Below are 57,671 nucleotides of genomic sequence, written 5' to 3' on the forward strand. Positions count from 1 at the left end.
TTTAGTACGTCAGGTGCCGGCAACATTAATGTTTCTCCTTCGGACCAACCAAACCGATCATGAGCCGCACAAGCACATACACCATCCATGAGAACATGCGCTTGAAAACGTGCCGGCGCGACCAGTCCTCGGGACGTACCTTGACGGACTTTTCCGCAATGGCCTTTTCCAGGTCTGCCTTGAGCTCGGCATTGAAGCCTTTATCCTGCACCATGATATTGGCCTCGCGTGCAAGCATCAGGCTGAACGGATCGAGGTTGGATGAGCCTACGGTAGCCCAGCGGCTGTCAACCACTGCCACTTTGCTATGCATGAAGCTGGCGCGGTATTCGTAGATCTCGATGCCATGGCGCAGCAGCAGGCCGTAGACCTCGTGCGTGGCGAACATCAGCCAATACTCCATGCGCCCCTGCAATAGCAGGCGCACGCGCACGCCGCGTTTGGCGGCCTCGATCAGCGCCTGGCGGAATTTCTTGCCCGGCACGAAATAGGCGCTGGCGATGATGACATCCACCCGCGCCTTGCCGATGGCCTTGAGATAGGCGCGCTCGATGTCGCGGCGGTGTAGCACGTTATCGCGCACGACGAAGGCCCCGCGCATGCCGTTGTTGATGAAGGCCGGCGCCGGCAGGCTGGGATAGGCCGCGACTTCCCGCAAGTGCATCCAGGCCAGGCGCCGCCAGAGCTTGCGCACGCTGGCATGGATGCCCAATACCAAGGGCCCGTCGACGCGAACGGCATAATCGACGCGAGGCGCGTCTAGATTGCTCGGCACGTTCATATCGTCGATGATATTGATGCCGCCGACATAGGCGTGCTGGCCGTCGAACACCGACACCTTGCGGTGCAAGCGCCGCAAGCGGCTGCGCTTGAACGACCATGCCGAAATTTTCGGCCGGTAGAACATGACCTTGACGCCGAAGGCTTCCATCTCGAGCACATATTCCGGCGGCAGCTTGCGGCTGCCGAAACCGTCCAGCAAAAGATTGACCATCACGCCCCGCGCAGCGGCGGCCTTGAGCTTTTCACCTATCATGGTGCCGGTGGCATCCAGTTCGTAGATGTAGGTCTGGATGTAGATTTCGCGCTGCGCGGCCTCGATGGAAGCCGCCAGTGCAGGGAAGAACTCTGTCCCGTTCCTGAGCAAGGTGATGCGGTTGCCGGACTCCCAGCGCATCATATCCTCGATAGCACGGCCGTCAGCGCCGCATGGTCGGACACCTTCACGAACTGCGGCCCGGCATGAACCTCGACGTGCCGCACGTGGAAGCCGCGCACATAGATGCGGTCCAGCCTGAACAGCGGCAGAAACGATGGAAAACTGCGCGCAGGCTTGCCGCCGCCGTGATGCTCGAACACTTCGTGCAGGTGCAGGCCGTGCACCAGCTCGCGCCCCGCGCTCATGCTCCAGTCGTTGAAATCGCCGGCGATCACCAGCGGCGCATCTTCCGGCACCATCTCGGCAATGCGGTCGCGCAGGATGGCAATCTGCTTGCGGCGCCATCCCGCGAACAGCCCCAGGTGCACGCAGATGCAGTGCAATGGCTGATGCCAGCCCGGCACGGCGATCTCGCAATGCAGCAGTCCGCGCTGCTCGCTGTGGTGCGCGGAGATATCGGTGTTCTCGTACTTGACGATGGGGTATTTGGACAGCAGGGCGTTGCCGTGATGCCCGGCGGGATAGACCGAGTTCTTGCCGTAGGCATAGTCGCTCCAGACCGCATCGGCGAGAAACTCCACCTGCCCGTCCAGCGGCCAGGCGCTGAAGCGGCGGCTGTGCTTGATATGCTGGTCGCGCACTTCCTGCAGGAAGACGATATCGGCCTGCAGCTTGCGGATCAGTTCGCGTTGCTCGTGCAGCGCAAAACGGGCGTTGAAACTGGTCACGCCCTTGTGGATGTTGAAGGTGGCAATCCGGATGATGCTTTGCAACCTCAACCTTTCATCAGGATGCGTCCAGCATGCGTTGCAGTGTCAGGCGGGCCAGCTCGGCTTCGTGCTCGGGCACCTTGATGCGGTTGACCACGTTGCCTTCCGCGAGGTTTTCCAGCGTCCAAGCCAGGTGCTGCGGGTCGATGCGCGCCATGGTGGAGCACTCGCAGATCACATGCGACATGAACTGCACGATCTTGCCCTGCGGCTTCATCTGCTCGGCCAAGCGGTTCACCAGGTTGAGCTCGGTGCCCACCAGCCAGCGCGTGCCGGCAGGCGCATCACTGACGGTTTTCAGGATGTACTCGGTGGAGCCAACGTAATCGGAATTGAGGCAGACCTCGAACGGCGATTCCGGGTGCGAGATCACGATGCCGTCGGGATGCTCGGCGCGGAAGCGCGTGATGTTCTGCTCGCGGAACATCTGGTGTACGGCGCAATGCCCCTTCCACAGCAGGATCTTGGCATTCTTGATCTGCTCTTCCGTCAGGCCGCCCATCGGCAGGTCTGGGTCCCATACCGGCATCTGCTCCAGCGGAATGCCCATCTTGTAGCCGGACCAGCGGCCCAGGTTCTGATCGGGGAAGAACAGCACTTTCTCGCGCTGCCTGAAGCCCCACTCAATGATCTTGGTGGCGTTGGTCGAGGTGCAGACGATGCCGCCGTGCTCGCCGCAAAACGCCTTGAGGTCGGCGGCGGAATTGATATAGGTGATCGGCGTGATGGTGGCGTCGAAATCCAGCACCTTGGACAGCTCGCGACGCGAGCGCTCGACCTTGGCCAGGTTGGCCATGTCCGCCATGGAGCAACCAGCGGAAAGGTCAGGCAATATGGAAATCTGCTCGGGACGCGAGAGGATGTCCGCCACCTCGGCCATGAAATGCACGCCGAGGAACACGATGTACTCGGCATCTGTCTCGCCGGCGAAGCGCGAGAGCTTGAGCGAATCGCCGGTGTAGTCCGCATGGCGGTAGACGCTTTCCTGCTGGTAATGGTGCCCGAGGATCACCAGCCGGTTGCCGAGCTTTTGCTTGGCGGCGATGATCCGCGCCTGCAACTCGGCCTCCTGAGTCGCCTGGAAGCGCTCGAACTTGATCGGCTCGGCGATCACCGCTGGTCTTTCTGTTGTCTCTAGAGTTGCTTGCATGGCTGCTAATTCACAATGTTAAGTTGTTACGTTCACCCAGCTTGCGCAGGGCCTCGACATTTGTCCATGAAAATACACGTTTTGCCGCCTCGCGCCAGTCCACCCATTCGTAAGCCACATGTTCACGGGGCGCGAGTTGGACAGCGACAGGCTCAGGTAATTCCAAGCCGAATATATGCTCGGTGTTTTCAGTCACGCCGGGTGCATAGCGAAAGCGCCAGTGCGGGTAGATTTCGTACACGTGCGAGCATTGCCAGTCCAGCAGCTTGTAATCCGCCGCATCGAGGCCGGTCTCTTCCCTCACCTCGCGGATTGCCGCATCAATCGGCCGCTCCAGTTCACCATTTGGTAATCTTTCCAGGCTCCCGGTCACGGACTGCCAGAAACCGGCCTTGTCCGCACGCTCCATGATGAGCACCTGCAAATCCGTCGTATATACCAGCACCAGGGCTGATACCGGCGTTTTATAACCCGGCAATTGACTACTCACTAATCGCCCTCAAACTCACACAGGGTAAATGTTTTATATCCAAGTTGCCGTAACTTCTGTTCGCCGCCCAGGTCAGGCAAGCCAATGATAAATGCACATTCCAGCACACTGCCACCCAGTTTACCAATCAACACCGCGGCAGCCTCTGCAGTACCGCCCGTGGCAATCAGATCGTCGAGTAACAATATATTTTCATCCGGGCTAATCGCATCACTATGGATTTCCACCCGGTCGGTGCCATACTCCAATGCATAGTCATGTCCCAGCACGTCCCCGGGCAGCTTGCCCTTCTTGCGCACCGGCACGAAGCCGACGCCGAGCTCGTATGCCACCGCAGCGCCGACAATGAAACCGCGCGACTCTATGCCCACTACCTTATCGATCTTGGCGCCCGCATAGCGAGCCACCAATGCATCGACCACCTGCCGCAAGCCGTCGGCATCCTTGAGCAGCGTGGTGATGTCGCGGAACTGGACGCCGGGCTTGGGATAGTCGGGGATGGTGCGGATGAGCGACTTGATGGTCATTAATCTCTTCCAGGTTACTTCTCGAACCTTGTTTTCAAGGTTTGCCAATATTCCGGCTTTCTATGTAAATGCCCTATTGCAACAACCAAAATTACATCGTCGATTCTTGTATAGATGACACCATAAGGAAAACGCCTTAATTGGCATCGTCTTGTTTTATCAGATATAGCATGCCAAGCCTCAGGATACTGGCAAACTCGATTCAAACCTGCCAACACTTCCACCAAAAAACCTTGCCCCAAATTGGGCGCTTGGGCGTTGTAATAAGCGATAGCCTCATCCAACTCATACCGAGCAGGCTGTAAAAACCTGATCTGCATTTAACGATATTTGGCCAATACCTGGTGCAAATCCAACGCTTGCAATTCACCGTTTTGATATGCAGCCAAACGATTTTCTGCTTCTGATGCCCACAAGGCATCAATTTCAGCATCAGGCTTATCTACTGTCGCCAGCAAAGCATCAATCAACTCGATTTTTTCATTGACGGAGAGCTGGGCCGCTTGCTCAACAATGGCTTTAGTCGCAGTGCTCATACAGAGTGCTCCTTTACTTAATTGCCGCGTGGATAATAGTTACCCACCCTACAAACCTCTGTGGAAAGACGGTCAATCAGCAAGGTAACCGACCAATTCCGCACCGGTCAATACAACAGATTGTGCCAACGGTTCAGCGTGCAGTATTACAACTCATCTTTACTGCATGCAGCAACTATTAGCATCATTCCTCACTCAACCAGCCGTGATGTTTTGCTGCCTGACGCGGATATGCAGCTCTCGCAGCTGCTTTTCATCCACCTCGTTCGGCGCCTTGGTCATCAGGCACTGCGCGCGTTGTGTTTTCGGGAAGGCAATTACGTCGCGGATGGATTCCGCGCCCGCCATCAGGGTCACCAGGCGGTCGAGGCCGAAGGCGAGGCCGCCGTGCGGCGGCGCGCCGTATTGCAATGCGTCGAGCAGGAAGCCGAATTTCTCCTGCGCTTCCTCCTTGCTGATCTTGAGCGCGTCGAATACCTTGGACTGCACTTCCTGCTTGTGGATACGTACGGAGCCGCCGCCGACTTCCCAGCCGTTCAGCACCATGTCGTAAGCCTTGGACAAGGCCGCGCCGGGGTTGCTGGTCAGCAGGTCCTCGTGGCCGTCCTTGGGGCTGGTGAACGGGTGGTGCAGTGCCACCCAGCGGTCGTTTTCCTCGTCGTGCTCGAACATGGGGAAATCCACCACCCACAACGGCGCCCAGGCGCGGCCGTCGACGTGGCCCTTCTCATGGCCGACCTTGGTGCGCAACGCGCCCAGCGCCTCATTGACGATCTTGGCCTTGTCGGCGCCGAAGAAGACGATGTCGCCGCTTTGCGCGCCGGTGCGATCAATGATGGCCTTGAGCGCGGTTTCATGGATGTTCTTGACGATGGGGCTTTGCAGGCCTTCCTCGTTCAGCTTGCTCGCATCGTTGATCTTGATGTAGGCCAGGCCCTTGGCGCCGTAGATTTTGACGAATTCGGTATAGGCGTCGATCTCGCTGCGGGACAATGCGGCGCCGTTAGGCACGCGGATGGCCGCCACACGGCCGCCTGCGGAATTGGCCGCGCCGGCGAATACCTTAAAGTCGACATCCTTCATGACGTCGGTCAGTTCGGTAATTTCCAGCGTCACGCGCATGTCCGGCTTGTCGGAGCCGTAGCGGTTCATCGCCTCGGAGAACGGCATGCGCGGGAACGGGTTGGGCAGGTCGATATCCTGCACCTGCTTGAACATGGTGCGGATCATGCCTTCGACGATGGACATGATCTCTTCTTCATTGAGGAAGGAAGTCTCGATATCCACCTGGGTGAATTCCGGCTGGCGGTCGGCGCGCAGGTCTTCGTCGCGGAAGCACTTGGTGATCTGGAAATAGCGGTCGAAGCCGGACACCATGAGCAATTGCTTGAACAATTGCGGCGATTGCGGCAAGGCGAAGAACTGGCCGTGGTGCACACGCGAAGGCACGAGGTAGTCGCGCGCGCCTTCCGGTGTGGAGCGGGTCAGCATCGGCGTCTCGACCTCGATGAAGCCTTGGCTGTCGAGCTGGTCGCGTAATACCTTGGCGACGCGGTAGCGCAGCATCAGGTTCTTCTGCATCGCGGGGCGGCGCAGGTCGATGTACCGATGCTCCAGACGCACCATCTCGGACAGGTTGTCGTCGTCGAGCATGAACGGCGGCGTGAGCGACGGATTGAGAATCTCGATCTCGCTCGCCAACATCTCGACTTCGCCGGTCGGGATATTGAGGTTGACGGTGCCTTCGGGACGGGCGCGTACCTTGCACACCACCTTGAGCACGAACTCGTTACGCACGCTCTCGGCCAGCTTGAAAGCCTCCGGCGTATCCGGATCAATGACGATTTGCGCCATGCCTTCGCGGTCGCGCAAATCGATGAAGATCACGCCGCCATGGTCGCGGCGGCGGTGTGCCCAGCCACAGAGGGTAACGGTCTGGCCAATGTGTTCACGGTTCAGGTGACCGCAGTAATGAGTACGCATAACGGTTTTCTTGTAGGCTATAACTTAAAGGTTGAAAGTCAAGGCTTGGCTTTGCCGGCTGGCGCCACCACCCCCATGGAAATGATGTATTTCAGCGCTTCGTCCACGCTCATGTCGAGCTCCACCACGTCCGCCCTGGGCATCATGAGGAAGAAGCCGGAAGTCGGGTTGGGCGTCGTCGGCACGTAAACGCTCACATACTCGCCTTGCAGGTAGTTCGCCACGTCGCCGCCGGGCTGCCCCGTGAGGAAGCCGATGGTCCAGCTTCCCTGACGCGGGTATTGCACCAGCAATGCCTTGCGGAACGCCTGGCCCGAATCGGAAAACAGGGTGTCGGATACCTGCTTGACGCTGTAGTAGATGGACTTGACCACCGGCACGCGGGCCAGCAAGGCTTCCCAGAACTGGATGATGCGACGGCCGAAGAAATTGGTGGCGATCAGGCCGGTGACGAACACGATCAGCAGGGTCAGAATGGCGCCAATGCCGGGGATGGCACGGCCGAATTGCGCCTCGGGACGCCAGGACTCCGGCAACAGCAGCAGGCTCTGGTCCATCAGGCCGATCAAGGTGCTCAGTACCCAGATGGTAATGCACAGCGGCACCAGCACTAGCAGGCCGGTAATAAAATAACTTTTCATGGCAGCTCTAATGTAAACGCAAACGCGTCAATGGCAGGCACAGCCTGCGCCACAGGCGGCGGGCGCTGGCTCGTCGGATTTTTTCGCAGGGCTGCTTCCCTTGAAATCGGTTGCATACCACCCCGTGCCGCTCAACTGGAAACTCGGCGCGGACACCTGTTTTTCAAAGGTTTCCTTTGCGCATGCCGGACATGCCGTGGTGCCGGCCTCGCTGACCTTGCGCATGAGTTCGGCCTTGTGGCCGCAGCTGGTGCATTGATAATCGTAAATAGGCATCGCAACAATCCCCGTAAAAATGAAATTATACCCGAATGCGAGTTGGCTAAGATATGGGGCTTTACATCGCTCTTTCAATGCATTCACGGTAAGTCAGATACATTACCGGGAAATTCAGATAACAGCCCGCCCTTAACACGTCTTAGGCAGCCTCTTTCATTCATGACACTTTCACAATACTGCAACATCGTTGCGCAACCATGTTGCACCCAATTATAATGGCGCACATTGTGCTTTCCTCACGGATTGCAATCCTGCAACCCAGACCCTGAGACCATGACGAATCAAATCCACGCCAGGCACCTGCTGCCTGCCTTGCTTGCCATTGCCTGCAACAGCTACGCCGACACCGCGGAAAGCCCTGCCCAGCTGGAGGAAATCACGGTCAAGGCGGCCAGCACCAGGAACAAGGCCAACGAGTATTACCAGAAAGATGCCGGCGGCTCCACCCGTACCGATACGCCGCTGCAGGAAACCTCGCAATCCGTGAAGATCATCTCGCGCCAGGCGCTGGACGACATGCATGCGACCAGGCTGGACGATACCTTCGATCTCGTGAGCGGCGTCAGCCGCCAGAACAATTTTGGCGGGCTATGGGACAACTTCGCCATCCGCGGTTTCGCCGGCCATGAAAACACCGGCCCCGCAATGCTGCGCAACGGCTTCTCCGGCAACCGCGGCTTCAACCCGCCGCGCGATACCGCCAATACCGAGCGCGTAGAGTTCCTCAAGGGACCGGCCGCCGCGCTTTACGGCAACAGCGAACCAGGCGGCACGCTCAACGTGGTCACCAAGAAACCGCAGTTCAAAGCCAGCAACACGGCGGAATTCTATGCAGGCAGCTACGACACTTACCGTACCTCGATCGACTCCACCGGCCCGGTGGCCGAAAACCTTGCCTACCGCATGATCGTGGCCGCCGAGGATAAAGGCAGCTTCAGGGATTACGTCGATAGCGAGCGCTTGCTGGTCGCGCCGTCCTTCACCTGGCTGGTCGGCCCGGCGACCACCCTCAACTACGAACTGGAATACCTCAAGCACCGCACTCCGCTGGACCGCGGCATCGCCTTGCGCGACCGGGACGGCAACCGCCTTCACAACGTCAAGCACAGCCGCTTTCTGGGTGAGCCCGATACCGGGGACATGACCATGGAGGCCTATACGCACCAGCTCTCTCTCGAACATGAGTTTTCCGACCAATGGCGTGGCAGGATAGGCCTGGCTTATAAGCAAAACAAGTCCGGCGGTGAAACAGTAGAGCCTCGCGCGGGCATTAATTTCGTTAATCCTAACGGCAGTATCAACCGTCGCCTGCGGGATCGCAGTTTCGACTCTGATGACCTGATGCTGCAGGCAGAGCTGAATGGCAAGTTCCATACCGGCGGCATCGGTCATGACTTTCTGGTCGGCATCGAGGCTTACAGCTTCCATGACCACCAGACCCAGGTTGGCAACAACGGAGCCAGCCCGATCAACATCTATCATCCTGTTTACGGGCAAGCGCTCCCTGCCGCCAATCCGGTTTCCGATTTCAAGGAAAAACAAACCGACATTGCGCTGTTTCTACAAGACCAACTCAGCCTCACGGCAAAATGGAAGCTCATGGGAGGATTGCGATTTGACTCTTACCGCCAGCAATTCGACAACCTGCTTAACGGCACGCAAACGAAACAAGATCATTTTGTAGCGTCCCCGCGCATCGGCCTCACTTACGTTGCCAGCCCGGAAATTTCCCTCTACACCTCGTTCAGCCGTTCATTCAGGCCCAATGCCGGCCCTGCTGGCGGCGGGCAATTCGGGATAGACGCGGCAGGCAAAGGATTCGACCCTGAGCGCAGCCGCGCTGTTGAAGTCGGCCTGAAGTACCAATCCCCGGAACAGCGCGTAGGAGGCAACATTGCGCTGTTTGATATCACGAAACAGAATGTATTGACTGCCAACCCGGCAGACCCGTCATTCAGCATCGCGGCAGGCGAGGTACGCAGCCGCGGCCTGGAACTGGACCTGAGCGGGCAAATTACCTCCCGCATGCGTCTGATTGCCAGTTATGCGTATGTGGATGCCTACCTGGGCAAAGATTTGGAAACCACGCCGATTGCCGTCATTTTGCCGGACGGCGTCATCAAGGCCGGGGCGCGGCTTTCCAACATTCCCAAGCACTCGGCAAACGCCTTGCTGATGCATGAACAGCCTCTGGCCAATGGCGGCAAGCTCGGCCTCGGCGGGGGATTCAGCTACGTCGGCAAGCGTGCTGACGGGGCTGAAGACGTTTTTGAACTGCCTTCCTATGTCACGGTACGCTTAATGACGTATTGGCAGATCGACGAAAAGCTGCGACTCTCATTTGACGTCGCCAACCTGTTTGACCGCGAATATTACGCCAGCTCCTATAACAGCACCTGGGTCATGCCAGGCACGCCGCGTATGGTGACATTAGGACTTCAAGCCAGATTCTAGAGCCTGGACGCTGGATTTTAGACGCTGAAAACCAGATTTAAATAAAAACATACAGATGCCCTTGTATTCAATACACAGGCAATTGCTGTCCTTCGCAGCGATGTTAAGCCTATCCCTACTGGTGGGAACGCCCACAATAGCCGCCAGCAATACGGCAAAGAGCAGCCTCAGTATCGTCGGCCCGTGGGAAGTCAGCACGCTTGAGCCTTCGCGCTCGGGCTATCTTTTCCTGCGCATGCAAGTGGCGGAGGCCCTGGTGGGCACCGACCTCGAAGGCAAGGCAGCGCCTGGCCTCGCCGAGCGCTGGGAGGTTTCGCCAGACGGCTTGCAGTGGCGCTTCTTCCTGCGGCCCGACGCGCGTTTCCACGACGGCAGCCCGGTCACGGCCGAAAGCGTCGCCATGAACCTGCAACGCGCGCTCGGCCAGCCCGGCGTGCTCGCCATGGCGCCCATCGCCAGCATCAGCGCGGCTGCGCCGAGGGAGGCCAATATTGCGCTTTCCCAGCCTTATGCCATGCTGCCCATGCTGCTGGCGCACAGCAGCGCCATCATCCTCGCCCCGGCCGCCTATAACGAAAAAGGCCAGGTGCGCCGCATGCTGGGCAGCGGTCCTTACCAGCTCGTGAGGCAGACCCTGCCGCAGCAGTTCGAGCTTGCATTGTCTCCCCACTGGCGAGGCAGGCAGCCCGCCATCCGGCACATCCATTACCTGTCGGTCAGCCGCCCCGAAACGCGCGCCCTGATTGCGGAATCGCACCAGGCGGACCTGGTGTTCGGCTTCGACCCGGCCAGTACGCAACGCTTGCGCCACAATCCCAAGGTGGTGATGAAAGAGGCCGACCTCGCCCGCACCGTCACGCTCAAGCTCAATAGCGGCCACCGCTTCCTCAACAACGTGGAAACGCGCCAGGCATTGAGCCTGGCCATCAACCGCGCCGGCATTGCCAAGGGCATCCTGCGCACGCCCGAACTCGCGGCGGACCAGCTCCTGCCGCCCAGCATTACGCAATGGCACCAGGCCGGGCCAGAATTCCCCCGGCTGCATTCCGACCTGGCGCAGGCAAAAAAACTGCTTGCAGCCCAGGGCTGGCGACCCGGCACGGACGGCATCCTGCACCGGAACGGGGAGCGCTTCTCCCTGGCGCTGACCACGCTCCCGGACCGGCCCGAGCTGCCCATCATCGCCACCGCGCTGCAAGATCAGTTCCGCAAACTCGGCATCGAGGTCAAGGTTATTGTCACGAACTCCAGCGAAATCCCGCTCGGGCATCGCACCGGCAAGCTGGAGATGGGACTGGTACCGCGCAACTTTGCTCTGGTGCCGGACCCGTTCGTCACCTTGAACCAGGATTTCAAGCACGGCGGCGGGGACTGGGGCGCCATGAACTGGCAGAACGGCGAAGTGCCCGCCCTGCTCGAGAAAATCGCCAGCGAGACAGAACCGGCCGCCCAGGCGCGCTACCGCCACGACATCATGCTGGCGCTGCAACAGGAACTGCCGGTGATTCCCGTCACCTGGTACCGCCTGCCTGTGGCAGTGCACCCGCAACTGCAGGGAGTCAAGGTCGACCCCCTGGAGCAATCCTATTACATCAGCGATATGGTCTGGTCAGCCCAATAAATCATGCTCAACATCATCAGCCGTCTGTTGTTCCGCCGCTGCCTGCAAGCCGTGATCGTCGCGCTGCTGGTCAGCACCGTATCTTTCTTCCTCATGCACAGCCTCTCGGGCGACCTGGCGTTTCGCATAGCCGCAGGGCGCTACGGCTACGATATGGTCACCGCCGCCGCGGCCGACGCAGTACGGGCCGAGCTGGGACTGGACCGGCCGTTGCTGCAAGGCCTGCTGCTCTGGTGGCAGCAATTGCTGCAATTCGACCTCGGCGACTCCTACCTCACCAGCGCGCCCGTCATCGATGAAATCCGCGAGCAATTCGGCCATACCCTGCAGCTCGCCCTCAGTGCGCTCGCTTTATCCATCGCGATTGCATTGCCCGTCGGCCTGGTCGCGGGGCTCAACCCGCACGGCTGGCTGGACCGGGTTTCGCTCGCACTTTCGGTCGTCCTGCGCGCGTTTCCGCCATTCCTGCTCGGCATTCTGCTGATCCTGCTGCTATCGAGCCAACTCGGCATCACCAATGCGGCCAACGCCAATCACGAGCACGGCGGATTGCTGCTGCCTGCCCTCACGCTGGCTTTAGGGCTTGCCGCTGTTTCATCGCGCGTGGCGCGCGATGCGATGGTGGAAGTGCGCCGATCAGCCTATTTCAATTTCGCGCGTACCAAGGGCTTGAGCGACCTGCTGGCGCTGCTGCGCCACGGCGTACGCAATGCCGCAGTGCCGGTGATCGCCTACCTCGGCGTGCAACTGGTGTTCCTCATGGAAGGCGTGATCATCATCGAAAGCCTATTCGCCTGGCCCGGCATCGGCCATGCGCTCGCCCACGCGGTGTTCGGCCGCGATATCCCGATGATCCAGGGCACGGCGATCGTCATGGGCCTGTTGTTCGTACTCTGCAACACGCTGGTGGACATCGCCTGCCTGCTGGCCGACCCGCGCCAGCGTTACCTGGTCACCAGGAGGGCTGACGCATGAGCGGCTGTTGGCAAAGCCTGACGCTCGCCCGCCGCAGCGGCGCGATCCTGCTGACGCTGATTATCCTGACAGGGCTGCTCGGCCCTGCCCTGGCCACAGACCCGGTTTCGCAGGACCTTGACCGGGTGTTGCGCTCCCCCAGCCTGGAGCAGCCGCTGGGCACCGATCACCTCGGCCGCAGCATGCTGGCCCGCCTGGTGCACGCCTTGCAGCTCTCGTTCAGCCTGGCCGCGCTTTCCGTGCTTTCCGCCGCCGTCATCGGCATCAGCCTGGGCTTGCTTGCCGCCTGGCGCGGCGGCGTAATCGAAGCTGTACTCACCAGCATCGCCGATGCGGTCATGACCCTACCGGTGCTGCTGGTCGTACTGCTGTTTTCCGCGTTCGCCCAGGGCGAGTTCTGGTCGCTTTACATCGGCTTGTCGTTTGCGTTGTGGGTGGAATATTTCCGCGTCAGCCGCGCCAGCATCAAGGCCACGCTGGTCAGCGCGCCGGTCGAATCCGCGCGCATGCTGGGCTTCGGCAAGCTCTACCTGTTGCGGCGGCATTTGCTGCCAGAACTCGCGCCCGTCGTCGGCACGCTGATGCTGTTCGGCATTTCCACCGCGATTCTCGCGCTGGCCGCGCTGGGGTTTGTCGGCGTCGGCCTGCGCCCGCCCACGCCGGAACTTGGGGTCATGATGATAGAACTGTTCCCTTACTACGAAGAAGCCCCTTGGCTGATCGCGAGCCCGGTCGTCACGCTGGGACTGATCATGCTCGCGCTGGCATTGCTGGGCGGGCGCAAGGAGATGCCATGAGCGCGCCGGAGTTGAAAGTCCAGGACCTGGCCGTCAGGGACGGCACAGGCAACTGGCTGGTGCAGCCGTGCAGCTTCACCTTGAAGCCCGGCGTCGCCTTGTCCATCATCGGCGGCAGCGGTTCGGGCAAATCGCTGCTGGTGCAGGCCATCATGGGCTCTCTCGCTCCCGGCCTCAGGGTCAGCGGGGAAATCCGCCTGGGCAATGCGGTTTCAAGTGCGGAAGACGCTGCAGGCCGCCGCCCGTGGTGGGGCCACACCCTGGCGATGCTGCCGCAGGAGCCTTGGCTGGCGCTCAACCCCAGCATGCGCGCGGGCAAGCAGGTGGCCGAGTCTTACCGCTACGTCAGCCACGCACATATGGGCATGGCGCAAGCTAAAACGCAAGCCAGCGCAGACCTGGACCAGCTTGGCGTCGCTGCCGCGGACGGGAAATATCCCTTCATGCTCTCCGGCGGCATGGCGCAACGCGTCGCATTTGCCGCCACGCGCGCAGGCGGCGCGCAGGTCGTGATCGTGGACGAGCCCACCAAGGGCCTGGACGCCGATGCGCGCGACAACCTGCTCACCGTATTGCAATCGGTATTGCAGAACGGCGGCAGCGTGCTCACGATCACGCACGACATGCACGTGGCCCAGGTGCTCGGCGGCGACATCATGGTGATGCGCGACAGCAATGTGCTGGAACAAGGCCCTGCGCAGCAGGTACTGGAAAACCCGCGGCATGAATACACCCGCGCCCTGCTCGCCGCCGACCCCGAACACTGGCCCCCGGCAACCCCAGGCCAAGGGACAGACAAGACCATTCTGCAAGCCCGCGGGCTGGGCAAGCGCTACGGCGCACATACGTTATTCAGCGGCGTTGACCTGGAAATCCACGCGGGCGAACGCATCGCCATCAGCGGCCCGAGCGGCGCGGGCAAGACCACGCTGGGCAATATGCTGTTGGGCCTGGTGTCGCCGGACCAGGGCAGCATCACGATTGCACCAGAGCTCAATAAACTCAAGCTGCAAAAACTTTACCAGGACCCGGTTTCGGCATTCGCGCCGCGCTTGACGCTCAAGCAGGCATTTGACGACATCATCCGCCTGCACAAACTCGACCCGGCCACGCTTCCTCGATTACTGGCAAGGCTCAAGCTGGATGAAGCACTGCTGCGCCGCCTGCCGAGCCAGGTTTCCGGTGGGGAGCTGCAGCGGCTGGCGTTGGCGCGCATATTGTTGCTCTCGCCCGCGCTGATCTTTGCCGACGAACCGACTTCACGCCTGGACCCCATCAGCCAGCAGGAGACCATGGATTTATTGCTGGAGATGGCAGCCACCAATGAAACGGCAATTCTCCTCGTCACCCACGACAGGATGCTGGCGGGCAGGACTATGCAACGCCAGATCGCCATCCAGCGTGCCTGAGCGCACATCCCTTTCCAGGGACGGCGCCAGCCATTGCATGGCGGCGGCATATCGGGTGAACAGCTTCTGGGCATAGAACCCGCGGTTGCCGGCGATGACCTCGTACAGCCGGACACCCGCCGCCTTGGCGGAGTAATCCAGGTAAACCAGGGCCACGCGGTAATGCAGGGGCACACCGAGCTTCAGGTTGAGGTCCGGCAAGCCGGAAGTTTCCGCAAAGCTCAGGCTGAACGCCACCTCGCGCAGGTCGAGCACAATGCCGGTCGTCCTGCGTGCGGACATCTCGGCCAGAACAGCCTGCACCATCGCCTGGTATTCGAGCAGCCGCATGGCGCCGGACAATGTCGCGCGGCTGACATGCAGCTGCTCCAGATACTCTAGTTCCAACCTCACCCGCTGTCCTGGCCTGCCTTACATCGTGCCGATGACGTTGATGAAGAAGCCGCGGCTGCGGTACGAGAGGTTGGTCAGGTCGTCCGAGTAGTTGGTGAAGTTGTAGCCTACGCCTGCCTTGACGCCTTCCGCCATATGCCGGTAGACCGCGACCAATGCGCCGGCGCGCGAGTCCTTGGCCTCGGTTGCACGCAGGTTGCGCAGCTCGAGCACGGCATCCCATTCCTTCACGAAGTGCCAGTCAGCGCGCACGATCATGAGGTCGGCCCGGCTGGAGAACCATTGGCCGTCCACCTTGCTGTCCTTCAGCTCGCCGATGCGGAAAGCGTACTTGGCGCCAAGCGACAGCCACGGCTTGACGTCGTAGATGGTGTCGATGGACAGCACCTGGCTGCGCTGCGCGTAATCCGCGGTAAAGCCGGAAGGCGACAACTGGCCGGGCGACGGCAGGTTGTAGAAGTTGGTGTACTTGAACAAGGTGTTCCAGCGGTCGTTGTCGATCGGCCTGTAAGCGGCGCCCGTCACGATCTCATGGTAGTCGCCATCGTAGAACGCGCCCTGGCTGTTGTTGGAGACCGACCAGTTGAGCTTGCCGAGCAGGCGCCACTCCGGCGTTGCCTGATGGCCGAAGGTATTGCGGATAAGCCAGGTGTCGCGGTCGCCCGTGGTGTTGCTGCTTTCGTCGCGATATTCGATATTGCCGCTGTATTTGGTGTTGTCGCGCTTGTAGGCGATGGAGAAGCTCACCGCCTTGCGCTTGAGGTCGCCGGACAACGGATGCGACACCTTGCCCACTTCGCCCTTGACGCCATAGTTCCAGAAATCGTTGGCGGCATAATCCAGGCCGAAGGCGTTGACCAGGCTTTGCACCCCGGAACCGTCCACGGTGCGCGTTTCGCCGAACACGCGCATCTCGTCGGTGACGCGGTAGGAGGTCCCCGTGACCCAGCTGCCCTGGCGGCCGCGCCAGGCGTTGTCCGGACGCTCGTTCTCGACCAGATAGTTGGTATAGGCGTTGCTGCGGTCAGACAGGCGGTAATCCGCGCCGATCTTCACGCCGGGGCCCAGGTTGCCTTGCGAGCCTTCCGCGATGAGCTTGAGGCGGTCGTTCACGCGCCAGCTCATCCCCATGCCGGCGCGGTTGTTGTCCTCGCGCTCGCCGTCGCGCGCCACCGTGCCTTGGAGATAGCCGTAAGCGCTCCAGTCCTTCTTGGGCAAGGGCTCGCCTTCCTGCACCTCGGCTTCATGATCGTCTGGCGTGTAGTCCATGCGCACCTGCACATCGGTACGGTTGCCGTTGCGCGATAGCAGGCTGCTGGCGTTGGTGACATGCACGTTCCTGTCGTCCTGGCGCACGGCCACGCCGGCCTGCCATTCGGAGTCCAGCCTCTGACGCACGCCGACTTCCACCGCCTGGGTATCTATGGTGTCCGCGCGCCTGACATCGCCCTTGGCATCAACGAAGGTGTTGTCGGCCACCTGCACATTGGCCTTGAAGCCGTGCTGGTCGACCGCTTCGCCGGTGGTGGTGATCTGGCCCGGCCCCGAGAAGCCGCGTTCGCGGTTCTGCACGTAAGCGGTCACTTTGCCTTTGGCCTTGTCGGTCACGTCTGCCAGGTCAACCGAGCCCTCGATACGGTAGGCCTTGGCCGGCTCGCCGTTGGTCGTGAGGCTGTTGAATGCAAAACCGCCGTCCAGCGATGTCTGCGCCCCGTCGCCCGCGCCTTCGGAATGGGCAGCTTCAAGCTTGATGAAGGTGCCAGGCGTATAGCGGATGGTGGCGTCCAGGCCGTTAAGCCTCTGCTCCAGCATTCCCTGACCTTGCTTGAAGCCGGTGATGCCGATCTGCAGGTAGTCGTTCACCCAGTGCGAGACGCGTCCGCCGGTGGAGAAATTATCCACCCTGGTCAGGCCCGGCACATACTCGTAGTTCGCTACCAGGTAGATTTCGTTGCCGTTGATCGAGGCGGTGCTGATCAGGGTCGAAGCCGCACCGGTCGAGGTCAGCGCCTCGCGCAACACCACCCGCCCTTGCAGGTAGTTGATTTCATAGTCCTGCGCAGGCGCCAGCAGCTTGCGCTCGATCACCAGGCCGGAATCACGGTCGCGCACCTCCACCCAGATGCGCTCGGACCCCATGGTGAGCGCCTGGTGCCGCAGGTAGTACAGCGAACCGCCGGTGCCGCGGAACTCGTCGCGCGCGCCCAGGGTGCCCGGGTCGGCCGCAAAGGCGTCTACCGTCGTCGCCTTCTCGCCGTACTTAGTGGTGCTGTCGGAGCGGTACTTGGCGTTGGCGCCATACAGGCCGCGCGAGTATTGCAGCAGCTCGGTGCCGCTCCAGCTGGTCTTGAAGTTGCCCCACATCACATGGGAGTCGCCGCGCGCCAGCTTGACGTAGAACTTGCCCTGGGTAGGCGCATCGTCCACTGTCGTGCTGTCATCGCCGTAGACCGGGTAATACAGGTCGGGGTTGATGTTGCGCAGCAGGTAGCGCGGATCTTTAGAAGAAAAATTGGAGAACAGGTGCTCCAACGGCTGTTCGCGAGTATCCGCGGATGCAGTCAGCAAATACTCACCCTTCACCTTGCCCTTGACGTAGAAGGCTCCGCGGCCGTCGATATGGCTGGAACCGTCGTAATGCTGGTTATCGCCGGTCACCAATTGCGCCGGGCCGCGCACGTTGTTCTTGCCCGCGGTGATGTCGCCGATCGCGATATAGAACCAATCGTCGTCGGCAATATTGAGGTTGCGGCGGAAGCTGGTGAACTCGCCATCCGCTTCCACCAGCTTGACCTCCACGCTGTTTGGCCCGGGCGGCATGATCTGCTTGATGGCAAAGCGGCCGTTGGCATCCACGGGCACGTTGAGCCCCAGGGTCTCGATACGCTGGCCCGGCTGGATATAACGGCCGTTGACGGTCACCGTGCCGCCCTTGACCGGGATATTGCGCAGGCTCAGGCTGTTCTCGCCGAAACCGATCAATTCCTCCTTACCCGGCTGCAGGTCGTTCACTAGACGTGGCGTGGCATGCGAGAGTATCTCCAGCGGCTTCATCACGGTTTCATCGAAGCGCCCTTGTTCGTCGTACACGCGCAGCAGGAACATCACCTGGTCGGTGTCCTCGACCTTGGCCTGCCACTTGGTGACGCTGTTCCAATCCACCGGCAGCACGGCCAATGGGTTCTCCTGCGGTTGCTGGCCGGGCTTGAACAGGCGGATCTCCGCCTTCTTGATCCACGGCAGGTAGTTGGCCCAGGCGCGGAACTGGGCCTCCTCGCCGCGCACCACGCCATTGGTCGTCTGCCAGACGTTCATCTGCGGCAGGGTGGAAAGATTATCGTAGCGCACCTGGATGTCGGCCTTTTCCAGCGCCACGTCGGTGCAACGCTGCCTATCCGCTTCCAGCGGGCCGTCATCCAGATTGACCGGTTCGCCGTCGATGCTGATGCGGAAAGGCGCTCCCGCCCTCGCCACGGACGTGGCTTCGCAAGCGCTGCGCACAGGCGGCGCCACGGCTACCGGTTCCGCCGGAATGATCTCCTGCTCGTCGAACCAGACGCGGATGATCACGCGGCGGTTTTGCGCCATGCCTTCAGGCGTGTCGTTGCCTGCGACAGGCTGGCTCTCGCCATAGCCGCTGATGCTGAACTGGCCGTCATCCAACCCGAGCTTCTGTTTGAGGAATGCCGCCACGGAAAGCGAGCGTGCCTCGGACAAACCCTGGTTGTCGCGGAAAATCTTTTTGGCGTTGGGCGACAGGCGCTGGTTGTCGGTATGCCCGGCAATGTCGATACGCACATTCCTCTTGCCCTGCAATTGGGCTGCCAGCTCCTCCAGCTCGGCAACCGAGCTGGCGGTCAGATCGGCCTTGCCGGATTCGAACTGCGCCGCGCCGCTGTTTTCCACCAGCCTTGTCAGCACTTGCGGCTCAGCCTGCGGCACATTGGCCGCTGCGGCCCGCATGCGCTCCAGCGCACTGCTGTTGATGCCGGAAGGCAGCGGATAGCTGGTCGGACCCTGCCGCTCCGCAGGGGAAGGCATGCCATGGAAATCCACGCGGCCATGGTCGATGCGCTTGCCGGTTTCCTGCCCGAAATCAGGCACGGGCATATCGCGCGTCGGCAACATCGATGCCGCATAGCCCCGGTCGCTGATCAGCAATGATTCCGCATTGGCCCCGCTCATCATCACGCTGATGGCGATAGCAATTGCTCGCTTCTTCATCATGGCTGCACCTCCACTGCTGTCTCGATGATCAGCGGGAAGGCTGCCTCATCCTTATTGTTGTTATGTGTCTCTTTCCAGAGCTTGCGCGCCGCCTTGGCAATACCATCCAGGCGTTTCTTGGCGAGCCTCTCCCCCCCGCCGCCCGGATCGTAGGCAACCCTCAATACCGAAGGCCGGCCATCCAGTTGCTTGACCATGTCGGCAAACGCATGCTGCCATTGCGGTTGCAGGTCGATGCCATCGGGCACGAACGCCTGGTCATTCAGGTCGAGGCGAACCACGCGGTGCACGGTCGCACCGAAGTTCAGCTTCACCATCTTGCCGCGCGTGACGCGTACATCGCGCGGATTCTCGGTTGTCACGCGGTAGCCGGAAGGCAGGGTGCGCTCGTCCAGCTTCATGACGAAGTTGGCGCCGCGATCCATGTTGGGAATGTCCGCGCAGGTAACGTGGAAGCGACCCTCGGCATCGGTGGTGACCAACAGGCCGCGCGCAGTGACCACGCGCGCATTGGGAATACCCGGTTCGCCCTGGTCCTGGTAACCGTTGGCGTTCTTGTCGTCGAACACCTTGCCGATAATGTCGGAGCAGTCGAAGGTCGGGTCTGGCGTGACCTTGACCGTGGCGGAACCGATATTGGAAACCAGCGTGCTAACCAAGGCGTTTTCCGCCCAGGCCTGGTTGGTGTATTCCCCTTCTCCCACACCAGTACCCACCACCAGGATCAACTTGAAGGTCTTGGTTTCGCCGGCACTGAATGTTTGGTTCGCCCAAGCCAGGTCGCGGCCATTCACCTCGGGCTCGATACGCACGCCGTTCACTGATGCGGAACCGGTGCGGTACTTGAAGCCGGGCGGCAAGCGGTCGGTAATGGTAATGTTGTTGATCGCCACCGAGCTGGTCGCCGTCACGGTGTAGGGCACCAGGTCACCGCGTACGACATTCACCAGAGGTGTCGTCTTGACGATGCGGATGATGCCGCCCATGACAGGGTCCAGCGGGATATGGTTATTGATCACATCGGCCGATTCAGGCCCGATAGTGAAGTTGAAATAGTAACGGGTCATCGCAGCAGCCAGCGCCCCGCTGCCATTGTTAAACGAACCATCACTCGAACTGGTAGAACAAGCTGCAGGGTCATGAGGCCCGACCCCGACTGCAGGGGCAGCATCGTTCTGTTGCATCATGGCGGGGTCGGCACCACCAGCCAACACACTAGCAACATTGAGCGTCGCATTGCATACCGGGATCATGCTGGATGGCTGCGGTATGTAATTCGCAGGATAGCTGGTGATTTCCAGGGTATATACACCGGCAGGCGCACTGGCATTGAGCAGGAACTGGTAAATACCATCCACGCCTGTTGTCTGCGAGACATTGCCTCCGACCAGATCGCTAGCAGGCGTAAATCCTGCAGGGCCGCGGATCGTGACAACGGCGCCAGCCACTGGCAGGCGAGTGACGGCATCGTATACCACCCCGGCAGGATCAATAGGTAAGCTGTGCTGGGTGATATTAGGGGTACCGGCAGTCAGGGTAATGTTGCTCAACCCGCCATCCAGGTTGCTGGCGCCAGCCGGATTCGCCGGACTGACCTGCCCATTGACATACGACAAGCCTTGCTCGTTGGGACGCGCATGACCCGCCAGTTGCCCATTGGGATTCAGGAAGCGGACCTGATAGCCGGAGCCCAGCGGCAGGTTGGTAAAGCTGTAGGCTCCATTGGTATCCGTCCTGGCTGTGGCAACGCGTACGCCATCGCGCCATAGCTCCACATCCCAGTTGGCCTGCGGACGGTCAGTGGCATCTGGGCTAACACTATTGAATACGCGGTCGTGATTGCCATCCAGCCAAACATGGCCGCTGATGCTGCCCAGCGTGCCGGCAGGCACTTCGCCAAAGTTGTACCCAGTACCGGATTGGTTGGTCAGTACCACCGTGAAACTGTCAGTGCCCGCGGGCAAAACTGTGCCTGGCGAGATACCTGACTGCGTGCCCAGGCTGCCAACCTGATCCTTGCCGTCGGTGTAGCCGACAGGTTGCGTTTGCACAATCGTGTACCCGGCGTCATTCGAAGGCGGCAAGCCTGCGAAGGTATAGCTTCCATCCGGTGCTGTCTGGATGGTGCGGCTGACAGGCGTGCCATCAGAGGATGTGCCCGTGAGGGTAATGGTGACGCCGCCGATCCCAACCTCGCCCGCGCCCAGCAAGCCGTCGTCGTTGACATCTACATATACCCGGCCTGAAACGGACAGGTTATTGACGGGAATATCGTTGCGGACGGTCGTGGTTTCGGTTTCGCTATTATTGAGCAGGTTGCGGTCCGTCTCGTTGGCTCTGACGGTCACCTTGCTCGGGTGCACATCGCCGCTGGACTCCGGCTCGGTCAACATCCGTACCGACAGGTAGCGGCGCAGATCAACGCCGCTGACCAGCTTGGCGTCCTCGCCGACATACGTACAGGTAATCAGCAGGGTCGCAGGCCCAGTCACGGTTTGGCCGACATTGTTGCAAATACTGCCTGAGGGAGCGCCGGCTACCGGACTGTCGCCGAGGAAGCGCAGGGTTTTGCCGGTTTTCGGCGTCAGCTCATAAGTGAACTGGACGCCAGTCGCCAGGGAAGGCCCGTTGTTATGCAGCCTGACGGCATAGATCACGTCGTTTTGCGGATTGTCGCCATTGTTGCTGGCGTCATAGCCAAGAGGGTCGACGTTGTCGCTGATCTCGACCAGCATATCGATATCGGCCGCCGCTACGGTCACCGTAGCGCTCTTGCTGTTATTGCCACCGTCCGTACCGTCGACATTCTCGGCGGTCGTTGTGGTAATGCTGGCCGTATTGCTGATGCTCCAGGTGTCGCCCGCACCCTGGCCGCTCTTCCAATTGGGCCTCACCAACACCGTGACCGTGCGCTGCTCCCCGTTATTGAGCTGCCCGCCCTGACATGTCAAGGTTGCGGACGAACCTGCCCCATAGCTTTGGCCGACCACCAGGCCGCTACAGTTGGGAGTGCCGCTTGTCCAGTTCACCGGGTTGATCGCCAACACAGTAAACCCGGGATCGTTCGGCCCAACCACAAAATTGTCGCTTACTGTCACGTTCTGCGCAGGCGAAGGACCATTGTTGCGGAAGGTCAATACATAGCTGACGTCAGTGCCAGCTTGCGGCGTTGCCGGCGTCGGGATCTTGGACACCATCTCGACATCGGCAATCGGGTCTATCGTGCCGCTGACCGAGGCGGAATTATTGGCAGTGTTGACATCGCCCTGGCTCGTGGAGGAAACCGTTGCCGTATTGGTATAGGCGCCAGCCTGTAGCGGTCGGCCTACTGGAATGGTAAAGGTCGCAATATCGCCAGCCCTGAGCTTGGTACCTGCGGCTTGGGTACATTGCAATACCGAGGTCTCGACGATCGCACAGCTGAAGGTCGCATCTCCTCCGCCAGCATTGTTCACGCTGGGGATGCTGCTCATGGCAGGCAGCACTGTGCCTGACAGCCAGCGCGGCAGCGGGTCCCTGACCACCACATTTTCAGCATCCACTGTCGCCGTATTGTTGCGCACCACCAGGGTATAGGTCATGGTGGATTCGTTCGACTCAAGACGCTCATTGACGCCACCTGGCGTCGCGACCGCCTTGGTGATGGAGAGGTCTATCGAATTTGATTCCTGGGTGACAGCGGCGGTGGAACTAGTGGTCTTGACTGGATACCAGCACTTGGCACCAACACTACATGCCACTTCCGCATTGTTGGTCGCATCATAGGCAACGCCCTTGACCTTGGATCGCGTCACAATCGTCAGGGGATTGCTCGTCGCGCCACTACCGCTGGTCGCCAGCGCCTGGCTATAGGTACAAGTGACCGCCGATACTGCAGCGTCCAGGTTGTTGCCGCTGGTCACATTGTTGCAAGTCCAGCCCGTACCCGAGTAGCTGACAAACTCCTCATCCGCCAGGTTGATGGTATCGGTAACCTGCACCGTACCCGGATTGGCGGCGGCCACAGGGGTTGGTCCCTGGTTGGTCACGCGCAGCACACTGTTGATGAGTTGGCCTTCCGCCACCGGATTGGGGTTGCGTGTCTTGCTGATGGAAAGCCCGGCACCATCCGGCCCCACTTGTAGCGGCAATATGGACTGATTATTGGCAGGGATAGGATCGTCAGGATTACCTGCGTTATGCGCTATTCCAGCCGTCAGGTCGTAAGAGGTGATTTGAGTCGTGGCTTCCGGCGCCCTCACCCTAATTTCAATCGGGTCATTGCGCCCTGCCGCAAAATTATCGGGGTTATTACACGTGATGGTGATACCCGTTGCAGAAGAACCTGAGGTAGTACACGCTTGCCAGTTGGGGCCGGTCGGTATAGCGGATACGAAATCAAATCCTGCAGGCAGTGTATAAGTGACCGTGACGCCATTGGTGGCATCGCTTGGGCCGTTATTCGTGGCAGCCAGGTTGAACGTGACTTCCTGCTCGGAAACTGCGACGGATGTCGGTGAAGTCTGGGTGATCTGAAGATCGGCGCCTGCATTGATCGCAACTGGTGGAGCTGCAGGCAACTGGTTGTTATTGGCATCGGGATCATCAACCGAGGAACTGATACGCGGGGTAATGATGACATTGCCGGAGGTCACGTCCAGCACCTTCGTTACCAGCGCCAGCCCGGCAAAACTGCCGCTTGCCGGAATTGCTGACGTCCTGATACAAGTCACCTCCTGGCCAATTGCGCTACAGTTAAAATCACTGCCGCTGCCAGAGACGAACTGGAGAGAGTCGGTCAAGGTGACCACAATGCGTGGATTGCTCGCATCACTTGGGCCCTTATTTCCGCCGGCAAGGCTCCAGGTGATATTGCCCCCGCCTACGACAGGATTGGGCGAGCCGGTTACACTGCTGAGATAAATATCAGCGCCATCATTGACTGTTGTATTCCGTGATAGCGCATTGTTTGCGCCTGTGTCGGGACTTTCATTGATGGCGGACACGCTAGCGCCTATCGTGATGGTCGCCGGCGTTGCCGCGCCTGCCGCCACAATCAGCTGAGCCACCACGCTACTCTGCGCTGGCAGGGTCGCCAGCGTACAAAGTGCAAAAGCACCGCCCGCATCGACAGCACAAGCGGAAGAATCGCCCGCTAGGCTGACCCGTGGGTTGGTTGTTCCTGCAGGAATATCGATCCGCACCTGCACGCCAGTCGCGGCGTCGCTGCCATCGTTATTGACCGTGATCGAATATGTCACGTCCCCGCCCCGGATCGCCGGGTTGGGGGAATTCGTCATCGCCGGAATCAGGACGTCCACATTTGCCAGCGCAGGCAATGCCATCATCCCCAATATGATGAACATCAACCGCTGTGTGATGGCCTTTCGGCGGTTCCCGATTTGGGCAAGCCTGCCCAGCTGTTGGCAAACAGTCATAGCGCATGACAGCCAACATGCTTGTATTTGATTGTTGTTGCTCTGCACAGATTTCTCCCAGACACTATCTGTTGTTTGCAGACGCCGTGATTGACGCCTTTTATAGCGGGGAGAATTTATCCCTAATTAAACTTAGGGATCATTGACATTTACTCACAACAACTCACAAATACTCATGAGCCGTTCTCATGAATAAATGATGTCAATATTGCTGGAAGCTATGCCTAATGCGGCATCTCGGGGATCAAGAAAATTTTGGTGCGATGTGAGGGAACATTGTCAACAATAGACAACTAGCCAAGACGGACTATTCCCGCAAGGCCGGATAGCAGGAACAAAAAGGGATTAAGTGAGAATGCAGTCCGCGGTAAAGGAAAAACCGAACCCAGGCAGGGCCTTGATCGGCAACAGCTCGCCCGTGATGGCCTTGCCCTTGCGGCGCAGGCGCGAAATCATGACCTCGACGCGGTGAAAATCGAAATCGTCGACAGTCCCGCCAAAGGCATGAACGATGTGCGCCCTTGGCACCGGCTGGCCGCACTTCTCCACCAGGCGGCTTAAAAACGTATATTCCTTGGGAGTCAACGGAATGGAAATGTCTTCGGGCGAGATCAGGGTCCAGTGGGTTTTGCATAGCTTCCAGCTTGGCGCTGTTTGCACGGCGGGCAATGGCTGTGGCTGCTTTCTGCGCTCGACCCGCATCGACTCCAGGCGCCGCGCCAGCGAGCACAACACGGAAGCCAGCTCCTTCAAGTCGACAGGCTTGACCATGTACGCATCAGCGCCGTCATTCAGCCCCTGCACGCGGTCATCCAAGGCTCCCCGCGCTGTCAACATCACAATCCCCATTTTGTTCGAGCTGCGCAGGTGCTTGAGAACGGACAAGCCATCCTCGCCCGGCAGGCCGATATCAAGGATCGCGATATCGTAGGGCTTCGTGATCAGTTCGCGGTAAAGCGCCGCGGCATCCGCCACGCCTGTCGCCTCGATGCCGAGCGAGCGCAAGCCCAACTCTGTCTCTTCGCGGAGGTCCTGATCATCCTCCACGATAATCACGCGCAAATGACTAGAGTTATTCAATTCCGTATAGAATCCGTTCATTATTTATTGCATAACTGCGGTAGTTTACTATTTTGCTCAATCGGTTATTACGTTTTCTTGCCGTCGTCCTATTGCTTTTTCCGCTCCATGCGCATGCGCTGCAAGTGCCGCATTCGCTGCAAAAAGGCATCGAGCTGGACAAAATAGGCGCCGTCTCCTACCTGCGCGATGCATCCGGCAGTGCCACGCTGCAGGATATCATTGCCGAAGACAAAACCGGTGCCTTCAAGCCCTTGCCGCCGGACTGGAATGCAGGATACACCAACGACACTCTCTGGCTGAAATTTACGCTGGATTTTCCTGACATTATCAACAACAAATACTGGCTGGAAATATCCCCTGCGACGCTCGATGATGTCGTGCTGTACATTCCTGAGCCAGATCATAGCTATAGCAGCATGGCAATGGGCGACCATCATCCCGTGAATGCAAGGCCCATCTTGCACCGCAACTTTATCTTCCCGCTGCTGCCTGAAGCCAGCGCCCCCGCTCAGACCTATTACGTGCGGCTCAGGACCACCAGCGCCATGAACTTCCATATGACCTTGTGGCAGCCGCATATATTCATCAGCGAACACAGCCGCCCCGACACCCTGACTGGCGCATATTATGGCGTGCGCTTGTTCCTGGCGCTCTTTGCCTTCATTTTTTGGCTATGGCTACGACACGGCATCTTCATGCTGTACGCACTGTACCAGTGCATTACCTGCACGGCGCAGGCCTTTCTTTCCGGCTCCGCGCAAATAGCACTGCCAATGGAGCCTGTCACCGCCGATGCCCTGCAAAAATCCATGAATTTCCTGTTCATGGCCTCGGTACTGATTTTTTATACCGCCCTATTCCAGATCAAACAGCACTTGCCTTTGCTCTTCCGTTTCACCCAAGGCATGATCGTTCTGGAGCTGTTGATTTTCATCGGCGTCAGCACCCGCCTGTTGCCCTTCAGCGGCGTCATGACCAACATACTGCCGCTCATCAACACTTGCATTCTGGCTTATGGCAGCCTGTGGCTGCTATACCGCCGACACTTTGACCGCTTGCTCTACATCTCCGCGTTCTGGATAGGATCCGGCACATATATCCTGGTCATACTGCAAAACCTGGGACTGGAACTGGGTCCGCCGACGACATCCATGGACATATCCATCGCCTGGTCCCTGCTGTCGCTCATACTGGTAACCCTCGGCATGGTCAATATAGCAAAAAGAGAAGCCGAAAAGAAACTGCAAGCGAAAGAACTTGCCTTGGAGCTATCGCAGGAAAGCGAGAGGCAACTTGACCAGCGCGTGCAGGAAAGAACCACGCAGCTGGCCCTCGCCAACGTCAAATTAAATGAGGAGATTCAGGAGCGGCAAACATTGCAGGTAAAGCTGGAAAACTCCCTCGAACAACAACAAGAACTCATGCAGGCACAGCGGGAGTTCTTTGCGATGGCATCCCACGAATTCCGCACCCCACTCGCCATCATTGATACCACCTCGCAAAGATTAACGTTGCTGCAATCCCAACCCGACCTGGATGCCAGCGCCATGCTCAGTCCGGCCCTGCGTAAAATCCGGCGGGCAACACAGCGCATGAGCCGTATCATCGACAACTTCCTGAGTATGGATAGGCTCGAAGGCGTGCACGCCAATCAAGGCTTTGGCCAAAAATCGCTCGATTTATGTCAATTAGTGCAAACAACTGTTGAACATTACCGGGATTTCAGCGATCGCACCATTATCATGGAATCTAGCACTACACCGGCTGAGATATCAGGCGACCAATACCTTCTTAATTTGGTAATTTCCAACCTCATTGATAATGCACTGAAATACTCGCCGGCAGGCACCGACATCATCGCCCGTGTATTTCATGGACAGCATTTTTGCCATGTCGAAATCCAGGATTTTGGACCTGGCATCGCACCAGAACGGCAAGAAAGTATTTTTGAAAAATACGTCAGAATCGAAGGCAACATGACCATACACGGCACCGGCCTGGGCCTGCATGTTGCAAGAAGGATTGCAGAAAACCATGGCGGACAATTAATTGTACGTAGCGAACTTGGCCAAGGCACCTGTTTCCGCCTTACCTTGCCACGCCATCCTGAGTGAAAAGCTGGCTGCCTCGAGCACATAAAAAAACGGCGCTCACCGAGCGCCGTTTGTACTTCAGTATAAAACTAAATTACAGCTTGGTATTGCGACGACGCGCTACTGCGCCCAGTGCGGCAAAACCGATCATCAGCATAGCAACGCTGCTTGGTTCTGGTACTGCTGCAATGTTGATTGCACCGCTGTAGATGCCACCAGCAACACCGCTGCTAGTACCACCAACTGTGATGTAGTAGTCACCAGCAGCCAGGCTGCTGAATGTGAACTCACCACCAGCAACTGCACCAGCCAACCAAGCGTCAGTAGAACTATACAGGTTGAAAGTCAGGTTGCTGAAATCCAGCACACTGACGCCACCGTTAGACAATGGCAATTGGCTCAAAGAGAAAATGCCGCTGCTAACATCAGCAAGACTGAAAGTGTAGTTAGTGCTGAAAGTAGTATCAGCAGCCACAGTACCGGTATACGTATTGATACCCGCATTGAGTTCGCCAAGATCTACTACATCAGCATAAGCACTAGAGGCTGCAACTAAGAACGCTGCAGGAACCAGTACGCTTTTGAGAATATTCATACAAACTCCTTTTTCTGATTAATGTCGATGATATTCCCCCCAACGCGAATTATACATCAAGAACCCAAATCTCAAAGAATTTATAGTTATTCTCATATAAGCGATATAACTGATTTATAAAATAAAAACGGCGCCATTGGCGCCGTTTTTATTTTTCAGATTTATGAAAAAATCTGATACAGAAATTACAGAGTCTTGCGACGGCGAGCAACAGCACCCAGCGCAGCAAAACCGATCAGCAACATGGCGACGCTGCTTGGCTCTGGTACTGGAGTGATGGAGAATGCATATGAACCGCCAAACTTACCATTTGTCTCACCAGCAATCTGGATATAGTAGTTACCCACACCGAGGTTGCTTAGGCTGAATGCAACTTCATTGGCAGTAGATACAGGTACTGAATACAACTCTGAAGAAGAATCTACAGTACCAGAGTAAACTGAAAATGTCAGTTTGGAAAAATCATAGAACCCAGAGAGAACTATTTTACTAACAGAAAAATCTGCGCCAGTGTCAGTCAACGAAAATGTATAAATATCGTCAAAAGTTGTATTTTCTGGAACTAATACAATTTTGGCGTATTCCTCTGTCAACGGGCCAATGTTGGTTGTTGCAGCATTTGCACTGGAAGCCGCAACTATGAGCGCTACGGAAGCCAGAAAAGCCTTGATGAAGTTCATGGTAAATCCCCTATAAATGTAAGAGAGAAAACTTAATTGTTCTACAACGTGGACAAATTATAACAAGCCAGTTTTTTTTGTCTTGAGTCCGAATGGACTAATCCTGGCAATTTCTTGGAATAAGCTTATACAAATTAAAGGATATAAAAAAATAAAAACGGCACCTTACGGTGCCGTTTTCAGCATTCATCGAATGATGAATTACAGGCTCTTGCGACGGCGTGCTACAGCGCCAAGAGCAGCAAAACCGACCAGCAACATAGCGACGCTGCTTGGCTCTGGCACAGCAGCGATGGAAACGCCTACGCCATATCGGCCTGCATTTTCATTAATACCGGATGCTAAGCCAGTGATTTTCAATACATACGTGCCTGCAGCAAGCGATGGAACTGTGAAGTTGAGGCCGGAATCAATCACATTATTTTCAATATCGAGAAGAGAGACTGCCAAGTTGTCGATGAATTCGAACTGCTTCTTGCCGACGACGACGTTCAATACGCCAGCGCCGAAGTCAGCCACGACATCTTCGCTGATTGTGAAAGTAATGGTGTCGGTGAAGTTGCCCGCGGCAACGGTATACACCTGATAAGCGTCGGCGTCGTCTATGCTCAACACGCCCCAATCGTACGATGCTGCATTTGCACTGGAAGCCATAGCTATGAGCGCTACGGAAGCCAGGAAAGTCTTGATGAACTTCATGGAAAATCCCCTAAAAATGGAAATGAAAGACAACCGCTATTTATTACTTTGGAACTAGGTTCATTATAAATGAGCCCATGCTGGCAAGCACTGGGTTTCAGTGCTTTTGGATTAGTCCGTTAGGACTAATCCATACTGATTATCATTACAGCTTGAATTTTTCCCGGCGGCGGCGATAGCTGACAAAGCCCATCAAGATGAAGCCGGCCAGTAACATGGCATATGTTGACGGCTCCGGGACGGCTGCTATCGCCAAGCGATAAAGCGACGTGGTCGCAGTCCCTTCATTTGCAATTGAAAGGTAGTATTGGCCATCGTGGAAGTAACCCTTCATGCCTTCAGGCGCCACATCGCCATCGGTGACGATCATGTCGATATAGCTGACGTTGAGGGGGTCGGTGATGTCATATACCGCAACGGCTGATTGGAGCGTACGCTCCAGCCCGATGAACGCAATGGTGCGGCCGTTGATTTCAAGCAGTTCGACGCCTTCAGGCTCGACACCTTTGTCATCGCTGCGGCCATCATCGTAAATGCCCAGCTCGATTGCCTTGGCATCCAGTTGGTTGCCGCTATCGAAAACCAGGTTGCCGTACTGGTCGCGAATGGAAAAGGAACGCGCACCGAATGTGACGACATCATCCGATGTCGTATCTGGAACGGCAATATTCAGGCGGTTGGCATCGCCATTTCCTCCCAGGCGCTGTTTGTCCACCTCGTCTTCACGGGTATCTCCCTCGTTGGCCAACACGATGAAAATCTGCCCATTGGCCTCGTAAGCTGCAATGCCATCAGGCTGATATAGGCCACGCGTATTGACGGGACGCAGCTCGATACGCCCATCGCGGTCGGATGGATCGATATAGTTGCCAGGCGCACTGAAATCCTTGGCACCCAGGCCAATGACCTGCTCGGCCTGATTGGTATTGAGGTTGATCACGCCCAAGCCATTGGCCTCCTGCAGGGAAACATATGCCTTGGTGCCATCGCGGCTCACCGCAATATACTCCGGCTCATAATCCATGCCGGCAATGGATTGGGGACGCAAGTCGCTGCCCGATACCGGCGCATTGTTGAAGTTGACGGTTGCCGCGACCGTACGTGACCCCATATCAATGATGCTGACGCTGCCGACGGGGTCATAGCCTGCATAGTCGGTGGGAGTACCTTCGTTGGCAACCAGGAGCCGGTTGCCGTCCGGGCTGAATGTCAGCATATCGGGCAAAGCGCCGACTGCAATGGAGTTCACGCCGCCGCTCAATGCGCGCGTCGCGGTATCGAACAGCTTGACGACGCCAGGCTGGGTGCGGTCAGTCGTGCTTTCAATGGCGAAAGCGGCAATGCCGTTGTGAATCGCCACACTATTGATACTGCCGTATATGCTGGTGTTGATGTGCTGGATCAGGCTGCCGCTGCCCGCATCGAGCACATCCACGCCTGAGACGCCAGCAACCCACAGCGAGTTGGTCAGTGAGTCGAAAGCAACGATTTCGGAAGATTGACCAGCGACGCCGGTGCTTGCATGGTCGTAGGTCCAGAGCTTTTCCAGCGCATTCAATGGACTGGCTGCGTTGACGGCAACTGGCAACAATGCCAGCGCAATGGCGGCAGATATCATGCTTTTTTTCATTTTTGATTTCCTGTCATTGGCTTGAATAACACACTGCTTAAAGCAGTTTCTACTGCCAACTATTCTAGGAACTCAATATGACAGTTCTATGTGATTCCATAGTCCAATTAGACAAAAGGTGAATGACAAAAAAAATCCCGGCTTCAGGCCGGGACAATACGCTTGCGCTTACCTCGACCACATTGCAAAACTAGGGGGCGATATCGCCTGCGCCCAGCCGGGCTTCGTCTATCTTGTCCTTGTAGTCCTGCAGGATATTCTCCAGCTCGACGCGCTTTAGCTGGGTAAAGGGCTCGTCGCGCATGACTTTCTGGTACAGGCTGGGCTTTTCATAAATCTTGATCAACTGCAGGCCGAAGTCATAGAGCCTGTCGTTCTTCTCCCTGCTGGCATTCAACTGCTGCTGCTTTTTCACGATCACGGCCTGCATATTGCCGCGCTCGGCCTCTCCCTTGCGTATGGCATCCTGCGCATTGGCAAGCTGCTGCTGAACTTCCTCGAGCTTGGCCTGCAAGGCCTGGTTGCTCGCCTGGGTATTCGCCTTTTCCTTGTGCAACGCCTCGATCTCGGCATTCAAGACGGCGTTGCGGCGGCTGACGCTGGCAACGCTGCTTTTCAACTCATTGCTCTTGGCCTGTTCAGCCTCCGCCTCCTGTTTGAGCTTGGCCTTTTCCTGCTCGAACTGGCTCTGCAATTGCTCTTTTTCGGCCTGCACCTGTTGCATCATCTGGCGCATGCGGCGCTCTTGCTGCTTGGCGGCTTTGTCCTTGTCAGCCGCTGGCCATGCCAGCGGCGCGGCTGCCGCCAGGATTGCCGCGATCAGCCATACTGCCAATATTCTCGCTGGCTTCATCATCAGAACCTGGCAGTGAGGTCAAGCTGGAACAGGTCGATCCGCAACGGCAATACCCCGCTCACTTCCTGCGTGCTCAGCCAACGCGCTGTCAGCCAGGTATTTTTGTCCAGGCCGTACAGCCCGCCGAGAATGAAGCCCTTGGCATTGGTTCCCCCGAGGTGGAAGTCGGAATCGGTGAAGGCATCCATCACGGAATCGGCCTCCAGCTTCTTGTAGGCCCCGAACACCTGCCAATCGTGGCGTTTCTGCATTTCAGGCATGCCAACGGTCAGCTTGAGCTGGTAAGCCTGGTTTTCCTTTTCATACAGCACATGGGTGCGACGCAGGATTTCGCGCTGGTCGAAACCAATATTCACGGCGTAATCGCCCTGCAGGATGATATGGACGGGATCGAAGGTTGCCAGATCGAGCTGGGCCGTCAGGTTGACCACACGGAACTTGGAGGCCAGGCCGCAACCTGCATCGGTATATAGACCAGTGGATGGCGACACTTCGCCGCAGGTATTGAATAATGTCAAATTACCTGCGCCATCATAAGACCCCGCGCCACCCTTGTAGATTTCAAACGTATTGTTGCCCCTCTGCCGGTAAGGCATCACCGTTCCGTCATAACGCCGGTCAAAACCGTCCTGGTTATTCGGGATGCCATGCACATTCTTGAAATCATAAAACGCCAGCCCGATCTTGGCAGACGACTTGTTGGGGCTGATCCATTCGATACCGGCCTGGGCGCCCGCGATCCATTTATCCTTGGCCTTGTTGACATCGCCTTTCTGCACCTGGTCGATCGGGAAGGCGCCTATGGTGCCGAAGCCTCTCACGCTATCCCCGAACTTCGGCATGAAGGTCGCCGCCACGCCGTCGAACGCCAGCGAGCGATCCCACACCATATCCGTGGAGAAGAAAGGGTTGGCAAAACGCCCTGCGCTTACCGTGAGCCACTCGTAAGGCTTTGCCGTCACGAAGACCCGATCCAGCCCCCAATCCAGCTTGGCCTGCCTGATTTCTATGGACTGATTCGGCGAAAGCGGATTATCCATATGTCCAGTCGTCATGCGGATGCCTGCCGTGATGGAATCGCTGATCCTGGCATTGACGCCGAACCGCGCCCTGACCCGGTAGCGGTTCTGGTCTTCAGTAGTATTGGGTATCAGCGCCTGACGGGACACATCGCCGGCAAACCAGAACTCCTGCGCATTGCCGTCAGAGAACCTGGCAGGCTCGTAGCGCAGGCGCACATCACCTTCGAACGATAGGCGGTCCAACCAGCCTGGCAATTTCAGCCGTTCTTCTTCCACATGGTAGTTGAGCTTGGCCATCACATCTTTCTCGATGTCGGCCCGCAATTGCTGCTTGACGAATTCCGGCACGTACTGGACGCGGACGACATTGCTGCCGCCTTGCGCCGCGACTGGGGCGGCCTGCGTTTCCTCGGCTCCGGCAGTCGAAACGGGCGCCTGCCTGGCTTCTTCCGCCTTCCTGATCAAAGCATCCGCCTTTTCCTTGGAGAGTATGCCTTCCTGCACCAACGCCTCGATCAAGCCGACCGTGGTACTGCGCAACTGCTCCAGCGACTCGCGCTCGCCCGCCCCGGCAGACGATGCGAACACGCCTGCCATCGCCAGCGCCAGTATCGCGGGTTTCATCATTCCTGGTTTATTCATCATCCGTTCTCTAGTCTTCATCCGGCCTGTCTATCAGGCCCATGCATATCCAAACCGGCCAATCGCCGCCAACAACACCTTTCGCCGCATTCAGGACGCTCAGCCGCCCATGCTCTTGGCGGTGATCCGCAATTTCACAGGCTGCGGCATATCTTCCGGCGGCGGTTCGGGAATGCGTTTTACCGAGCGCAACGCCTGCCGCAGCAATTCGTCCTTCTTCTGGTCTCCGCTGCCGTTCACCAGCTCGATTCTTTCCACCTGCCCATCCTTGGCCAGCCATAACTCGACCACGATCTTGTACTGCTCCTTCGCCAACTCCTTTTGCTCCGCGATCGCCGCCTCGATGCTGGCCTTGATCTTGCCGGTGTACCAGGCATAGGCCGCCAGGCTCTTGTTGCCACCGATTTTCACGCCCACGTCGCCGCCGCTATATTCGTTGGTGACCTTGCCTGCGCCGAACGCGCTGGGCGCATCTCCCGCATCGCCTTCCATCTTGAGGTTCTGCGGCTCGGGCGGCGCTTCCACCGGCTTGGGCTGCTCCACCTTGATTTCCTTCGGTTCTTCCTTGGGCTGCTCTTTCGGTGGCTCCTTGGGAGGTGGCGGCGGAGGCGGTGGCGTATCCGGCATGATCTTGATCGTCGTCACCGGCGGCTTTTTCGGGCCGGGCTTGCTTGAGATCAGGCTGTAGATGCCATAACCAAGCACTGCCAACAGCATGATCACCAACCCGGCGCCACCAAACCGTTTCCACGCCGGAACAGTTTGTTCTTGCTGCATTTGCTCTACCGCCATCAGGTGCCTATCCTTGAAGTCACCAAGCCGACGTTTTCAATCTCCAGCCGGGTCACCAGATCCACCACGGCAATGATCCCGGCGTAAGGCGCACGCGCATCGCCCTTGATCATCACGGAGAATTTCGGGTCGCGCGCCTTGGCCGCTTTGAGCTGGCTTTCCAACTCGGCAATACTGATGCCCATGCCATTCATGAGCATGGCGCCGCCCTCTTGCACCTGCACGATCTTGACCTCGTGCTGCTCCGTGCTCGGTTTGTTCGAAGGCTTGGGCAAATTCATGGTGAGGCCCTGCACCGACGCCGTGGTCATGAGGATGAAAATCACCAGCAGCACATAGGCGAGGTCGAGCATCGGCGTGATATTGATGGAGTCATAAGGCTTGCTGTCGTCTTGCACTTGCATGGCTTATCCTCCTGCTTTCTTCGTTACCAGGCCCACCTCGGTAATGCCCAGCTTCTTGCATATTTCCAGCACGGCAGACACTTTTTCATAGTGCGCGGCGGCATCGCCCTTCAGCACCACGGGCAAGTCGGGATTGTTGGCCTTGTATTCGCCGAGTCGCTGCTCCAACGATGCCAAATCGACCGGATAAGCATCCAGGTAAACATCACCCTCACTGGTAATGGTGATACCGCGGATATCCGGCTTGGCAAGGTTGCCGGTCTCGCTCGTGAGTGGGATGTCCACCTTGACGCCCTGTACCGATGCCGTGGTCATGATGATGAAGATCACCAGCAGCACATAGGCGAGGTCGAGCATCGGCGTGATGTTGATCTCGTCATACGGTTGGTTGTCTTCCTTGATGTCCGCCATGCCTACTTCCCGTAGAGTTCGGCGACGCGGGTGACGTACTCATCGACGAATATCTGCATGTCGGTGTTGATGTTCTTGATGCGGCTGGAGAGGTAGTTGTAGCCGAACAAGGCGGGAATCGCGACGGCAAGGCCCGCCACCGTCGCCATCAGGGCGGCGGCAATACCAGGCGCAATCGCGTTGACGTTCACGTCGCCCGCAGCCGCAATTTCGGCAAAGGTGATCATGACGCCGATCACGGTCCCCAGCAGGCCGAGGAAGGGGCCGCCGGAAATCGCGATCGTGAGCAGCACGATATTGGCATTGAGCTTTTTGTTCTCACGGATCAAATCGGCATCGATCGCCGCCTTGATCGCATCCATGGAAGCGCCGCTGAGCGCCAGCGAGCCATCCTCTGCGTAGCGCTTGCGTATTTCACGCAAGCCGGCCATATACAGCCTGGCCAATGTGGAGTCGCTTGTATTGGCACCTTGGTCGAGCTGCAACAACTGCGCATTGCTGGCATCGTTGAAACGTTGCAGGAACTCGCGGTTGGCCTTGTCGTTGCGGGCGACCTGCCTTGCCTTGGCCGCCATCACGGCAACGCTGATGGCAAACATGACGGTCAGGATAATGATGACCACCCATGCGTCCACGGTCAGGCTGTGGAACAACACCATGAAGTGCGAACTGCTGCCCTCTTCCCCGCCACCCTCATCGGCAGCATGCACCTTGATCAACTGCCCATCCATGCTTTGACTAGCAGCTGCCATCTTGACCCAGGCAGCGCTACGCGCTGCACTCGCAAGCACGACTTCATCCAGCTCGCCCTGATAGCCGGCACCTACTTGCACCGTATCCTGCACATCAGCCAGGGCAACATCACCGCTCGCAACTTCCACGCCATCCAGGTAAATAGCCGCCTTGCCAGCACCTGCCGTCACCGCCACATGCTGCCAACTGCCTGCCTTGACCTCACCGCCTGCAATGCTTGCATCGGCACTGCGGAACTGCAGTCTGCCGCCTGCAATTTCCAGCGCCACATTGCCTTGCTGATAGAGCACAGCATTGCTGCCATCCAGCGTCACAGGCTTCACCCAGGCGCTGAAACTGAAACCACGCGCATCGCTGAGCGCAAGGGTCGAATCCGCCGCCAATGCCAGTGGCTCACCCGTCAACACAGCCGCTTCGCCGATCAACGCAGCCTTCTGCACCACGGCATTGCCACTTGCCACCAGGCCGCGCTTGCTGTCTTGCAACAAGGACTGCTCGGCAAAGTGGAACACTGCCGCCGTGGCATCCTCAAAACTGCCCTGGCTATCGGAAGCGGACGTTGCAGATTCATTGCCGGAGTAAAGCCAGAAATGCGCACTCTTGTCTGCCGGATCAACCTTGGGCAGCAATACCCAGATCACGGCAAGCTCATTAATTGAATCGAACTTCTCGATGTGGAACTTGAGTTCGGTCTTGTCGTCCGAGGCAATGGCGCGCAGATCGGAGCCATCTAGGCTGGCGGAAGAGAAATCGAAATTGCCGGAATGCAAACGCAACAACACCGGCACGTTGGTTTCCGCAGCCGGAATGCCAGCAGCATTCACCGATACCTTAGCGCGGCTGTCCCATGCCTCGTTCCAGACTGCATGCGCCAGGCTAGGCAGCATGAACAGCAACAGCAGAAAACCACACTTTCTCAACATCGAACCGCGCTCCAGGACAAAGCGCGTAATATAGATGTCACATGTGACACATCAGTGACCCATATGTGAAATTGTCGAGTCATAAAAATGTAAAAGGGACTAGTCTTGACTAGTCCCCCTTGCCAGCCATCTGCGCGCCTCACGCCTGTCATGCCGGGCGTGACCCGGCATCCCGTGACATTCCCAACCCATGCGCAAACCCGCCTTACTTGACGATATTGCCCAGGCCCAGCACTTCGACCGAAACGAACGACGGCAGCATGCTTCTTGGATTGAAATCCTGGCTCACAGGCAATTTGCCAAAATCCGCCATCGTGCTGGTCGCCGACGATGCCGCGCCAGAAGCGCCGACCACGGAACTCGCCAGCGACACCGTGCTGGCCATGCTCAATCCTGTGGATTGGCCGCTGACGCTGATATTGTTGGTTCCCAGCATCACTGGCGCCACCGCGAGGAAGTCGCCTGCCACAATACCGGCCTCGCTGGCATTGAGCACGCCGCGCGGCGCCATCAGTGAGACTGTCCCGAGCCTGGGCGCCTGCATGGGGCCGTCGGGGCCGTCCGCGTCATATGTCTGCGCCTGGATGCCGCTGCCTGCGGCCGCGCCCTTGACCCTGCGGGTGGTACGGCCGTAGCTGTCCGTGCTAACTTCAATCTCGGGAATGGATAATGCCGTCTTGGAACCACGTCCCGCATCGATGTCGCCATGATTCACCCATACGGTGATATCGCTGCCGTACTGAGTGATCACACGCGACTGGTTGACCTGGAAGCCGGTTTCCGCAAAGGCGCGGATATCGCCGCCGCTTTCGGTCACCACCCCGATGTCGCCGGAACCATCCCCGCCTGGGACGCCGACATTGATCATGCCGCCCGGCGCCAGCAAGTCTATGCTGCCGTCGCGTACGGTGCGGATACGGCTCTTGAACAGGCTCATATCCCCCTGATAGCTGTCGGCCTGCCAAAGCGTGGCAATCGCCGCATCGCCGCGCTCGTGATTTTGCGTCGTCGCATATGCCTTGCCGGACGCCAGCAATTCAGACGAGAAATGCCGATAGACGAACACCGCCTGCTGGTCCTGCTCCAGCGCAAGGTAAGCGGTCAAGGCATCCGCTTCGGAAAGCGTCTCGTTGCCGGTCAGTCCGCGCATGTAATCCGTCAATGCCTTTGCGGTGTCGGCACGGTACTCAGCCAGCCCGGAAGCATCGCCTTGCAGTACCGAGGGGCCGCTGCCCTCGGGCTGGATGTAGCGGTCGATGTAATCCTCCAGGTTCGCTCCTTCTCCCACACCGGCCAGCACCGTGACCGAGCCGCCATGGTCCGGCAGATACTGGTTGGCCGTGTTCGCCAGGCTGTTGATACCCTGGCTGGAACCAAGGTCAAGGTTGCGGCCGGCTTCCACCAGCAGGTTGCCCGGCCCGCCGATATTGATGCCGCCCGCCGTGCCGGTATAGTCGATGTCGCGGCCTGCCCGGATGACGCTCAGGTCGCCAGCGCGCATGTTCTGCAGGTTGGCATTGAGGTTACGGATATCCTGCCCCGCGACCACGACCGACTGCTTGGGCAACGTGAGGTTGACCACGGAGGCCGTCCAGCTCGTCAGCGAGCCCTCCCGCGCCACGATCGCAATAGGCGTCGCGTTATTGAGATGGAGCGGGATGGCGGCATGGGTGTCCACGATACGCGCTTCCAGCACATTTTGCGGATTCTGCAGCGGAGACCTGGGACTGGGTATCAGGCCAGGATCGGCATCCGACACGACAACCTGGTCAGCCAGGATGCTGCCCGCGGCGAGCAGGCTCAGATTCCCATCGGAATTGGGCATCAATTTCATGTCGCCGACCACGATATCGCCGCCGAAAGACGTGGCGCTCACTGTCCCGGGATAGTAGGTCAGGCTCATAACAGAGTTGGCAGGCGTCGCCAGGCCGGTGAATTTGCCAGTAAGACTGGAAGCGCTGGTCGCTTTAACGCCGAAGGTTACGTTGCCGCCCAGTGAAGCCACATCAATCGCCGCCTGATCGGAATAGGTATTGAAAAAGGCGCTGCGTCCAGTCGCGTTCAAGACGCTCTGGGCATTGGTCGTTGTCTGGGCAAACAGCGTGGGGTTGAATACGGATTCAATATAAACATTGCCCAGAGCCGATACACTGGCTGTCGCATCTTGCAACGCCAGGGTTGTGCCCAAGGTCACGGCATTGCCCTGCGCATTGAAAGTGCGTCCGATCTCGCCGCCAGCGTACACCTCCATCTCGCCCTTGCCGACGAAATACATGCCATTCAGGATATCGCCGCCCGATGATATGCTGAGATTGCCGCCACCATCCACCACTGCCGCATCAGGCGCATAGCGGGCAGTCGTCGGGACTGACGCCGAGAAATTAGTAATATTGCCGCCGGCGCTGATCTGTACGTCGCCGCCGCCAAATGCCGCGACACCCTGCTGGAACAAATCGGTACGCAACCACCAGGTCGGATGCTTGTTTCCTGTACCTCCAGCCTGGCGGAACAGCCAATTGTTCACGACCTGCTGCGTACCACTCGCATTCACCAAGGCCCCGGTAATATCGCCTTGCGAAGCAATGTTCAGGTCGCCGCCATTGGTCAGGTACTGCGCGCCATTATTGCCAAAACCCTCGCCTGTGGTTGGCGCGACAAACCCATCCAGAGGCGCGGCGGCATTGCCTGCGGTATAAATGACAGACGCCGCGTTACCCAGCGTCAGGTTGCCGCCGGTGGCGATGTTGATATCCCCGGTCCCGGTACGCACCAGCTTGGCATTCGCCAACGTCAGGTTGCCAGAGGCATCATTCTTGATGGTCGATAAGGTATTGACTGCAGCCATATCGGCGCCGGATATCAGATTGATCGACCACGAATCGCCAGCGGCCAATGCCGAAGTCGTCGCAACACCGTTGAAGCCGTCGCTGATACTGCCGTTCAACTGCAGGTTGCCTGCGCTGCGAATCGTCAGCGCGCCATCGCGCCCCTGCGACAGGGTATTCAGATTCCAATCATTGGACAAGGTTGTATTGCCATCGACGCGCACTTCCGTATGCGGCGCCACAATCGCGCTCACGCCGTCGCTGCTGGCCTTGTAGGCCGCCGCCGCGCTTTCCGCTCCTGCATAGAAGGCGTCGGTATCCGCCTTGATGGCGGCCAACGTCGCATTGTTCAGCGTGCTGCCGCCGCCCATATCCATGACACTGACCGATTCGAGCAATATCTTGCCGGCCCCGGCTACGGCAGCCGTCGCAGCCTCGTCCACCTTGAGGCCGGACGCGCCCTCGCGCCCTGCGCGCATATTCACCTGGCCGCGCTCGCCGCCGCCCACGTCGATCAAGGCGGCATCCGCCAGGCGGGTGTTGCCGTCGGCCTCGAACACTTCAGCCTTCACGCTACCGCGCTCGCTGGCCAGCACAATGTCGCCGCCCTTGCCGTCAGCCTCGCCCCTGGCGAGCAATTGTCCGCCAGCCCGCAGCGTCAAGTCGTCACGCGAATATATCTTGATATCGCCGCCATTGCCGCCGCTGGCATCCACGGTTCCCGCTATTTCGATACCGCCGCCATCCGCACTCAGTACGAAACGGTCCGCCCTAACGACATCGTTGCCCGAAATCGTGACATCGCCATTGCGGATGCGCAGCTCGCGCGACGCGTCGAAGCCGCCCTGGTTCAATGCCTCGTTGAGGACGGAGAAATTGCCCAGGCTGCCGCTGTCCAGCACGAAACTGCCGCCGGTATTGCCCGCCGCGGCCTCCCCGCGCAGTGCGCCTGCGGCGATATCGACCGCCCCTGCCGCCAGCGCCTTCACGGTTCCCGCATTGCCGCCTTCGCCGCCGCTCACGTCGATCGAAGCGCCGCTCGCCACATTGAGATCACCCTGCTCGGACTGCAGGATGACGGTGCCGCCCGGGGTATACCGCGTAAAGCGGTCAAAACGCACCGCGCGCGACGAGGTGTCGATATCGGCAGTGACATTGAGATCGCCCTGCGTCGCGCGCGCGGCGAACTGTCCAGACGCCAGCTCGATATTGCCGCCCAGGGTCATCTGCTGCGCCACGACGCTCAGCTTGCCGCCGAGCCCGTCTGCGGACTGTTGCAGGCTGGCGCCATTGGCCGCGGTGATGAGGTTGCCTGCCGCGTTCAGGCTGTATTCGGCGCCGGTATCCGCCGTGACCAATGCGCTGCTGATATGGGCTTGCGCCGCGTCGAGGTTGAGGCTGCCGCTGCCGCTGAACGTCACGTCCCGCGCGCTGGCGATATCCACATTGTCATATCCGCTGACGGCAAAGTTGCCCGCATTCGCGGCATTGCCGCTGGCGGCGTCATTCCTGCCTTCGACGCGAATGCTGTTGGCCTCTATCAGCAGCTTGCCGCTGCCGGAAGCCGCCGGCGTCAACGCCGCGCCCGCCGAGTTCCTGAGCACCAGGTGGTCGGCCTGCAGGCTGGCAGCGCCATCCGCGCTCGTCTCATGCCCGACAATGCCAGCGGCATTGAGGGTGACATCCAGGTTCCTGCTGCCGAAATCCACCTCGCCATACAGGTCGAGGTTGCCATGGCTGTTCAAGGTCACCTGCCCGAGGTTGCCCAGGCTTGCCAGCAAGGCGTTATCCACCTGCATGCCTGCCACGGAAGCCGCAGGGTTGCCCAGCGCGATGCTCTGCGCGCCGAGTGTGACGGAGCCGCCGTCATCGACGTTGACCGTGCCGTCCAGGGTGGATTGCCGCGTCGCATCCAGCACCAGGGAGCGCGCGGCCTTGATCTGGCTGCCAGCCTGGATATCCAGCACGCCGCGCGTGGGGCTGCCGGATGTCCCGGCGCGGTCGAACGCCAGATCGCTGTCGCCGGATACCGCCAGCAAGGCGCCGTCGCCATTGACCCTCAAACTGGCGCTGCCCCGGTCAGGCGAAGCCGTGGTTTCGATCACCGCGCCGCTTTGCACAGTCAAGGTATCCGAGGCCGTGGCAATCAGCTGGTTCACCTTGACCGCATGGCTGGCGTCATTGGCGAACCGGACTTCACTCGATATGGTGGTGATTTCCGTCGCCTCATCCCCCTGGCTGCGCTGGCCGCCCAGCAGAATGCTTTCCGCATTCATGTCATTGAGCGAGCCCGCCTTGAGCTGCAGGGTGCCGTCGTCGGCCCCGAGTTCGGAAACGACGCTGATCTTGCTGGAAACGATATCCACCATCGCACCACGGGCGTTTGCGGCCCTGCTGGTATTCAAGGTGGCGTTGAGCAGGAGGGTATCGGTCGCCGACAGCACCAGTTGCCCGGCATCCCCGGCCAGCCGCGGAGGAGTCAGCCCGGCCGCTTCCGCTTGTGCGGCAAAGAAGGTGTTGCCGCCGCTGATCATGTATTCGGCAGGCGCGCGCGTCACGGATCCGGCAGGCGTGCGGAATACGTTGCCATTGGTCACGCGGAAGGTTTCCCAGGCGGCATTGCGGCTGCTCCTGTTGATATTGGTCTGGTAGCCGGAAACCAGGTAGGAGCCGTCATGCAGCATGGTATTGGTTCCTTGGCGGAGATTCTGCCCCGGGCCGGCCTGCAGCAGATACGCCCCCTCAAGCAGGGCGTAATGCGCCGGAAGCAATGTGTAATACCCCGGCTCCAGCCCCGGAATGCCGGAGAGATACACCGCATCGCCGATCTGCGGCGCATTGTCCTTGACATAGTCATAATCGAAAGGCGCATATTCGTTTTTCATGCCGGGCGCGATGGCGTAATAGCCCGGCTGCGACAGCACATCGGTGGAGCCGCCTATGCCGTCGATCCATTCATACGCAAAAGTGTCGCCGCCTCCCGAAATATCGATCACGGCCCCTTCCCGCAGATCGACATCCTTCGCGGTATAGGAAATGCGTTTTTCCGCCGGGGTATTGCCAAAACCATTGGGCAACACCCATGACGTCCCGCCCTCTATGGTCGTACCATAAGGAATGCTCAAGCCCTCGGCCGAAACCGACGTCCGGCTGTTTCCACCCAGCACCAGATCGCTTTCGGCATCCAGGGATATCTGGCCCAGGGGCGCCAGCAGCACGCCTTCCTGGTTGATGGTATCCGCCTTGAAGCCGAGCTTGCCGCCCGCGCTGAACACCGGCCGATAGGCCTCGCCGCTGGAGCGGATGGTAATATTGCTGTCCGCGCCCAGCGCTTCGATATTGAAGCTGCTGTTGCTCACAGGATAAATCTGGCGCGCTGTCATGAGCAGGTTGCCGTTGGTGCGCAATGATCCCGCATTGTCAAAGGTCAGGCCGCGCATGCGGATATCCAGGCGGCTGTTCAGTTCGGCCTGATTGATGCCAGACAGGTTGACAGTGCCATTCAGGTCGATGAAATCGGCCGTCACCCTGAAGGCGCCGCTGCCGGCCTGCACCGTATTGCTGACCTGCGGGGCTGCCAGGGTGACATGGGACGACTGCACCTCGGCAACCCCGTTATCCGCCACTTCAAACGAGGCCGAAGTCAAGGCCAATGTCTCCGGCGCGCTCAGCCGGACGCCATCCTCCAGCACGATGCGGTCGCGCTGGGCGGCATTGGCCGCACGGCCTTCCGTCGTGCTTTCCAGGCTGACATGGTCGAACTCCCCGGCATTGATCTGCTCCGTGGAAATCTGCGCCTTGCCTTCAAAAGCCGCCAGGCTGTCGCGCGGATTCAGGCCATCGCCCTGCGCCTGTTTGCTGCTGGTCACCGTCAGTACGCGCTGGACGGACGGCGTGGGGGGCACTTGGGTAGCCCCATTCAAATCTCCCCTCAGCGCAATGTTCAATGTGCCGCCCTCGCCGCTGCCGCTCGCGCCGCCGCGGAAGTCGCCATCCAGAATCATGCCTTCCCGCGCCGTGATGTCGATGCTGCCCGCCGCCCCATGCAAGGTCTGGCGCTGTACGCCTCTGCCGGTATCCACATCCACTTTGCCCGAGGCGCCTGAAACATCGAGCAGGCTGCCTTCCTCGGCGACCACGAAGCCTCTTCCGGCATTGATCGCGATACTGCCGCCGTCCATCACCTTGGCGCTGCTCAACGTTCGTGCGGAACCAGCCGGCGTGACATAGCTGCCGGCAGCGCTGATGATCGAATCGCCGCCTATCCAGATGCTCTGCTGGTTGTCATAGGGCAACTGGTCCGCATCGCCGCGCAGCAGCAGGCTGATAGCGCCGGATGGCGAAAACAGGCTGCCCAGCATGGTGAGCTGGCGGCTCGCCTCAAGGCTGATGGCGCCTACCTGCGCCGCAAGATTGGGCGCGTCGGTGCGGATCACCGTATTGGGCAAGATGGTCAGGTCGGCCAGTGACGTCTGGCCGCCGTAAGCCGAAAAGCTCAACGAGGCTGGCGCGCGCTGCCCCTCTGGCAGCAATACCGGCGCGGCCACCTGGCTCATGCTTGCGCCGCTGGCCGCAGTGCTGTAGCCCGCTTTCAGCAGCAGGGTCTGCATCTTGGGATGGATCAGCGTTTCCCCGCCCGAAGCGTCGCCGACCACGAATTCGCCGCCATTGGCCGTATTACGGACGATATAGGAGGAAAACCCGCCTTGCTCGAAAAAGCCTTCCTTCAGCCAGAAATCAGCAGGCCCGGCTGGCTGCCCGCCGATCTGCACATCCTGCGATGTCGAGACAGAGAACGCGCCGCCCTGGCTGAAGCCATAGGATTGCAGCTGCCCGCCGATCTCCACCGACCGCCCTTGCAGGCTGATATCGCCGCCGTCGCCTGTCCTCAGCGTGCCGGTGCTGCTCAGCCACGCGCCCGCGCTGGCGTCAAGCAGCGTGCCTTGCCCGAGCACCACATCCTGGCTCGCGGTCAGGCTGATGCTGCCGCCGTCCAACGCGACCGGCGTCTGCATGGCCCCGGCCAACTGCGGGTTATCGTTGTTCCAATTTCCTGCCGTGATCAGGCGCACGCCGTCCCTGACGGTGACCGACTGGTTGGCAACCTTGGTCGCCACGGTAATATCGCCGCCCGGCGTAACGATATCGTGACGGATATCAACGCCGCCGCCCTGGAGATTCACCGATCCATTGGGGTCGGTCACGATATCGGCATCCACCACGATCGCCCCGCCGCTATCCACGCCGATATGGTTGAACCCATGGCTCAGCAGCGCGGTGCCGAGTATGGTTTCAGTGCTGGTATTGGCGTCGTTGACAGTAAAATCGGCGGGGACCACTGCAGAGGCTTCCTGTATGCGCGTCACCCCTGCGCTTGTGGTCAGGTTGAAATTACCACCCTCAGGAAAATTGCCGCGCTGCGTCACGTCGGTGCGCGTGCTGGCCTGCATGTCGCCATTCAGCAAGGCCGGGCGCGTAGTGCTGATGTTGATGGTGCCGGCATCCTGGCCTTCGCGATAGGCTGCCTGCCAGGTGCCCTTGCCATTCGGGTTCAGCTCTTTTCTATCGGTCCAGCCCCATTTGGGATCCATTTTCTTGTAGACATCGGTCAGCCCCTCGTAATCGGTGTAGCTGTTCGCATCCGAGATGGCGACGGCGCGGCCCTGGTACAACAACCGGCTCTCGCGGATAAACCCGGCGTCGTAATCGATCACGCCGCCGGAAACATCGATCACCGACCCGGCCTTGGTCACGACATCGCCAGCGGAAACGATATTCACCGTGCCGGCCTTGCTCATTTTTTCGGCAATCGTCTGGGTACGCATGGCCAGCAACGGAGAGATATCGAACATATCCGTGCCCTTGCGCGCGTCGATATAAACCCTTTCGCCGAACAGCGCGCTGCCGCGCAGGACCGGCGTATCCTTCAACTGGTCGGAATACAGTTCCACCGAAAGCTGGTTCTTTTCCATGGCCGCCCGGGCATCCACGCCGGAAACATCCAGGGTGGCGTGCTCGTCCAGGAACACCCGCACAGGGTCCTGCTCGGCAGTCTGGCCGACCCCATTGCCAACGCTCGCCGTAATATTGATCTCGCCGCTCTTGGCCCGCAGCAGGCCGTCGATATTGATGGTGCGGCCCTCGACATTGATCCGCGATGGCGCCAGGGTCTGGCTGGCCAGCACCTCCTCCTTGTCATCCGTCTCGACACGCACCTCGGTGACGCTGTCCTTGCCTATGGTCACCGTGCCATGGCGTTGCGGCACATACTGATAACCGCCTGAAGAATTAACGGCGCTGACGGTATCCCTTGCCAGCAAATGGATGGAACCATTGGCGCGCACCGACGTGCTGGCGGAAATTCGCCCTTGCTGATTGACGGCCAGCCCCACCAGCGTCACATTGCCACGGTCGGCAATAATCTCGCCCAGGTTGGCGGCCGTCCCGCCCGCATTCACTTCCACCAGCAGCCCGGCGGGGTCGGTGCTGGACTTCAGGTACACCTGCTCGCCAGCGGCCAATATCGTCTGCCCGTCCGGCGTCTTGATGATGCCGCTGTTCTCCACATCCTTGGCAAACAGGGCAATACGGCCGCCGCTGGCCGCTGTGAGCGCGGCGCCCTTCTCCACCTTGATGAAACCCCCGGTATTGCGGAATACCGGCGTATTGCTGAGGCTGGCAAGCAACCCGTTGGTGAACAAGGCGTCCGTGGTCATCATATCGGCCGAGGTCATGGCCCACAGCGAGCCCACGTTCACCTGCGCGCCCTGGGCAAAAATAATGCCATTGGTATTGACGAAATAATTGGTGCCCGGCGCATTGATCGTCCCGGCGATCACGCTGGGGCTGTTGTCATGAATGCGGTGCAGCATGGACCAGGTCGCCTCCTGGTTGATGTTGAGCGTATGGCCGCTCGCCAGGTTGAACTGGCTCCAGTTGGCGATGGCCTGCGGCGCCAGCTGCTGGATCGTGGTAACCGTGGGCGTGGCGCCGGAAATCTGCGCATTGCTCCATGCGCCGCCGCCCATGACGAGGCCGGAAACGGGCAAAGGTGCCAGATCTGCCGCCAGCGCGCTGCCTGAAGCAACGAGAGACAGCGCCGCGGCCAGCGCGCGCCTGCGGGCGCGCCGTCCCTGGCCTGCGCTGGCGGCCGTCACCGCCAACTCGTGCGCCGGAACATATGCCCCCAGACGCTTGTTGAACACCAGACGGAATAATCCTCGATTCATGCCAACCTCCTAAACCCTTGCTTACCAGTCGTACGCCAACCTGAAATGCAGCAGGGAATCGCCCTTATCGACCATTCCCGCCGTCCGCAACGCGCGGGCGAAATCAAACCCTGCCGTCAATCCGTGCCAATTCTTCAACTGCAGGCCCACGCCGACGGATGCCAGATTGAACACGCTTTGCTGTTCGTCCAGGGGCCGCAATATGCGCACCTGGCCCGCGCTGTAGAACACCGAACCCACCAGTTCGCCATCCATGTTGAGATATTTCGCCAACGAGGGCGTGCGCAGCTCGGCAGTGCCGAACAGCCCCTTGTCGCCCAGCGCGCTGGCCTCGTAATAGCCGCGCACCGTATCCGCGCCGCCGACGAAAAACTGCTCGTTGGCGATAATGGGCGCGCCTGCCGCCTGCCCGGACAAACGGCCGAACAACTTCCACTCCCTGGGCAGCGTGTGCGTATGCTTGATGTCCGCGCGCAAATAGGCAAAGCTGCCCTGGGCCCTGGAGCGCTTCATGGCGAACTCCTCTTCATCCGACCCGAGGTCGCGGACGGCGAACGTCAGGCCCAGGTTCATCTGGGTCGTGCCCTTTGCCGTCTGCAAGGTACTGTCGTATCCCGCAAAAAAAGGCATGTAGCTGATGGGCGTATTGAACCCCTCGCCGATCAGGCGCGTGGACTCCTTGAAATCCTTGTAATCGACCCCCAGCGTCACATTGTGGAAATAGCCGGAAAGCGCAGGCGCGGGCAAGGGATGAATGTAGCGCAGGCCGAAAATATTACCGTTGCCGATCACGTTCACATCCCCGATAGCGCTGACGTCGCTGCGCGACACCACGCCGTAGAACGCCCAATAATCCCCCGCCAATGTCGGAATCAGATAAGTCGCGGACAGCACCCTCGTTTCATTGGTATCTTCCGGCGTCACCTGAAAACTCAAACTCAGGCTGTGGTCGAGCTGCCACAGATTGTCATAACGAATGGAGCCATTGAGCCGCGTATGCGTGGTGTTAGCGATATAGCGATTGTTCAGCTCCAGGCTGGCATGCAGCGGCAGCTTGTCCTCCACCTTGAGATCGACTTCCACCTTGCCGGGCGACTTACCCGGCCGCAGCACAGGCGCCACCTGCCGGTCTGGCTGGGCATTCAACCGGGCAAGCTGGCGCTGCACATCGGGGAAATAAGGCACCTTGCCTTCGGCCAAATCGGGCGCCCGTTGCTTGATCACGCCCAGCGAATAATACTTAGCCCCCACCACCCGCAGCTTTTCCACCTTGCCTTCGAGTACTTCCAGCTTGACCGTCTTGTCGGCGACCTCCTGCTCCGGCGTGTTGACGAATACAGTCAGGTAGCCCGCATCGTGGAAAGCCTTTTCCAGGGCCGCCCGCGCGCCTTCGACGTCATCGATGGTCTTGCCCTCGCCGAGAAACGGATACACCGCCTCCTCTATCCTGCCAGGCGGCAATACCGTATTGCCGCTCACGCTGAACTCCATGATGTCGAACCTGGCCTGATCCTCCCCGGCCTGCTCTTCCACCGTTTCCGCGGATGCCTCCTCGCCTGGCAAGCCGCCATCAGCCGCGGCGGCAAGCCCGGACATCGACGCAAGGTACAGCAGCCCGGCCATACATAACAAAAATAAACGCACGCTTGATACTTTCCTGGAAATTCACATATGGAAAATGGCTAATAAAACAGGCGGAGCCTTTGTTCCAGCGCCAATTGCTTTATTAGCCGCTCTCGACTTGCATGACCTGAATCCGCGCAAGCCGGGCGCGCCTATCATATGAAGCCCATATGACACACCCATGACGGAATCCAGAGTAAAAAGCACTTCCCTGTTTACGCAGGGAAGTGCTCGGGCACGACTTGGGTTTACACCCTGGTGATGACCAACTTAGAAGAACATTTGCTGAGGAGCGCAGTTGTTGCCGAAACGCGTACCCTTGGCAACCACTTGCAGCTCGCCTTCAACAGCAGCGCTGTTGCAGATGGAGCCGCCGAGCGGGTTCAGGGTCAGGCCGCGTGGCACGTCGGAGCAACTGGCTGGGTTGCCCAGCGCGGCAGTGATTTCAGGAATCAACTGCGCGCCGAAAGCATCAGCCGTGTTGGCAACGAAGGAGCGCATTTCGATATGGAATGCGTAATCGCCGTTGATGGCAGTTTCACGGGCAAACTCGACACCATCAGCAAGGGCGTTGCCGTTGCCGTTGAACGTGCCAGCCTCAGGATGTACGCCGTCCAGCTTCACATAACGGTAGCCTTGGTTAGCTACACTGTCAGTACGCCAGTTGTTTTCCATGGACAATACACCGATGGCGAACTCGCCATTGTTACCGCGAGTCGTCAAGGCACCTTTAACATTGCCGGAACCGCTATGTTCAGTCACTACGAATGTACTTGTAGAATCACCAGCGCCAGCAGGTGCCAAATCAGCATTTAACCCGCTGGAACAAGGGTTCTTCAGGAAATGAGCATTGGAACTGGCTTGTGTACCGGAAGTTGACACACGACGCTCCAGGTAAATCGCCTTGCCGGCACCTGCAGCGCCCAGGATTGGAGACCAATCAGTCTGGTATCCAGAGAATCGCGCAACAATGGAAGTGTATTGAGCAGAAGAGATATTAGGCGCATTGGCTGGATCATCATTCTGAGTCAAGCCTTGTGCAGCCTGCAAAGCACGGTAGAGCGGCAAGCTGACGGCCACGCCAAAAGTCTGGCCGACATAAGCTTCTGCTTCAGTACCTGCGGAAGATACGTCGAAACCGAACAGGGAAGCCTCGACATCTGAGAAACCGCCGGCAGGCCTGACTACTGCGCCATCAGGCGTTGCAGCCGGATTGACCAATTGGCAGCTCTTGTAGTTGACATGGCCGGGGAAAGCACCGGTAGCAACCTGGCAGTTGGCCTGGTCCAGGCGGCGCAGGCGCTGCAACTGGGTGCCGTCAATGTGAGGCGCATAAGCGTTCCAGGAACCATCGGCCACAGTGTGGTAAACCACGGAAACCACGCCGCCACGGGTACAGGCATAGGCAGCATAGTTACCCAGGGAACCAGGACGCACGTTGCTGTCGGAGCTGGAGTTGGAGAACAGGGAAATGGAATCGGCGTCGCAACCCAGCGCAAAGCCGCTGTAGATGTTGAAAGTCGGAGCGGAAGCGCCGGAAATCCAGGTTTCCTGCAATGTACCGGCAGTGCGGGCAGCGCCGATCTGGGCAGGGGTGACAGGGGCAGCCAGCACGGAACCGGCGGCGAAAGTGGCCGCAACGGCCAGGATCAACTGTTTGATTTGCATTTGAATCTCCCAATATTGATATCTATTGAATAAAACTACGGAAGGCGGCTCCGCCCTTTTGAGACGGAGCCGGGACTGCAATTAAGCAGATTTGCGGCGGCGTGCGGCAGCACCTACGAGGCCAAGGCCTGCCAATAACAAGGCATAGGTTTCTGGCTCAGGTACGGCAGCTACGGTGTATGTTAAAAGACCGTTGGCATCGAGCTTGAAAGTAGCATCGTATTGAACGTAGGTCAGAGAGCCTAATGCACCAACAGCACTGAAGTACTGCACAACATCTTGCTCAACACCCACAGCACTTACAGCAAGGGGACCAAAGCCTTTAAGTTTGTCCTGACTGTAGTAATTTCCACCATATGCATTGCCATCTTGAAGCTCAGCAACACTCGCACCATTTTCAACGGTGCCATGATTTCCCAACCTATTGTTTCCATTTAGATAATTATCAAACTGAGCCATTGGCGTAGAGAACTGAGCCATACGCAAATTAGTTGGCAGAACTTGACCATCACGAACAGTAGTAATGAAACCCATCGAACCAGCCTCATTGATGCTCCCTACGTTATCCGCGGCAAGAACACCCCAAACCAGATCATTTGCACCAACCAATGCATTCCATGCATCAGCATAATTTCCAGAATTCAAATCCCAGCTAAAACTTGCAGAAGAACCAGCCGCACCAACTGCGAAATCTGAATAACTAAAACCCAGATCAAAGGTTGCTGACTTTCCATCCACTTTATCTATTACAGTCAAAACCAAACTACTATTACCTGATGCGCTAGTTTGCAATGCAGCATTCGCCGCGCCAGAAACGCTCATTGCTGCAACAGCGGCAGCAACCAAAGCCTTCATCTTGATATTCATTGTCATAACTCCCGAAAATTGACATAAAAAACTGAACGAAACATCTTTGAGCCGCTACATTCGTCACGCCGCACACTACCGAACGTACTCAACTGCGCCTTCTCAAAATTCGCGACTTGAGGCATCTTAAAAATAGAATGTGAAGTGGATATGGTGCCGACCTAGTTCTTTAGGACTAGGCAGCGCCTGAGCAAAAACCCGGGATGAAAAACGCTCTGGAAATGGCGCGCAGCAGATCACAGCGCAGCACAGGGAAATCAGGACTGGTGGCGGATCAGCCCCAGGCGAAAGGCCTTGGCAGCCGCATGGCTGCGGTTCTGCACATCCAGCTTGCGCAGGATGTTCTGCATGTGGTTTTTGACGGTCAACGGACTGATTTCAAGAATGGTGGCAATTTCCCAATTGCTCTTGCCGGTGTGCACCCATTGCAGGATTTCCTTTTCCCGGGCGGTAATCAGGCCTGCAGTGGCCCCATCCCCCAGCACCTCGCCGATATTGGCCACGCTATCGCTGACGCGCATCAGCACGGAATGCAGATAAGGCACCAGCAACTCCAGCATGTAGGCGTGGTTGGCGTTCAGCTCGCCGGAAACGCGCGAGAAACAGAAGAAGGAGGAGATACTGCCATCGGCGGAGGATAATCCGTAAGCCGCAATATTGCGCAACTCGCTTTCCTGCAGGTTGCCATGGTCGATCCTGGGTACGGTGAAACTGCCGAAATGGCCGTCCTTGAGGTAAGGGTCCACCAACACGGGCTGGGATGTCTGCTGCCAGGCCCGTATGGCCCTCATCACTACGCCGGATTCCTCCTGCATGGCAATCGTCACATGCGCATCTGTCACATAGCGCGTGCTGCTGAACGTCTCCAGCGAAAACACCCGCCCCGCGCCGATGGCAAAGCCGCATAACAATACCTCATGCGGCAGCAGGAATTGAAAATGACCTTGCAGCCAAGAAAAAAATTGCGCCTTCTTCTTAATACGCAGGGACGCATCGACCACTTCCAGAAAGGCGCTCGCCTGATCCGGCGTGAGATCCTTGTTATAGTTGTCCATAACCCCGATTGATTGTAGTTGCAGCAAAATACCGTCCTCCCCAGCGTGCATTCTCTGGCACTCAGGTTTCAATCCCGTGAAAACGGCGTGGCATTCTTATTTCAATGTCAAAAGATATATTGCCTACAGCATATCCCTTCAATCGACCCATAGGGTTATAGCAACAACACATGACAAAATATCGGCCCGCCGTAGTCACAAAGAACTAGTCCCGCATGTTGCAAACGTCATGGGCATGTCATATCGATTCGGCACCCTAACAGGCATGAGCAAACTTGGTTTGATATTCATCCTGGCTTTCTGGAGCTGGTTATCCCTGATACCGGAATCGCGTGCCGATATCTGCCTGCATGGCGATAGCGAGGAGGCGCTGTATATTTCCAATACAGGGGTATCGCACGATTGCGCATGGCACATCAGCGAATCCGCCGCCACGCCGCCTTCGGCCAACGTCAGCACATTGCCTTTCCACGACGCGGTTGCGGCTGCCGCGCATGCCACCCAGCTTGACCCGGCCCTGCTCCACGCCGTCATCAACGCTGAATCCAACTACCGGCCGCTGGCAGTCTCCTCCCGCGGTGCGACCGGGCTCATGCAACTGATGCCAGCCACGGCACGCCGACTGGGAGTGCGCAATACGTACGATCCTGAACAGAACGTCATGGCCGGCGCGCGCTACCTCAGTCAATTGCAACGCGAATTCAACGGCGACATCAGCCTGGCGCTTGCCGCCTACAATGCCGGCCCGGCCACGGTGAAACGGCATGGCAATGTCATTCCGCCTTATGCGGAAACTCAGGCTTATGTGCCCAGGGTGTTGCAGGCATACCGGCGCATCAGCAAAAACATGAATTAACACAAAACCAAGGGCGAGCGCAGCGAAGCCAAGTCGCTGTTGCTTTTGACCTTGGGTTTGAATTCCCCGTCTGGCTGCGCCGAGTAGCGCAGCTTTTAATGGATTGAGGACTGGCGTCTGTCTGAGCGTAGCGAGTTCAGCCAGTCCCCATTAAAAGCGAGCAACGCAGGTTGCCCGGAACGCAGTGTAGGGACGCAGACAATCGGGTCGCCTTTTGGCTCCGCCGAAACTGCGTTTTCTTTCGTATCTTTCTTTTGGCGAAACAAAAGAAAGATACTCGCCCGGCGGGGCGAAACCCATCCTCTCGCCAATCGCAGTATTGATGAAGACGGAAAATCGTTGAGCTTGATGGGATTGGATTTGGGTTGTTGAAGGAACAATGGTCTTGACCACTGTTGCAGACCATTGGCCCGTTGCCTTTCGCTTGCCAGCGAGTTACTTTCATTTGCTTCGCCAAATAAAAGTAACCAAAGCAAAGGCGACCCCGGAGTCTGCGCCGGGAGCAAGCTCCCGGTCCCCTGCGTTGCTCAATCCGTCTGGGAGCTTGCTGAACTCGCTATCGCTCAAACAGACGCAAGCTCTTTTTCCAGACAGATCTGCGCTACTCGGCGCAGCCAGACGGGGAATTCAACGTCAAACCCCATACTTGGCATCGCTGCGCTCGCCCTAATTCTTTTCTATCGCAAACACTGCCGATAACTATTAAACGCCGCTCCCAGGCAACTCTGGCAAGCCGGCGAAGTCAGCAAACCGCAACCGCTATGGCAGGCCAGGTTGGCCGCATCAAGCGCGGCCCCGCAATTGGCATATTTCTCCGGGTTCCCGCCACTGCCATTGCCTGCTGCCACAGGCGAGCTGGCAGGAGCAGCCGCCGATGCGGAAGCCGATGGCATTTCGGCATTGACCGGGCTGCGGGCATTGGCATTGCCGCCGCCATTGTCGGCCCCCTGCTTGGCGGAGAATTCCCAGTCCTGGTAACTCTCCGCCCCAGAGAAGGCCTGCTGCGCCTCGTCAAAACCGTCCTGCTTGAACGGCCGGGCATTGGAGCGGCTATAGACGCCGACGATGCGCTCCTGCTCCTTGACCAGGCCCCAGTCCTTGCTGGCAGTCATCGGGTCGATATAAATCCTGCGCAAATGGTGTTGCGGCTTGGGACCGCGCTTGTCGAGCAGCAGGTCGTCAAGCCTTGCCGGATATTGCTTGACCGGGCTGGGGGTCTCTCGGTAATAACGCGTGATTGCGGCCTGTATCTGCCCTCCGGCGAACAGCAGCTCCTTTTCCTTCTCGCGCTGCGATGCGGTGTGCCAGGCTTCGCCAAGCGCTGCGAGGCCGATGCCGCTCACCGCGATCATCATGAGCAGGCCGATATAGGTGAAGCCGCGCTGTACGCTACCACTCGGCATAGAGGGTGCCATCCGATGCCTGCCCTTCCGCGCCGCTATGCAGGTCGTACAGTTCGCCCGGCATTTCTTCCTCCGGGGCCACCAGCTGCCAGGTTTCACTGCTTTCTGTGATCGGGTCGATGGGGATTGCACGGATATATTTGCGCTCGGCCAGTTCTTCGAGCGAATCGGGATAGCGCGCGTTATCCGCATGAAACTTGTCGATTGCGTCGCGCACTACCACCAGTGTCTGCTTCAACGCGGATTCCTTGGCACGCTCAATGCCGTTGAAATACTTGGGTGCCGCGACCGTCAGCAACAACATGAGGATAGCCATCACCACCAGCAGCTCGACCAGAGTGAATCCCCGCTTATGCTTAAATGGCATCACCACTCCCGGTAGGCAATGCCGTTGAGGCCGGTGCCGGTACTGAGCGAATACACGTCGAACACGTCCACGCCCGCCTGCGGCGCATCGGGCGGGCTGGCGTAGCTGCGCTTGCCCCAGGTATCCTGCGCGGGCACGTCTTTTCCCGGGAACATCGGGTCGCGCGGAAAACGGCGCAGGAAGCGGATTAGGCGCTTCTTTTCGCTGCTGGCGTCCGGCACGCCATTGGCAAGCACTTCCAGGTTGGGCGGATAGCCGGAAGCATCCGCATTGACGATGATTTTGCCGTCTTCCACCGCTTTCTTGTAGGCGTCGATCGCGCTGCGGATATCACGCAAGGCCTGCCGCAATTCGGCCTCCTGCTGGCGTTTCACGCTCCACTGCCCAAGCGGGATCAACGCACTGGCGAGTATGCTGACGATGGTCAGCGTCACCACCAGCTCGATCAAGGTAAACCCGGCCTGGCGCGGCATCATGCTACTGCGCCGGCTGTGGCGCAGCCTTGGGCACCACGACTTCAGGCGTGACCAGGGGCACCACCGGCTTGGGTTGCGTGGACATGAAGTCATCCTGCGCCGGCTGGCTTTCTTCCACCTGAGCCGGAGCTGGTTCCGGCTCGGGAGCAACGGGCTCTGCAGGACGCAAGCGCTGCATCATCATTTCGCGTGGACTCATATTGCCGGCAGCCCCGGTGCCCGGCACATTGATCTGCGGATGGTCGCTGATGCCATTTTCCGTGCCGGACCAATATTCCACGACCTCGGATTCAGGATGGTTAATGTTGTTGACTAGGCGAGGGGTAATAGCAAGAACAATTTCGGTTTTCCTGCGCCTATCTTCCTGATTAGAAAATAAACGCCCTAATAATGGAATATCTCCTATGCCTGGTACTCTACTAGTAGTTCTACGCTCTTCGTCATTAATCAATCCAGCCAGGATTTGAGTTTCGCCATTTTTCAATCGAAGTAAAGTGCTCGCGCTCCTGGTGCCAATTCTATACACGTCTGTATTTGTCACATCCACCTTTTCGCCAAGAGATGAAACTTCCAACGCAATCTTGATGTTGACAAAATCATCCAGAGTAATACGTGGTTCCGTTTCCAATTTCAACCCTACATCCAGATATTGGACAGTTTGCGAGGAGCCTACCCCTGCCGTTGCAATAGTGGTAATAATCGGCACTTTCTCACCTACCAATATTTGTGCCTTGTCATTGTTACGCACACGAATGCGTGGATTGGCCAATACATTGATATCTCCTGTAGTTTTAAGAAAGTTCAACATCGGTGTTCTATTGAACACATAAGTTCCCGAGTTATTACTTCTCAATGCATCAATTGACAGACCAGCAGATGCTTCTAATGACGTGGGATATCTGATACCCAACTCCTGCAATCTATCCCGCGTCACCTCCATCACCTCGATCTCCAGCATCACTTCCGGATCGGCCAGGTCGTTCGCCGCCACCAGCTTTTCGGCGATGCGCACCACTTCGGGCGTATCGCGGATCACGATCATGTTGAGCCGCTCGTCGGTATGGATATCCTTGGTCTTAAGCATGGTCTTCACCATGGCGGACACATCCTTAGCTTTGGCATTGGTGAGGTAGAAGTTGCGGATCACCAGGTCCTGGTAATCCTTGAGCTTGGCGGCGGTGTTGGGGAACACCAGCGCAGTGTTCTCGGACAGCACCTTTTTCTGCAAGCCGTTGGTTGCCAGCACCATCTCGATCGCCTCGTCGATCGGCGACTTCTTGATGAATACCGTGGCCTTGGTCTCGGGCTTGATGTCCTTGTCGAGGATGAAATTGATGCCCGTGGCGCGCGACAACGCCTCGAACACCATCTTGATATTGGCATCGCGCAATTCCAGGCTTACCGGCTTATTGAAGGCAGGCTTCAGCTTGGGCGGCTCCATGCGCACATGGGCGCGCTGCTGGCGGATCTCCCGCTGCAAACGCAGGGCATCCTCATGCTGGGGCACTTCCAGCAGCACCTGGTGCAGGATGTCACGCGCGGCGTCGGTCTCGCCCTTTTCCAGCAACTGGCGTGCGTGCTGCACCTGCTCCGTATGCTTGCGCGTGCTCTCGATGAGCAATTGCCCGGATTGCGCCCTGGGATTGTCGGGCTCTATCGCCAACACGCGGCGGAACAACTCCCCCGCATCCGCCATGCGCCTGTCGCGCAATGCCGCCTCGGCTTCGGTCAGCAGTCGGTTGACGCCCTGCTCGGTCGCCACACGCACGCGCTGCAGCTCTTTCACGCCTTCAGGCTTTTTCTCGCGTTCCGCCTGCGTGTTGGTGATTTTCTCCTCGGGCGTATCTCCCGGGAATCCAGGCTTGGGCCAGGGCGCCAGCGCGCATGAAGA

The 57,671-nt window shown here is 58.6% G+C and carries 41 protein-coding genes and 1 pseudogene (2 of these 42 cut by a window edge); 8 read left to right on the top strand and 34 right to left on the bottom strand.

Annotated features, from left to right (window positions below; genetic code table 11):
* From ACKF11_RS04195 to ACKF11_RS04245, 11 genes are all read right to left on the bottom strand, one after another.
* Positions 1-26: the 5' portion of a DUF2721 domain-containing protein gene (locus tag ACKF11_RS04195; protein ID WP_407996076.1), read on the bottom strand. It extends 412 nt beyond the left edge of the window; only the first 26 of its 438 coding nucleotides appear in the window; its start codon is at positions 24-26; its stop codon lies off the left edge, out of view.
* On the bottom strand, positions 26-1,177 hold the full coding sequence (clsB, locus tag ACKF11_RS04200) for a cardiolipin synthase ClsB (protein ID WP_407996387.1): 1,152 nt from the start codon (positions 1,175-1,177) through the stop codon (positions 26-28). Before clsB ends, ACKF11_RS04195 begins: the two co-directional genes overlap by 1 nt.
* Entirely contained in the window at positions 1,177-1,932 is a 756-nt protein-coding gene (locus tag ACKF11_RS04205; protein WP_407996077.1) for an endonuclease/exonuclease/phosphatase family protein, read from the bottom strand. The genes clsB and ACKF11_RS04205 overlap by 1 nt, the downstream gene beginning before the upstream one ends.
* 13 nt (positions 1,933-1,945) lie before the next feature.
* Positions 1,946-3,079 (bottom strand): quinolinate synthase NadA, encoded by a 1,134-nt coding sequence (nadA, locus tag ACKF11_RS04210; protein ID WP_407996078.1) that lies wholly within the window; start codon positions 3,077-3,079, stop codon positions 1,946-1,948.
* Between the two features lie 10 nt (positions 3,080-3,089).
* Complete coding sequence (gene nudB, locus ACKF11_RS04215) at positions 3,090-3,569, bottom strand: dihydroneopterin triphosphate diphosphatase (RefSeq protein WP_407996079.1); 480 nt, start codon at positions 3,567-3,569, stop codon at positions 3,090-3,092.
* Positions 3,569-4,096: an adenine phosphoribosyltransferase gene (locus ACKF11_RS04220; RefSeq protein WP_407996080.1), complete on the bottom strand. Its 528-nt coding sequence runs from the start codon at positions 4,094-4,096 to the stop codon at positions 3,569-3,571. The genes nudB and ACKF11_RS04220 overlap by 1 nt, the downstream gene beginning before the upstream one ends.
* 14 nt (positions 4,097-4,110) lie before the next feature.
* Positions 4,111-4,416 (bottom strand): type II toxin-antitoxin system RelE/ParE family toxin, encoded by a 306-nt coding sequence (locus ACKF11_RS04225; protein ID WP_309566081.1) that lies wholly within the window; start codon positions 4,414-4,416, stop codon positions 4,111-4,113.
* A complete protein-coding gene (locus ACKF11_RS04230; protein ID WP_309566079.1) occupies positions 4,417-4,632 on the bottom strand; it encodes an addiction module protein in 216 nt (71 codons plus the stop codon).
* Positions 4,633-4,827: 195 nt separating this feature from the next.
* The gene (gene aspS / locus ACKF11_RS04235) at positions 4,828-6,615 is read right to left on the bottom strand and encodes an aspartate--tRNA ligase (RefSeq protein WP_407996081.1); all 1,788 of its coding nucleotides are present in this window, start codon (positions 6,613-6,615) and stop codon (positions 4,828-4,830) included.
* A gap of 38 nt (positions 6,616-6,653) precedes the next feature.
* Entirely contained in the window at positions 6,654-7,256 is a 603-nt protein-coding gene (locus ACKF11_RS04240; RefSeq protein ID WP_309566076.1) for a DUF502 domain-containing protein, read from the bottom strand.
* 27 nt (positions 7,257-7,283) lie between these two features.
* Positions 7,284-7,532, bottom strand: a complete 249-nt coding sequence (locus tag ACKF11_RS04245) for an FmdB family zinc ribbon protein (RefSeq protein ID WP_309566075.1) — start codon at positions 7,530-7,532, stop codon at positions 7,284-7,286.
* Between the two features lie 276 nt (positions 7,533-7,808).
* Between ACKF11_RS04245 and ACKF11_RS04250 the strand changes: the two genes are divergently transcribed.
* The 5 genes from ACKF11_RS04250 (at position 7,809) to ACKF11_RS04270 (ending at position 14,791) form a co-directional block, all read left to right on the top strand.
* Positions 7,809-9,989, top strand: coding sequence for a TonB-dependent siderophore receptor (locus ACKF11_RS04250; protein WP_407993200.1), 2,181 nt, complete (start codon positions 7,809-7,811; stop codon positions 9,987-9,989).
* A 100-nt stretch (positions 9,990-10,089) separates the two neighbouring features.
* Entirely contained in the window at positions 10,090-11,610 is a 1,521-nt protein-coding gene (locus ACKF11_RS04255; protein ID WP_407996082.1) for an ABC transporter substrate-binding protein, read from the top strand.
* Positions 11,611-11,613: 3 nt separating this feature from the next.
* The gene (locus tag ACKF11_RS04260; RefSeq protein WP_407996083.1) at positions 11,614-12,585 is read left to right on the top strand and encodes an ABC transporter permease; all 972 of its coding nucleotides are present in this window, start codon (positions 11,614-11,616) and stop codon (positions 12,583-12,585) included.
* Complete coding sequence (locus ACKF11_RS04265) at positions 12,582-13,382, top strand: ABC transporter permease (RefSeq protein WP_407996084.1); 801 nt, start codon at positions 12,582-12,584, stop codon at positions 13,380-13,382. The genes ACKF11_RS04260 and ACKF11_RS04265 overlap by 4 nt, the downstream gene beginning before the upstream one ends.
* Entirely contained in the window at positions 13,379-14,791 is a 1,413-nt protein-coding gene (locus ACKF11_RS04270) for an ABC transporter ATP-binding protein (protein ID WP_407996085.1), read from the top strand. Before ACKF11_RS04265 ends, ACKF11_RS04270 begins: the two co-directional genes overlap by 4 nt.
* Here the strand turns inward: ACKF11_RS04270 and ACKF11_RS04275 are convergent.
* From ACKF11_RS04275 to ACKF11_RS04290, 4 genes are all read right to left on the bottom strand, one after another.
* Positions 14,681-15,184 carry a hypothetical protein gene (locus tag ACKF11_RS04275; protein WP_407996086.1) on the bottom strand — a complete coding sequence of 168 codons (504 nt, stop codon included), beginning with the start codon at positions 15,182-15,184 and terminating at the stop codon, positions 14,681-14,683. The two genes, ACKF11_RS04270 and ACKF11_RS04275, sit on opposite strands and share 111 nt — an antisense overlap.
* Positions 15,185-15,202: 18 nt before the next feature.
* Complete coding sequence (locus tag ACKF11_RS04280) at positions 15,203-19,411, bottom strand: OmpA family protein (RefSeq protein ID WP_407996087.1); 4,209 nt, start codon at positions 19,409-19,411, stop codon at positions 15,203-15,205.
* Positions 19,408-24,756: an SdrD B-like domain-containing protein gene (locus ACKF11_RS04285; protein ID WP_407996088.1), complete on the bottom strand. Its 5,349-nt coding sequence runs from the start codon at positions 24,754-24,756 to the stop codon at positions 19,408-19,410. Before ACKF11_RS04285 ends, ACKF11_RS04280 begins: the two co-directional genes overlap by 4 nt.
* Positions 24,757-25,173: 417 nt before the next feature.
* Complete coding sequence (locus tag ACKF11_RS04290) at positions 25,174-25,929, bottom strand: response regulator transcription factor (RefSeq protein WP_407996089.1); 756 nt, start codon at positions 25,927-25,929, stop codon at positions 25,174-25,176.
* A 104-nt stretch (positions 25,930-26,033) separates the two neighbouring features.
* On the opposite strand from ACKF11_RS04290, the pseudogene ACKF11_RS04295 reads away from it, so the two are divergent.
* Positions 26,034-26,423, top strand: a pseudogene (locus ACKF11_RS04295) (7TMR-DISMED2 domain-containing protein); the annotation flags it as partial.
* Positions 26,424-26,468: 45 nt separating this feature from the next.
* Complete coding sequence (locus tag ACKF11_RS04300) at positions 26,469-28,025, top strand: sensor histidine kinase (RefSeq protein WP_407996388.1); 1,557 nt, start codon at positions 26,469-26,471, stop codon at positions 28,023-28,025.
* 73 nt (positions 28,026-28,098) lie between these two features.
* Here the strand turns inward: ACKF11_RS04300 and ACKF11_RS04305 are convergent, their stop codons facing one another.
* The 15 genes from ACKF11_RS04305 to epsA all read right to left on the bottom strand — a co-directional run bounded on the left by ACKF11_RS04305 (position 28,099) and on the right by epsA (position 52,678).
* Entirely contained in the window at positions 28,099-28,599 is a 501-nt protein-coding gene (locus ACKF11_RS04305) for an FxDxF family PEP-CTERM protein (protein ID WP_407996090.1), read from the bottom strand.
* Between the two features lie 185 nt (positions 28,600-28,784).
* On the bottom strand, positions 28,785-29,279 hold the full coding sequence (locus ACKF11_RS04310) for an FxDxF family PEP-CTERM protein (protein ID WP_407996091.1): 495 nt from the start codon (positions 29,277-29,279) through the stop codon (positions 28,785-28,787).
* 201 nt (positions 29,280-29,480) lie between these two features.
* Positions 29,481-29,978, bottom strand: coding sequence for an FxDxF family PEP-CTERM protein (locus ACKF11_RS04315; protein ID WP_407996092.1), 498 nt, complete (start codon positions 29,976-29,978; stop codon positions 29,481-29,483).
* Between the two features lie 145 nt (positions 29,979-30,123).
* Positions 30,124-31,608, bottom strand: a complete 1,485-nt coding sequence (locus ACKF11_RS04320) for a choice-of-anchor I family protein (RefSeq protein WP_407996093.1) — start codon at positions 31,606-31,608, stop codon at positions 30,124-30,126.
* Positions 31,609-31,798: 190 nt separating this feature from the next.
* Positions 31,799-32,464 (bottom strand): hypothetical protein, encoded by a 666-nt coding sequence (locus ACKF11_RS04325; protein ID WP_407996094.1) that lies wholly within the window; start codon positions 32,462-32,464, stop codon positions 31,799-31,801.
* Positions 32,464-34,113: a putative porin gene (locus tag ACKF11_RS04330; protein ID WP_407996095.1), complete on the bottom strand. Its 1,650-nt coding sequence runs from the start codon at positions 34,111-34,113 to the stop codon at positions 32,464-32,466. The genes ACKF11_RS04325 and ACKF11_RS04330 overlap by 1 nt, the downstream gene beginning before the upstream one ends.
* A 114-nt stretch (positions 34,114-34,227) precedes the next feature.
* Positions 34,228-34,920, bottom strand: coding sequence for an energy transducer TonB (locus ACKF11_RS04335; RefSeq protein ID WP_287110115.1), 693 nt, complete (start codon positions 34,918-34,920; stop codon positions 34,228-34,230).
* Complete coding sequence (locus ACKF11_RS04340; protein ID WP_287110114.1) at positions 34,920-35,324, bottom strand: ExbD/TolR family protein; 405 nt, start codon at positions 35,322-35,324, stop codon at positions 34,920-34,922. The genes ACKF11_RS04335 and ACKF11_RS04340 overlap by 1 nt, the downstream gene beginning before the upstream one ends.
* A 3-nt stretch (positions 35,325-35,327) precedes the next feature.
* The gene (locus ACKF11_RS04345) at positions 35,328-35,735 is read right to left on the bottom strand and encodes an ExbD/TolR family protein (protein ID WP_287110113.1); all 408 of its coding nucleotides are present in this window, start codon (positions 35,733-35,735) and stop codon (positions 35,328-35,330) included.
* 2 nt (positions 35,736-35,737) lie between these two features.
* Positions 35,738-37,411 (bottom strand): DUF2341 domain-containing protein, encoded by a 1,674-nt coding sequence (locus ACKF11_RS04350; RefSeq protein WP_407996096.1) that lies wholly within the window; start codon positions 37,409-37,411, stop codon positions 35,738-35,740.
* Positions 37,412-37,616: 205 nt separating this feature from the next.
* On the bottom strand, positions 37,617-47,465 hold the full coding sequence (locus tag ACKF11_RS04355) for a filamentous hemagglutinin family protein (protein WP_407996097.1): 9,849 nt from the start codon (positions 47,463-47,465) through the stop codon (positions 37,617-37,619).
* 21 nt (positions 47,466-47,486) lie between these two features.
* Positions 47,487-49,109, bottom strand: coding sequence for a ShlB/FhaC/HecB family hemolysin secretion/activation protein (locus ACKF11_RS04360; RefSeq protein ID WP_407996098.1), 1,623 nt, complete (start codon positions 49,107-49,109; stop codon positions 47,487-47,489).
* Between the two features lie 249 nt (positions 49,110-49,358).
* Positions 49,359-50,756 carry a hypothetical protein gene (locus ACKF11_RS04365; RefSeq protein WP_407996099.1) on the bottom strand — a complete coding sequence of 466 codons (1,398 nt, stop codon included), beginning with the start codon at positions 50,754-50,756 and terminating at the stop codon, positions 49,359-49,361.
* 81 nt (positions 50,757-50,837) lie between these two features.
* Positions 50,838-51,623: a PEPxxWA-CTERM sorting domain-containing protein gene (locus ACKF11_RS04370; RefSeq protein WP_407993220.1), complete on the bottom strand. Its 786-nt coding sequence runs from the start codon at positions 51,621-51,623 to the stop codon at positions 50,838-50,840.
* 257 nt (positions 51,624-51,880) lie between these two features.
* A complete protein-coding gene (gene epsA / locus ACKF11_RS04375) occupies positions 51,881-52,678 on the bottom strand; it encodes an XrtB/PEP-CTERM-associated transcriptional regulator EpsA (protein WP_287110106.1) in 798 nt (265 codons plus the stop codon).
* Between the two features lie 265 nt (positions 52,679-52,943).
* Here epsA and ACKF11_RS04380 point away from each other — a divergent pair, with 265 nt between their 5' ends.
* Positions 52,944-53,534, top strand: a complete 591-nt coding sequence (locus ACKF11_RS04380; protein WP_407996100.1) for a lytic transglycosylase domain-containing protein — start codon at positions 52,944-52,946, stop codon at positions 53,532-53,534.
* 677 nt (positions 53,535-54,211) lie between these two features.
* On the opposite strand, the gene ACKF11_RS04385 is transcribed toward ACKF11_RS04380, so the two are convergent.
* The 4 genes in view from ACKF11_RS04385 to ACKF11_RS04400 are tightly spaced (at most 4 nt apart) and all read right to left on the bottom strand, a layout consistent with a single transcriptional unit that may run on beyond the window.
* Positions 54,212-54,937, bottom strand: coding sequence for a type II secretion system protein (locus ACKF11_RS04385; RefSeq protein WP_407996101.1), 726 nt, complete (start codon positions 54,935-54,937; stop codon positions 54,212-54,214).
* A complete protein-coding gene (locus tag ACKF11_RS04390; protein ID WP_309565660.1) occupies positions 54,924-55,304 on the bottom strand; it encodes a type II secretion system protein in 381 nt (126 codons plus the stop codon). Before ACKF11_RS04390 ends, ACKF11_RS04385 begins: the two co-directional genes overlap by 14 nt.
* A complete protein-coding gene (locus tag ACKF11_RS04395; protein ID WP_407996389.1) occupies positions 55,304-55,777 on the bottom strand; it encodes a type II secretion system protein in 474 nt (157 codons plus the stop codon). Before ACKF11_RS04395 ends, ACKF11_RS04390 begins: the two co-directional genes overlap by 1 nt.
* Positions 55,778-55,781: 4 nt before the next feature.
* A protein-coding gene (locus tag ACKF11_RS04400; protein ID WP_407996102.1) for a secretin GspD/PilQ domain-containing protein crosses the window boundary here: on the bottom strand, positions 55,782-57,671 show its 3' portion. It continues 57 nt past the right edge of the window; 1,890 of the gene's 1,947 nt are visible here — the last part of the coding sequence; its start codon lies beyond the right edge, outside the window; the stop codon is at positions 55,782-55,784.

Origin of the sequence: Methylobacillus draconifructus, assembly GCF_045984385.1 — a bacterium.
Taxonomy (GTDB): Bacteria; Pseudomonadota; Gammaproteobacteria; order Burkholderiales; family Methylophilaceae; genus Methylobacillus; species Methylobacillus flagellatus_A.

Bases quoted from the DNA above. Each gene is read 5' to 3' on its own strand.
- ACKF11_RS04325 (WP_407996094.1), bottom strand. From the start codon at position 32,464: ATGATGAAGCCAGCGAGAATATTGGCAGTATGGCTGATCGCGGCAATC.
- clsB (WP_407996387.1), bottom strand. From the start codon at position 1,177: ATGCGCTGGGAGTCCGGCAACCGCATCACCTTGCTCAGGAACGGGACA.
- ACKF11_RS04255 (WP_407996082.1), top strand. From the start codon at position 10,090: ATGTTAAGCCTATCCCTACTGGTGGGAACGCCCACAATAGCCGCCAGC.
- ACKF11_RS04350 (WP_407996096.1), bottom strand. From the start codon at position 37,411: ATGTTGAGAAAGTGTGGTTTTCTGCTGTTGCTGTTCATGCTGCCTAGC.
- ACKF11_RS04305 (WP_407996090.1), bottom strand. From the start codon at position 28,599: ATGAATATTCTCAAAAGCGTACTGGTTCCTGCAGCGTTCTTAGTTGCA.
- ACKF11_RS04250 (WP_407993200.1), top strand. From the start codon at position 7,809: ATGACGAATCAAATCCACGCCAGGCACCTGCTGCCTGCCTTGCTTGCC.
- ACKF11_RS04365 (WP_407996099.1), bottom strand. From the start codon at position 50,756: ATGCAAATCAAACAGTTGATCCTGGCCGTTGCGGCCACTTTCGCCGCC.
- ACKF11_RS04335 (WP_287110115.1), bottom strand. From the start codon at position 34,920: ATGGCGGTAGAGCAAATGCAGCAAGAACAAACTGTTCCGGCGTGGAAA.
- ACKF11_RS04265 (WP_407996084.1), top strand. From the start codon at position 12,582: ATGAGCGGCTGTTGGCAAAGCCTGACGCTCGCCCGCCGCAGCGGCGCG.
- ACKF11_RS04385 (WP_407996101.1), bottom strand. From the start codon at position 54,937: ATGCCGAGTGGTAGCGTACAGCGCGGCTTCACCTATATCGGCCTGCTC.
- ACKF11_RS04280 (WP_407996087.1), bottom strand. From the start codon at position 19,411: ATGATGAAGAAGCGAGCAATTGCTATCGCCATCAGCGTGATGATGAGC.
- ACKF11_RS04310 (WP_407996091.1), bottom strand. From the start codon at position 29,279: ATGAACTTCATCAAGGCTTTTCTGGCTTCCGTAGCGCTCATAGTTGCG.
- ACKF11_RS04260 (WP_407996083.1), top strand. From the start codon at position 11,614: ATGCTCAACATCATCAGCCGTCTGTTGTTCCGCCGCTGCCTGCAAGCC.
- ACKF11_RS04315 (WP_407996092.1), bottom strand. From the start codon at position 29,978: ATGAAGTTCATCAAGACTTTCCTGGCTTCCGTAGCGCTCATAGCTATG.
- epsA (WP_287110106.1), bottom strand. From the start codon at position 52,678: ATGGACAACTATAACAAGGATCTCACGCCGGATCAGGCGAGCGCCTTT.
- ACKF11_RS04230 (WP_309566079.1), bottom strand. From the start codon at position 4,632: ATGAGCACTGCGACTAAAGCCATTGTTGAGCAAGCGGCCCAGCTCTCC.
- ACKF11_RS04390 (WP_309565660.1), bottom strand. From the start codon at position 55,304: ATGCCATTTAAGCATAAGCGGGGATTCACTCTGGTCGAGCTGCTGGTG.
- ACKF11_RS04240 (WP_309566076.1), bottom strand. From the start codon at position 7,256: ATGAAAAGTTATTTTATTACCGGCCTGCTAGTGCTGGTGCCGCTGTGC.
- ACKF11_RS04340 (WP_287110114.1), bottom strand. From the start codon at position 35,324: ATGCAAGTGCAAGACGACAGCAAGCCTTATGACTCCATCAATATCACG.
- ACKF11_RS04220 (WP_407996080.1), bottom strand. From the start codon at position 4,096: ATGACCATCAAGTCGCTCATCCGCACCATCCCCGACTATCCCAAGCCC.
- ACKF11_RS04345 (WP_287110113.1), bottom strand. From the start codon at position 35,735: ATGGCGGACATCAAGGAAGACAACCAACCGTATGACGAGATCAACATC.
- nadA (WP_407996078.1), bottom strand. From the start codon at position 3,079: ATGCAAGCAACTCTAGAGACAACAGAAAGACCAGCGGTGATCGCCGAG.
- ACKF11_RS04290 (WP_407996089.1), bottom strand. From the start codon at position 25,929: ATGAACGGATTCTATACGGAATTGAATAACTCTAGTCATTTGCGCGTG.
- ACKF11_RS04225 (WP_309566081.1), bottom strand. From the start codon at position 4,416: ATGCAGATCAGGTTTTTACAGCCTGCTCGGTATGAGTTGGATGAGGCT.
- ACKF11_RS04270 (WP_407996085.1), top strand. From the start codon at position 13,379: ATGAGCGCGCCGGAGTTGAAAGTCCAGGACCTGGCCGTCAGGGACGGC.
- ACKF11_RS04395 (WP_407996389.1), bottom strand. From the start codon at position 55,777: ATGCCGCGCCAGGCCGGGTTTACCTTGATCGAGCTGGTGGTGACGCTG.
- ACKF11_RS04330 (WP_407996095.1), bottom strand. From the start codon at position 34,113: ATGATGAAACCCGCGATACTGGCGCTGGCGATGGCAGGCGTGTTCGCA.
- ACKF11_RS04300 (WP_407996388.1), top strand. From the start codon at position 26,469: ATGACCTTGTGGCAGCCGCATATATTCATCAGCGAACACAGCCGCCCC.
- aspS (WP_407996081.1), bottom strand. From the start codon at position 6,615: ATGCGTACTCATTACTGCGGTCACCTGAACCGTGAACACATTGGCCAG.
- ACKF11_RS04355 (WP_407996097.1), bottom strand. From the start codon at position 47,465: ATGAATCGAGGATTATTCCGTCTGGTGTTCAACAAGCGTCTGGGGGCA.
- ACKF11_RS04380 (WP_407996100.1), top strand. From the start codon at position 52,944: ATGAGCAAACTTGGTTTGATATTCATCCTGGCTTTCTGGAGCTGGTTA.
- ACKF11_RS04320 (WP_407996093.1), bottom strand. From the start codon at position 31,608: ATGAAAAAAAGCATGATATCTGCCGCCATTGCGCTGGCATTGTTGCCA.
- ACKF11_RS04370 (WP_407993220.1), bottom strand. From the start codon at position 51,623: ATGAATATCAAGATGAAGGCTTTGGTTGCTGCCGCTGTTGCAGCAATG.
- ACKF11_RS04245 (WP_309566075.1), bottom strand. From the start codon at position 7,532: ATGCCTATTTACGATTATCAATGCACCAGCTGCGGCCACAAGGCCGAA.
- ACKF11_RS04285 (WP_407996088.1), bottom strand. From the start codon at position 24,756: ATGTTCATCATATTGGGGATGATGGCATTGCCTGCGCTGGCAAATGTG.